At 70.8% G+C, this 55765-nt stretch carries 54 protein-coding genes (1 of these 54 cut by a window edge); 22 read left to right on the top strand and 32 right to left on the bottom strand.

Features of this window, described 5'->3' with window-relative positions; all coding sequences use genetic code 11:
* The 9 genes in view from J2X21_RS11135 to J2X21_RS11095 are tightly spaced (at most 54 nt apart) and all read right to left on the bottom strand, a layout consistent with a single transcriptional unit that may run on beyond the window.
* On the bottom strand, positions 1-453 hold the 5' portion of the coding sequence (locus J2X21_RS11135; RefSeq protein ID WP_310328505.1) for a GAD-like domain-containing protein. The gene continues 183 nt to the left of window position 1, outside the view; 453 of the gene's 636 nt are visible here — the first part of the coding sequence; its start codon is at positions 451-453; its stop codon lies off the left edge, out of view.
* Complete coding sequence (locus tag J2X21_RS11130) at positions 453-2102, bottom strand: GMC family oxidoreductase (protein ID WP_310328504.1); 1650 nt, start codon at positions 2100-2102, stop codon at positions 453-455. Before J2X21_RS11130 ends, J2X21_RS11135 begins: the two co-directional genes overlap by 1 nt.
* Before the next feature lie 54 nt (positions 2103-2156).
* Positions 2157-3485, bottom strand: a complete 1329-nt coding sequence (gene creD, locus J2X21_RS11125) for a cell envelope integrity protein CreD (RefSeq protein ID WP_310328503.1) — start codon at positions 3483-3485, stop codon at positions 2157-2159.
* Positions 3486-3501: 16 nt separating this feature from the next.
* The gene (gene creC, locus J2X21_RS11120; protein WP_310328501.1) at positions 3502-4929 is read right to left on the bottom strand and encodes a two-component system sensor histidine kinase CreC; all 1428 of its coding nucleotides are present in this window, start codon (positions 4927-4929) and stop codon (positions 3502-3504) included.
* A gap of 3 nt (positions 4930-4932) precedes the next feature.
* Positions 4933-5592 (bottom strand): two-component system response regulator CreB, encoded by a 660-nt coding sequence (gene creB / locus J2X21_RS11115; protein ID WP_404667337.1) that lies wholly within the window; start codon positions 5590-5592, stop codon positions 4933-4935.
* Positions 5589-6614, bottom strand: a complete 1026-nt coding sequence (locus J2X21_RS11110) for a nitronate monooxygenase (protein ID WP_310328498.1) — start codon at positions 6612-6614, stop codon at positions 5589-5591. Before J2X21_RS11110 ends, creB begins: the two co-directional genes overlap by 4 nt.
* Positions 6615-6623: 9 nt before the next feature.
* Positions 6624-7259, bottom strand: coding sequence for a MarC family protein (locus tag J2X21_RS11105; RefSeq protein WP_310328495.1), 636 nt, complete (start codon positions 7257-7259; stop codon positions 6624-6626).
* Positions 7260-7277: 18 nt separating this feature from the next.
* Positions 7278-8051, bottom strand: coding sequence for a helical backbone metal receptor (locus J2X21_RS11100; RefSeq protein ID WP_310328492.1), 774 nt, complete (start codon positions 8049-8051; stop codon positions 7278-7280).
* Positions 8048-8947 (bottom strand): hypothetical protein, encoded by a 900-nt coding sequence (locus J2X21_RS11095; protein ID WP_310328489.1) that lies wholly within the window; start codon positions 8945-8947, stop codon positions 8048-8050. The genes J2X21_RS11100 and J2X21_RS11095 overlap by 4 nt, the downstream gene beginning before the upstream one ends.
* Positions 8948-9169: 222 nt before the next feature.
* On the opposite strand from J2X21_RS11095, the gene J2X21_RS11090 reads away from it, so the two are divergent.
* A complete protein-coding gene (locus J2X21_RS11090; protein WP_310328487.1) occupies positions 9170-9709 on the top strand; it encodes an RNA recognition motif domain-containing protein in 540 nt (179 codons plus the stop codon).
* Positions 9710-9864: 155 nt separating this feature from the next.
* Here the strand turns inward: J2X21_RS11090 and J2X21_RS11085 are convergent, their stop codons facing one another.
* The 5 genes from J2X21_RS11085 to J2X21_RS11065 all read right to left on the bottom strand — a co-directional run bounded on the left by J2X21_RS11085 (position 9865) and on the right by J2X21_RS11065 (position 15364).
* On the bottom strand, positions 9865-12156 hold the full coding sequence (locus J2X21_RS11085; RefSeq protein WP_310328485.1) for a carbohydrate binding family 9 domain-containing protein: 2292 nt from the start codon (positions 12154-12156) through the stop codon (positions 9865-9867).
* A gap of 217 nt (positions 12157-12373) precedes the next feature.
* Entirely contained in the window at positions 12374-13147 is a 774-nt protein-coding gene (locus tag J2X21_RS11080) for an SDR family oxidoreductase (RefSeq protein WP_310328483.1), read from the bottom strand.
* The gene (gene lptC / locus J2X21_RS11075) at positions 13144-13803 is read right to left on the bottom strand and encodes an LPS export ABC transporter periplasmic protein LptC (RefSeq protein WP_310328481.1); all 660 of its coding nucleotides are present in this window, start codon (positions 13801-13803) and stop codon (positions 13144-13146) included. The genes J2X21_RS11080 and lptC overlap by 4 nt, the downstream gene beginning before the upstream one ends.
* Positions 13800-14378 carry a KdsC family phosphatase gene (locus J2X21_RS11070; protein ID WP_310328479.1) on the bottom strand — a complete coding sequence of 193 codons (579 nt, stop codon included), beginning with the start codon at positions 14376-14378 and terminating at the stop codon, positions 13800-13802. Before J2X21_RS11070 ends, lptC begins: the two co-directional genes overlap by 4 nt.
* Positions 14378-15364: a KpsF/GutQ family sugar-phosphate isomerase gene (locus J2X21_RS11065; protein ID WP_310328477.1), complete on the bottom strand. Its 987-nt coding sequence runs from the start codon at positions 15362-15364 to the stop codon at positions 14378-14380. The genes J2X21_RS11070 and J2X21_RS11065 overlap by 1 nt, the downstream gene beginning before the upstream one ends.
* A gap of 106 nt (positions 15365-15470) precedes the next feature.
* Here J2X21_RS11065 and J2X21_RS11060 point away from each other — a divergent pair, with 106 nt between their 5' ends.
* From J2X21_RS11060 to J2X21_RS11035, 6 genes are all read left to right on the top strand, one after another.
* The gene (locus J2X21_RS11060; protein ID WP_310328475.1) at positions 15471-17249 is read left to right on the top strand and encodes an FAD-dependent oxidoreductase; all 1779 of its coding nucleotides are present in this window, start codon (positions 15471-15473) and stop codon (positions 17247-17249) included.
* Complete coding sequence (locus J2X21_RS11055; RefSeq protein ID WP_310328473.1) at positions 17246-17662, top strand: GxxExxY protein; 417 nt, start codon at positions 17246-17248, stop codon at positions 17660-17662. The genes J2X21_RS11060 and J2X21_RS11055 overlap by 4 nt, the downstream gene beginning before the upstream one ends.
* Before the next feature lie 70 nt (positions 17663-17732).
* Positions 17733-19568 (top strand): 2-oxoacid:acceptor oxidoreductase subunit alpha, encoded by a 1836-nt coding sequence (locus tag J2X21_RS11050; RefSeq protein WP_310328471.1) that lies wholly within the window; start codon positions 17733-17735, stop codon positions 19566-19568.
* Positions 19565-20617 (top strand): 2-oxoacid:ferredoxin oxidoreductase subunit beta, encoded by a 1053-nt coding sequence (locus tag J2X21_RS11045; protein ID WP_310328468.1) that lies wholly within the window; start codon positions 19565-19567, stop codon positions 20615-20617. The genes J2X21_RS11050 and J2X21_RS11045 overlap by 4 nt, the downstream gene beginning before the upstream one ends.
* Before the next feature lie 9 nt (positions 20618-20626).
* The gene (locus J2X21_RS11040; RefSeq protein WP_310328466.1) at positions 20627-21112 is read left to right on the top strand and encodes a hypothetical protein; all 486 of its coding nucleotides are present in this window, start codon (positions 20627-20629) and stop codon (positions 21110-21112) included.
* Positions 21113-21193: 81 nt separating this feature from the next.
* The gene (locus J2X21_RS11035; protein ID WP_310328464.1) at positions 21194-22669 is read left to right on the top strand and encodes a sulfatase-like hydrolase/transferase; all 1476 of its coding nucleotides are present in this window, start codon (positions 21194-21196) and stop codon (positions 22667-22669) included.
* On the opposite strand, the gene J2X21_RS11030 is transcribed toward J2X21_RS11035, so the two are convergent.
* From J2X21_RS11030 to J2X21_RS11020, 3 genes are read right to left on the bottom strand one after another with little or no spacing between them, the layout of a single operon-like run.
* Complete coding sequence (locus J2X21_RS11030) at positions 22666-23871, bottom strand: erythromycin esterase family protein (protein WP_310328462.1); 1206 nt, start codon at positions 23869-23871, stop codon at positions 22666-22668. The two genes, J2X21_RS11035 and J2X21_RS11030, sit on opposite strands and share 4 nt — an antisense overlap.
* Positions 23872-23921: 50 nt before the next feature.
* Complete coding sequence (locus tag J2X21_RS11025; RefSeq protein WP_310328460.1) at positions 23922-24248, bottom strand: hypothetical protein; 327 nt, start codon at positions 24246-24248, stop codon at positions 23922-23924.
* 10 nt (positions 24249-24258) lie between these two features.
* The gene (locus J2X21_RS11020; protein WP_310328458.1) at positions 24259-24447 is read right to left on the bottom strand and encodes a hypothetical protein; all 189 of its coding nucleotides are present in this window, start codon (positions 24445-24447) and stop codon (positions 24259-24261) included.
* 192 nt (positions 24448-24639) lie between these two features.
* Here J2X21_RS11020 and J2X21_RS11015 point away from each other — a divergent pair, with 192 nt between their 5' ends.
* Positions 24640-27042 carry an ATP-binding cassette domain-containing protein gene (locus J2X21_RS11015; RefSeq protein WP_310328456.1) on the top strand — a complete coding sequence of 801 codons (2403 nt, stop codon included), beginning with the start codon at positions 24640-24642 and terminating at the stop codon, positions 27040-27042.
* Between the two features lie 281 nt (positions 27043-27323).
* Positions 27324-27560: a hypothetical protein gene (locus tag J2X21_RS11010; protein WP_310328454.1), complete on the top strand. Its 237-nt coding sequence runs from the start codon at positions 27324-27326 to the stop codon at positions 27558-27560.
* A gap of 12 nt (positions 27561-27572) precedes the next feature.
* Here J2X21_RS11010 and J2X21_RS11005 read toward each other — a convergent pair whose 3' ends face one another.
* The 7 genes from J2X21_RS11005 to J2X21_RS10975 all read right to left on the bottom strand — a co-directional run bounded on the left by J2X21_RS11005 (position 27573) and on the right by J2X21_RS10975 (position 34372).
* Positions 27573-28496, bottom strand: a complete 924-nt coding sequence (locus J2X21_RS11005; protein ID WP_310328451.1) for an NAD(P)-dependent oxidoreductase — start codon at positions 28494-28496, stop codon at positions 27573-27575.
* Positions 28497-28550: 54 nt separating this feature from the next.
* Positions 28551-29168, bottom strand: coding sequence for a DUF4337 domain-containing protein (locus J2X21_RS11000; RefSeq protein WP_310328449.1), 618 nt, complete (start codon positions 29166-29168; stop codon positions 28551-28553).
* Between the two features lie 45 nt (positions 29169-29213).
* Positions 29214-29516, bottom strand: a complete 303-nt coding sequence (locus J2X21_RS10995) for a hypothetical protein (protein ID WP_310328448.1) — start codon at positions 29514-29516, stop codon at positions 29214-29216.
* Between the two features lie 27 nt (positions 29517-29543).
* Positions 29544-31361, bottom strand: coding sequence for an ATP-binding response regulator (locus J2X21_RS10990; RefSeq protein ID WP_310328446.1), 1818 nt, complete (start codon positions 31359-31361; stop codon positions 29544-29546).
* Positions 31361-31951: a response regulator transcription factor gene (locus J2X21_RS10985; RefSeq protein WP_310328444.1), complete on the bottom strand. Its 591-nt coding sequence runs from the start codon at positions 31949-31951 to the stop codon at positions 31361-31363. Before J2X21_RS10985 ends, J2X21_RS10990 begins: the two co-directional genes overlap by 1 nt.
* Positions 31952-32018: 67 nt before the next feature.
* The gene (locus J2X21_RS10980) at positions 32019-33179 is read right to left on the bottom strand and encodes a GGDEF domain-containing protein (RefSeq protein WP_310328442.1); all 1161 of its coding nucleotides are present in this window, start codon (positions 33177-33179) and stop codon (positions 32019-32021) included.
* Entirely contained in the window at positions 33176-34372 is a 1197-nt protein-coding gene (locus J2X21_RS10975) for a GGDEF domain-containing protein (RefSeq protein WP_310328439.1), read from the bottom strand. The genes J2X21_RS10980 and J2X21_RS10975 overlap by 4 nt, the downstream gene beginning before the upstream one ends.
* Before the next feature lie 37 nt (positions 34373-34409).
* Between J2X21_RS10975 and J2X21_RS10970 the strand changes: the two genes are divergently transcribed.
* The gene (locus tag J2X21_RS10970; protein ID WP_310328436.1) at positions 34410-35150 is read left to right on the top strand and encodes an SDR family oxidoreductase; all 741 of its coding nucleotides are present in this window, start codon (positions 34410-34412) and stop codon (positions 35148-35150) included.
* Between the two features lie 147 nt (positions 35151-35297).
* Positions 35298-36074: a DUF2306 domain-containing protein gene (locus J2X21_RS10965; RefSeq protein WP_310328434.1), complete on the top strand. Its 777-nt coding sequence runs from the start codon at positions 35298-35300 to the stop codon at positions 36072-36074.
* Here the strand turns inward: J2X21_RS10965 and J2X21_RS10960 are convergent, their stop codons facing one another.
* Positions 36075-36965, bottom strand: a complete 891-nt coding sequence (locus tag J2X21_RS10960; protein WP_310328431.1) for a septal ring lytic transglycosylase RlpA family protein — start codon at positions 36963-36965, stop codon at positions 36075-36077.
* Between J2X21_RS10960 and J2X21_RS10955 the strand changes: the two genes are divergently transcribed.
* Together J2X21_RS10955 and nadC are read left to right on the top strand one after the other, a co-directional pair.
* Positions 36964-37662, top strand: a complete 699-nt coding sequence (locus J2X21_RS10955) for a fumarylacetoacetate hydrolase family protein (RefSeq protein ID WP_310328428.1) — start codon at positions 36964-36966, stop codon at positions 37660-37662. The genes J2X21_RS10960 and J2X21_RS10955 overlap by 2 nt on opposite strands.
* Complete coding sequence (gene nadC, locus J2X21_RS10950; protein ID WP_310328425.1) at positions 37662-38525, top strand: carboxylating nicotinate-nucleotide diphosphorylase; 864 nt, start codon at positions 37662-37664, stop codon at positions 38523-38525. The genes J2X21_RS10955 and nadC overlap by 1 nt, the downstream gene beginning before the upstream one ends.
* Positions 38526-38543: 18 nt before the next feature.
* Here nadC and J2X21_RS10945 read toward each other — a convergent pair whose 3' ends face one another.
* Both J2X21_RS10945 and J2X21_RS10940 read right to left on the bottom strand, forming a co-directional pair.
* Complete coding sequence (locus tag J2X21_RS10945; RefSeq protein WP_310328421.1) at positions 38544-39671, bottom strand: hypothetical protein; 1128 nt, start codon at positions 39669-39671, stop codon at positions 38544-38546.
* Between the two features lie 205 nt (positions 39672-39876).
* Positions 39877-40824: an alpha/beta fold hydrolase gene (locus J2X21_RS10940; protein ID WP_310328418.1), complete on the bottom strand. Its 948-nt coding sequence runs from the start codon at positions 40822-40824 to the stop codon at positions 39877-39879.
* 159 nt (positions 40825-40983) lie between these two features.
* Between J2X21_RS10940 and J2X21_RS10935 the strand changes: the two genes are divergently transcribed.
* The 5 genes from J2X21_RS10935 to J2X21_RS10915 are packed head-to-tail and all read left to right on the top strand — an operon-like array spanning position 40984 to position 45364.
* Positions 40984-41637 (top strand): hydrolase, encoded by a 654-nt coding sequence (locus J2X21_RS10935; RefSeq protein ID WP_310328402.1) that lies wholly within the window; start codon positions 40984-40986, stop codon positions 41635-41637.
* A gap of 16 nt (positions 41638-41653) precedes the next feature.
* Complete coding sequence (locus tag J2X21_RS10930; protein ID WP_310328400.1) at positions 41654-41920, top strand: XapX domain-containing protein; 267 nt, start codon at positions 41654-41656, stop codon at positions 41918-41920.
* A complete protein-coding gene (locus J2X21_RS10925; RefSeq protein ID WP_310328397.1) occupies positions 41913-43784 on the top strand; it encodes an amidohydrolase in 1872 nt (623 codons plus the stop codon). Before J2X21_RS10930 ends, J2X21_RS10925 begins: the two co-directional genes overlap by 8 nt.
* Positions 43765-44151 (top strand): DoxX family protein, encoded by a 387-nt coding sequence (locus J2X21_RS10920; RefSeq protein ID WP_310328394.1) that lies wholly within the window; start codon positions 43765-43767, stop codon positions 44149-44151. The genes J2X21_RS10925 and J2X21_RS10920 overlap by 20 nt, the downstream gene beginning before the upstream one ends.
* Entirely contained in the window at positions 44135-45364 is a 1230-nt protein-coding gene (locus tag J2X21_RS10915; protein ID WP_310328392.1) for an MFS transporter, read from the top strand. Before J2X21_RS10920 ends, J2X21_RS10915 begins: the two co-directional genes overlap by 17 nt.
* A gap of 7 nt (positions 45365-45371) precedes the next feature.
* Here the strand turns inward: J2X21_RS10915 and J2X21_RS10910 are convergent, their stop codons facing one another.
* Positions 45372-45932: a response regulator transcription factor gene (locus tag J2X21_RS10910; protein ID WP_310328389.1), complete on the bottom strand. Its 561-nt coding sequence runs from the start codon at positions 45930-45932 to the stop codon at positions 45372-45374.
* Between the two features lie 159 nt (positions 45933-46091).
* On the opposite strand from J2X21_RS10910, the gene J2X21_RS10905 reads away from it, so the two are divergent.
* Both J2X21_RS10905 and J2X21_RS10900 read left to right on the top strand, forming a co-directional pair.
* Entirely contained in the window at positions 46092-46727 is a 636-nt protein-coding gene (locus tag J2X21_RS10905; RefSeq protein WP_310328385.1) for a response regulator, read from the top strand.
* Between the two features lies 1 nt (position 46728).
* A complete protein-coding gene (locus J2X21_RS10900; RefSeq protein ID WP_310328379.1) occupies positions 46729-49755 on the top strand; it encodes a sensor histidine kinase in 3027 nt (1008 codons plus the stop codon).
* Positions 49756-49904: 149 nt separating this feature from the next.
* Here the strand turns inward: J2X21_RS10900 and J2X21_RS10895 are convergent, their stop codons facing one another.
* Positions 49905-50645, bottom strand: coding sequence for a proteasome-type protease (locus J2X21_RS10895; protein WP_310328376.1), 741 nt, complete (start codon positions 50643-50645; stop codon positions 49905-49907).
* A gap of 142 nt (positions 50646-50787) precedes the next feature.
* On the opposite strand from J2X21_RS10895, the gene J2X21_RS10890 reads away from it, so the two are divergent.
* Entirely contained in the window at positions 50788-51336 is a 549-nt protein-coding gene (locus J2X21_RS10890) for a pyridoxamine 5'-phosphate oxidase family protein (RefSeq protein ID WP_310328373.1), read from the top strand.
* Here the strand turns inward: J2X21_RS10890 and J2X21_RS10885 are convergent.
* A complete protein-coding gene (locus J2X21_RS10885; RefSeq protein WP_310328371.1) occupies positions 51333-53057 on the bottom strand; it encodes an IlvD/Edd family dehydratase in 1725 nt (574 codons plus the stop codon). The two genes, J2X21_RS10890 and J2X21_RS10885, sit on opposite strands and share 4 nt — an antisense overlap.
* A 33-nt stretch (positions 53058-53090) precedes the next feature.
* Positions 53091-54098: an NAD-dependent epimerase/dehydratase family protein gene (locus J2X21_RS10880; protein WP_310328368.1), complete on the bottom strand. Its 1008-nt coding sequence runs from the start codon at positions 54096-54098 to the stop codon at positions 53091-53093.
* 92 nt (positions 54099-54190) lie between these two features.
* Between J2X21_RS10880 and J2X21_RS10875 the strand changes: the two genes are divergently transcribed.
* Entirely contained in the window at positions 54191-55081 is an 891-nt protein-coding gene (locus J2X21_RS10875) for a LysR family transcriptional regulator (RefSeq protein ID WP_310328365.1), read from the top strand.
* Positions 55082-55598: 517 nt separating this feature from the next.
* Here the strand turns inward: J2X21_RS10875 and J2X21_RS10870 are convergent.
* Positions 55599-55765: IS3 family transposase (locus tag J2X21_RS10870; protein ID WP_310329174.1), on the bottom strand; the 167-nt coding region annotated here is incomplete at its 5' end.

The following is a 55765-nucleotide window of genomic DNA, read 5'->3' as shown; positions in this document are numbered from 1 at the left end:
CAGGTTGTCGGCCTCGCCCAGCCATTCGTTGAAGAACTGCGCCAGCGACCAGACGGTGCAGCCGCTCTCGGACGTGTGCGGGTTCAGGAAGGACACGTCCTCGTCGCCGTCCTCGCTGAGCTTGCGGTAGTAGAAGATCGTGCCCATCGCACTGAGCGCGATGGGCAACCGGTCCATGTCGGGCTCGTCGCGCATCAGCCAGCCCCACAGGTTGTCGCGATAGACATCCGGATCGATCAGCTGAACCAGCCTCTGGCCGTAGAAGCCGAAGCCGTGCTGCTGCCACAGCGCCAGCAGCGGTGCGGGCAGGTGATCGGCGTAGCGGGCCAGTTGGTCGGCCGTGGCGGGTGTCAGGCCGGCCGACGGCGGATGGCGTTGCAGGAAGGGCTGCAGCTCGGCCGCCGGTGCCGAGGGCTTGCCGAACCGGTCGTAGAGGCGCTGGAAGATGCCCATCAACCGCCCATCCAGCCGGCCAGCTTCTCCGCGATCATCAGCGTCGGCGACGCCGTGTTGCCGCTGGTGATGGTGGGCATCACGCTGGCGTCGGCCACGCGCAGCCCGGTCACGCCGCGCACGCGCAGCCGCGAGTCCACCACCGCGCCCGCGTCGTCCTTGCGGCCCATCTTGCAGGTGCCCACGGGATGGAAGATGGTGGTGCCGATGTCGCCGGCCAGCCGCGCCAGCTCCTCATCGGTCTGGTACTGCGGCCCGGGCCGGTATTCCTCGGGCTTGAAGCCGGCCAGTGCCGGCTGGGCCACGATGCGGCGCGTCATCCTCAGGCTCTCGGCCGCCACGCGGCGGTCTTCGTCGGTGCTGAGGTAGTTGGGCCGGATGGACGGCGCCTGCGCCGCGTCGGGCGATGTGATGTTCACAGTGCCGCGGCTGGTCGGGTTGAGGTTGCTGACGCTGGCCGTGAACGCGTTGAAGCCGTGCAGCGGCTCGCCGAAGGCGTCCAGCGACAGCGGCTGCACGTGGTACTCCAGGTCGGGCCAGGTCTTGTCCGGGCTGCTGCGCGTGAACGCGCCCAGCTGGCTGGGCGCCATGCTCATGGGGCCGCTGCGGCGCAGCGCGTACTCCAGGCCGATCATGGCGCGGCCCAGCAGCGAGGCCGAGCGCGTGTTCAGCGTCCTGGCGCCCTGCACCTTGTAGACGGCGCGGATCTGCAGGTGATCCTGCAGGTTGGCGCCCACGCCGGCGAGGTCTTGCTCGACCTTCAGCCCCAGCCCCTGCAGCAGCGCGCCTGGCCCCAGGCCGGACAACTGCAGAATCTGCGGCGAACCGATGGCGCCGGCCGACAGGATGACCTCGCCGCCCGGCAGCAGCCAGGGCTGCTCCGTGCCCTGCGGCGTGATGACCTCGACGCCGCCGCAGCGCAGGCCGGCGTCGTCGTGCATCAGGCGCAGCCGCTTCACGTGCGCGCCGGTCCACAGCTCGAAGTTGGGCCGGCCCAGACAGGTGGGCCGCAGGAAGGCCTTGGCCGTGTTCCAGCGCAAGCCCTTCTTCTGGTTGACCTCGAAGTAACCTACGCCCTCGTTGTTGCCCGCGTTGAAGTCGCTGGTGGCCGGAATGCCGGCCTCGGTGCAGGCGGCGGCGAAGGCGTCCAGGATGGGCCAGCGCAGCCGCTGCTGCTCCACGCGCCATTCGCCCTTGTGGCCGTGCAGCTCGGCAAAGCCCTCGGGCGCGGTGCCGGGGTCGTCCAGCCGCCAGTGGCGCTCGTGCCGGCGGAAGGCGCGCAGCACGCGCTCCCAGCGCCAGGTGTCGTCACCGGTCAGCTCGGCCCAGTGCTCGTAGTCGCGGCTCTGGCCGCGCATGTAGATCATGCCGTTGATGCTGGAGCTGCCGCCCAGCACCTTGCCGCGCGGATAGCGCAGGCTGCGCCCGTTCAGGCCCGGCTCGGCCTCGGTGTTGAAGCACCAGTCGGTGCGCGGGTTGCCGATGCAGTGCAGGTAGCCAACGGGGATGTGGATCCAGTGGTAATCGTCCCGGCCGCCGGCCTCGATCAGCAGCACGCGCTTGTTGCGGTCCGCGCTGAGCCGGTTGGCCAGCAGGCAGCCGGCGGTGCCGGCGCCCACGATGATGTAGTCGAAACCTTGTTGGGACATGAAGGAGCGCGCTGCGGGAACCCCGCGCGGGCTGCGCGGCGGCGCTAGCGTAATTCACTCCTGGGCCCCGCCACCCCCAAGGCGATACCAGTCCAGCCGCCGGGTCAGCGTCATCACCGCGGCCAGCACGCCGAACAGCAGCACGGCGCCGATGACCAGCGCGGTCTGTTCGCGGCTCAGCAGCACGTAGAGCGCGCCGTACAGCAGCGCGATGCCTCCGCCGAAGGCCAGGCCCCGCAGCCAGCCGCCCAGCATGGCGGCGGCGTACTGCGTCAGCACCGCCGCCGCGGCGCCCGCGGCGATCAGGTAGGACGTGACGAAGGGCAGGTGCTCCGACAGGCTCAGCAGCAGCAGGAAGAACAGGCTCAGCGCCAGGCCCACCAGCAGGTATTGCACCGGATGCACGCGTCGGCCGGTCAGCACCTCGGTCAGGCCCACGGTGACGAAGGTCAGCGCGATGAACATCAGGCCGTACTTGATCGCGCGGTCGCTCATCACATAGGGGTTCACCGGGTCCATCAGATCGACAGCCAGCGTGTCCAGCTCGGCCTTGCCCTGGGCAGCGTCGGCGGCCGCGCGGCTGGCCAGTTCCGATACCTGCCAGCGCGCAGAGAAGCCGGCCTCGCTGACCTCGCGCTCGGCCGGCAGGAAGCGGCCGCCGAAGCTGGGGTGCTGCCAGCTGGACTGCAGGTTCACCGCCGTGCTGCCGGCAGCCGGAACGACGGCCAGCCGCTGCGTGCCCACCACCTCGACGGCCAGGCTCAGCTCCAGCGCCTCGCCGCTGCGCGGCATCGCGATGACGGCGTGCAGGCCCGCCGGGTAGGCGTCGTTCAGCGTGCCGGGCTTCACGGCCAGCGGGCGGCCGTCGCGCTTCAGTTCCACGTCGCGCAGGCCGCGCGCATCGCTGGTGGAGAACATCGCGATGACGTCCCCGCACTCGACGCGGCCGCCCGCGTTCTCGGCCGGCGGGTTCAGCCGCTCGAAGTCATCCCAGCGCGCCGCGATGGTCAGCTTGCCGGCGTAGCTGTTGATCTTGAACAGGCCGCGGTGGCGCGGATCGGGGCTGACGCGCCCGCCGACCTGCAGCTGCGTGGGCGGAAGCACGGCCGCGAAGCCGCGGGTCTGCACGCTGTCCTTGCTGGGCGACCAGGTCTCCTTGCAATGGCGCAACAGCAGCGGACCCAGCAGCGTCTGCGGGCCGGCCTGCGACTGCACGACGCTCTGCTGCGCTTCCTGTTGGCGGGCCTGGCGTTCGTTGACCAGCCCGTCGATCTGCGCCAGCACGGCGCACAACAGGAGGGAGACCACGGCCAGGATGGCCAGCTTGATGAAGAGGGCTCTGTTGTTCATGCCGCCCAGCATCGCGACGCGATGTGAGCTCATAAGGTGCTGCGTGAAGTCAGCGTGAAGGCAAGACGAGTGAAACCTTCAGCCCTGGCATCGCTGCCTCGAACGTGAGGTGCCCGCCATGCAGCTCCATCACGCGCCGCGCGATGGCCAGGCCCAGGCCCGAGCCCTTCACGAGGCTGCCGGGCCGCGCCGTCGAGAAAAAGCGTTTGCCCAGCTGCGCGAAGCCCGCCGCCGGCACGCCGGGGCCAGGGTCGCGTAGCGTGAGGTGGGAGCCGTCGGGCGTGACGCCGACAGCCAGCTCCAGGGTCGAGCCTGCCGGCGCGAAGTCGATCGCGTTGACCAGCACATTGCCGAAGGCCAGTTCCAGCAGCGCCGGGTCGGCTTCCACCGCCACGTCGGCGCGTTCCATCCAGACCACGCGCAGGCCCCGCTGCGCGAGGCGCGGCGCCTGGCGCTCCAGTTGCGCATCGGCCCAGTCGGCCAGCTGCAGGCGCTGGCGCTCGCCAGGTTCCACCTGCGCCTCCAGCTGCGACAGCGCCAGCACGCGTTCCACCAGCGTCTGCAGCCGCGCGGTCTGGTCCAACACCTGGGCGGCGAAGCGGCGGCGGTCGGCCTCGGGCAGTTCGTCCTGCAGCAGCTCGCCGCTGGCGCGCAGCGCGGCCAGCGGGCTCTTCAGCTCATGTGTCAGCGCGCGCACATCGTGCTCCAGTTGCTCGCGACCCTCCAGCCGGCGGCGCATGGCGTCCATCGCGTGCGCCAGGTCGCCCAGTTCGCCGGGCACGTCGGGCGGCGCGAGGTTCTGGCCCGCCTGCACCTGCTGCGCATAGCGGCGCAGCCGCCGCACGGTGGCCACCAGCCACAGCGTGACGGCCACGCCCACGATCAAGCTGGCGGCCAGCAGCGCGGCACCGGCCCTGAACACGCGGCTCTCGGCGCGGTCGATGAAGCGCTGCACGCTGGCCACCGGCTTGGCCACGCTGACGACGCCCAGCCGCCGGCCTTCGCGCTCGATGGGCGCGGCCACCACCAGCACGGTGCTGCGGTCGTCGATGCCGTTGTCGCGCGACGAGCGGGCGCCGTAGTCGCCGCGCAGCGTGCGGGCCACGTCGTTCCATCGCGAATAGTCCTGCCCCACGGCGGAGGGCGTGCCGGAGTCCAGCACGACACGGCCGTTGGCGTCGGTCACGTAGACGCGCAGGTCCAGCGTCTGCTTGTGCACGCCCCAGATCGTCACGTCCACGTCGCGCTTCGCGTAACGCTGCAACTGGGCGGCCAGGCGGCCGTCGGCGGGCGGTGCGCCGGTGGTCATCTCTTCCGCTGCCACCTCGGCCAGCAGGTTGGCCGTGTCCACCATCAGGTCTTCCATGACCTCGCGCACGCTGGGCTTCACTTCGGCCAGGAAGACCTTCAGCAGCAGCACGGCGCTGAGGCCGGCGATCAGGAAGAAGCCGAAGAAGACGCGCAGGCCCAGCCGCATGGCTCAGGGCTCCAGCGAGTAGCCGAGGCCGCGGTGCGTCTTGATCGGGTCGCGCGCCGGCGCCGCCTCGCGCAGCTTGGCGCGCAGCGTCTTGATGTGCGTGTCCACCGTGCGATCGCCGCTGTCGGCGCTGGTGCCCCAGACGGCGTCCAGCAGCGTGTCGCGCGAGTGGATGCGCTGCGGCGCGGCCAGCAGCTTCAGCAACAAGCCCAGCTCCAGCTTGGTCAGGTTCAGCAGCTGGCCGTCCAGTCGCACGCGCGAGCCGTCCACCGTGAAGCCATGGTTCATGGCCGGCACGGGTTGCGCGCGGCGCAGCAGCGCCCGCACGCGCGCCACCAGCTCGCGCGGGCTGAAGGGCTTGGCGAGGTAGTCGTCGGCGCCCAGCTCCAGGCCGAGCACGCGGTCCATCTCGTCGCTGCGGGCGCTCAGCATGATGACGGGCAGGTATTGCAGCGGCCCGCCTCGCAGCTCGCGGCACAGGTCCAGGCCGTTGCCGTCGGGCAGGCCGATGTCCAGGACCAGCAGCTCGGGCGGCGGGCCGCTGCGCAGCCGCTCGCGGGCCTCGGCCAGCCAGCCGCGGTGCTCGACGTCGAAACCCTCGCGGCGCAGCGCGAACGCGACCGTGTCGGCGATGGCCGGGTCGTCTTCCAGCAGCAGGATCAAGCGGTCCAACCTCGGGTGAGTGCCGCGACCAGTTCCGCCGCGCTGCCGGGCTTGCGGCTCAGCGGCAGCGCCTGGCCGGCCCACAGGCTGATGAAGTCGGCCTGGCCCGCCTTGGCGGCGGCCTGGCGCATGGGCCGGCTGGCCGCATTGGGTTGCGGGAAGGCCGGCAAGACCAGGCCCTCCAGCTCGCGCGTGACGCGGTTGGCCACGCCGCGCGCCAGGCGCCCGGAGAACGCGCGGGTCAGCGTGGAGTCGGCGTCTCGGGCCGCCAGCAGCGCCGCGCGGTAGGCCGGCGACAGCGGGCATTCGTCCACCAGCAGGAAGGCCGTGCCGACGGTCACCGCGCTGGCGCCGAGCGCCTGCGCCGCAGCCACGCCGCGCGCGTCGGCAATGCCACCAGCGGCGATGACCGGGATGTCCAGCGCATCGACCAGTTGCGGCACCAGCGCCATCGTGCCGATCAGCGCGCCCTCGGGCGTGCCCAGGAAGCCGCCACGGTGGCCGCCGCCCTCGTAGCCCTGCGCGATGACGGCGTCGACACCGCTGGCCTGCAGCGCCAGCCCCTCGGACACCTGCGTGGCCGTGCCCAGCACGGTGAAGCCCAGGTCCTGCAGCGCCGCCACGCGCGCCGCGCCGGGGTCGCCCATGACGAAGCTGATGGCCGCGGGCTTCGCCGCGATGGTCGCGGCCAGCTGGGCCTCGAAGTCTTCCTCGAACTGCGCGGGCCGCGTGGGTGCCGGCAGCCCCAGCTCGGCGTGCCAGACGGCCAACCGCGCGAGATAGGCGTCCAGCCCGGCGTCGTCCGGCTGCCAGGGCTGGGGGCAGAACAGGTTGATGCCAAAGGGTTGGTCGGTGCGCGCGCGGATGTCGGCCGCGATCTCGGTGATGCGCGCCGGCGCCAGATAGGCCGCGCCCAGTTGGCCAAAGCCACCACCCGCGGACACGGCGGCGACCAGCGTGGCGCTGGACGCTTCGCCGGCCATGGGCGCCATCCAGATGGGCGGGAGGTTGAACAGACCCATGCTGTGCTCCTAGCGGCCACCCGCCAGCGCGGGGAACAGCTTGATGAGGCCGTCGGCCAGCAGCTCCACGGCCAGTGCGGCGAGGATGAGGCCCATCAGCCGCGTCATGATGTTGATGCCGGTCTGGCCCAGCACCTTGGCGATCTTGCTGCTGGCCGAGAAGGTGATGAAGGTCACCAACGCCACGACGACGCCGTAGCCGCACAGGATGGCCAGCTCCCACCAGACGCGCGTCTTGTCGGCGTAGATGACCATCGTGGAGATGGTGGCCGGCCCGGTCAGCAGCGGGATGGCCAGCGGCACGACGGCGATGCTGGCGCCGGCGTCCACCTTGCTGTCGCCTTCGCTGACGTCCTGCGGCTTGGCCTCGGCGGGCTTGGCGTTCAGCATCTGCAGCGAGCTGATCAGCAGCAGGCAGCCGCCGCCGACCTGGAAGCTGGCCAGCGAGATGCCGAAGAACTCGATGATCTTCAGCCCGAACAGCGCCGACAGCGCGATGACGATGCCGGCCGTGCTGGCGCTGACCAGGATGGTCCGGCGCCGCTGCTCGCGCGACAGGCCGCTGGTGAAGTGGATGAAGAAGGGCACCACGCCCACGGGGTTCACGATGGCCAGCAGCGCGACGAGAGGCTTGTAGATGTCCATGGCGGGCGATTGTGGCGGTTAGCCGCCCGCCCTGAGTTCGCGCAGATAGTCCAGCCCCGGCGCGCCGCGCGCGCCCCACCAGCTCAGCAGTTCGCCGTCCACCAGCTGCACGCGTGCCCGCGGGCACAGCGCCTGCGCCTCGGCCACATGCCCGGCGTCGAACCGGTAGGGCTCGGAGCTGAGCAGCACGCGGTCGATGTCGGCCAGCCAGGCTTCGTCGCCGGTGAGCACCGGGTAGCGGCCGGCGCCCAGCTCGCCGCCCTGCACGGCAGGCCAGGTCTGCCAGCCGCCTTCGGCCAGCAGGGTCGAGATGTAGGTGTCGCGTGCCACGGTCATCCAGGGCTGGCGCCAGATCAGGTAGAGCACCCTCTCTACAGGCCGCCGGTCGGCGCGGCAGCGGGCAAGCGCGGCGTCGAACTCGGCCGACAGCGCCGTGGCGCGCTCGTTCACGCCGGGCAGGCCGGCAAAGGCCGCGCGCAGCTGCTCGAAAAGCACCGGGTTGTCCTCGGGCCGGCGGGGGTGGGTCACGATGACCTGCGGCACGAATTCGCGCAGCGAATCGGCCGTCTCGCGGCGGTTCTCGTCAATATTCACGACCACGTGCGTGGGCGCCAGCCGCCGCAGCTTGTCCAGGTTCACGTCCTTGGTGCCGCCCACCTTGGGGATGTCGCGCAGCGCCTCGGCCGGGTGGACGCAGAAGCCCGTGCGGGCTACCAGGTTGGGGCCGAGGCCCAGCGCCACCAGTGTCTCCGTGGCGCTGGGCACGATGGACGCGATTCTTGGGGGATTCATTCCTCTTCGGTCAGCGCCAGATAGACCGCGCAGCAGCCGCGCAGCCAGACCAGCGTGGGCAGCACCAGCGCCAGCGCGAACACCACGCCGCCGCCGATCAACGCCGCCAGCCCCAGGTTGCCGCCCTGCAGCGGCACGCCGCTGGCACCCAGGCCGCGCGGCCCCAGGCCCATGACACCGGCCAGCAACTGGCGCGCCGGCAGCTCGATGCCCGCGCCCAGGATGGCCAGGCCGGCCAGCAGCTGGCTGCCGGTCACGACGACGAAGCTGACCGCCGCCGTCGCCAGCGCCACCATCAGGTAGACGGCGGCCATCAGCAGCGCCGTCTCCGGCAGGCCGTGGCGCAGGCGGCCGCGCAGGAAGGCCAGCACGTCGCGGCTGCGCCCGCCGGCCCAGACCGCCGGCCCGGCCAATGGCCCGACCAGGATGAACAGCACGAAGGCGATGCCGCCCAGCGCCAACACCCCTAGCGGCAGCACCACGGCCAGCAGCGGCGCACCCACCCAGGGCCAGTGCGTGGCCGCCAGCAGGCCGGCCAGCACAAGCACGGCGGCGCCGGCCACGGCCACGCAGGCCAGCACGGCCACCAGCACGCGATGGCCGCTGCGCAGCGCGTCGGCCCAGGCGTCCTGCGGATCCCGCACCGGGCGGCCTCGGGCCTGGTCCATCAGCATCAGGCCGGTGGCATTGACGCTGAAAAAGGCGACAGCCAGCGCCAACCCCAGCCACAGCGCGCCCATCCCGTCGTCGCCGCGCCCCAAAGCGGAGCGTGCCGAGGCCAGCAGCAGGCCGGCGATGCAAAAGCCCATCAAAAGGCCGTAAAGGGCGCGCAAGTTGCGCGGTGCGTCCACGCTTTGGAGCACGCGGGCCAGGGCTGGAAGCAAGGGCGGAGTCATGGGGCGGCGATCGTATCGATGACGCGACGATGTGACAGTCGATTTCCAGGGTTTCTGCTAGCTCTGAAAAACAACACTTGTAAAAGGCCTCTTCTCGAAAGCGCGGACCCCACCACCATAATGAATTGCCTGTGTCTGGACGCCGCACCTTCGCTTGAATGGTTCACGATGGGTTGAAGCTCCACATGGTTTTTTGGTTTTGAGTTAGAGAAGGGCTTCCCCATGGGAAACAAGCTTTATGTGGGCAATCTGGCCTACAGCGTGCGTGACGAATCGCTGCAAGAGGCGTTTGGTCAGTTCGGCACCGTGACCTCCGCAAAGGTCATGATGGATCGTGAGACGGGCCGTTCCAAGGGTTTCGGTTTCGTCGAAATGGGTTCTGACGCAGAGGCGCAAGCCGCTATCAACGGCATGAACGGCCAGGCCCTGGAGGGCCGTGCCGTGGTCGTGAACGAGGCGCGTCCTCGTGAAGAGCGTCCGGGCGGCTTCGGCGGCGGTGGCCGTTCGGGCGGCGGCGGCTTCGGCGGTGGCGGCGGCTACGGCGGCGGTGGCCGTTCCGGTGGCGGCGGCTACGGCGGCGGTGGTGGCGGCTACGGTGGTGGTGGCGGCGGTGGCTACGGCGGCGGTGGCCGTTCGGGCGGCGGCGGCTACGGTGGTGGTGGCGGCGGTGGCTACGGCGGCGGTGGCCGTTCGGGTGGCGGCGGCTACGGTGGCGGCGGCCGCTCCGGCGGTGGCGGTGGCTACGGTGGCGGTGGCTACTGATCCCCTGGCCTGATCCGGCACACACAGCAAAGGCGCCTTAGGGCGCCTTTTCTTTTGCGCGCCGTGGTTGGTCTTGAGTTCGCGGGCCGAGCGCCGTCCCCTCGGGGGACCGCTCAGACCTGCCCGCTTTCAGCGCGGCAGGCTGGGCGAGGGGCTCAGTACCCCAACGTCAACTTCGCAAACAGCTCCCGGCTGCGCGCGAGCCCGGGGCGCTCGCTGGCGCGGTTCAGCCCCAGGCTGAAGATGCGCGACAGCCCGATGCGGTGCTGGAACATCAGCGCCAGTTGGCGGTCGCGGCCGTCCTCGAACGCTAGGCCTGCGTCGGCGTCCGCGCGGCGCGTGAAGCGGGTCTGCTGGTGGATGAGGCGCAGTGAATCCCGTGCGCTCAGGTGCAGCACGATCAGGCTTTGCGCGCTGCGGTCGGTGAACGCGCGGTGGCCGTCCGGTCCGTCCACCCAGCCGAGGCCCAGGCGCTGCTCGAACTCCAGCCACAGCCCGGCGCCCAGCCATGCGGGTAGCGGCGTGCGCAGCTTGGCCTCCATCTGGGCCTGCAGCCCGGTGCCGATGCGGTCGGCGTCCACGTCCAGGCGCCGGCCCCATTCGACCTCGGCGAACAGGAAGCTCAGCACTTCACCCGGGTTGGACTCGAAGCCCAGCAGCAGCGTGCGCGTGTCGTGCAGCCGGCCGCCGCTCCTGGCGCGGTGGCTGTCCAGCCCCACATGGCCCCATACGCCGGTGTTGCGCGCGGCCGAGAACCAGAAGCCGGGCTGGAACAGCCGGTCCACCACCTGGCCGGCGGCCACGTCCAGCAGCGGGTCGGCCAGCGTGCGCGTCTCCTGCAGCTTCAGCGTGATCTCGCTCTCGTGCATGGCCACGCCCATCAGCTCGCGCTCGCCCAGCCGCAGATAGCCCAGCGCCGCAGCCCGGCGCATGCCGCTCTGGCTGACGAAGCCGTTGTCGTTGGCAAAGCGCGGGCTGACCTCCTCCACATTGACGTTGGCGATCCAGTCGGCGTCCTTGTGCTGCCAGCCCACCCAGGCGCGGTGGCCGCGCTGGCGCGCGACGCGCTGCAGTTCGCCCGCCTCATCCACGCCCAGCGTGGTGCTGGACAGCAGCAGGTGGCCGCGCCACTGGTCGCTGTCGCCGGCGCGCCAGACGCCATCGCTGCCGACCACCTGCGTGCCCAGCCCGTGGCCGAAGTCGCGGCGCGACATCAGCCCCGCCAGGCCCACGTCGCCCAGCTGCCGGCGGCCGCGCACGAAGCTGGCCTCGGAGCCCTTGGGCTGCACGCCCATGCGCGTCGCGAACGCGCCGGCGCGCAGCACCGGGCCGCCGCCGGCATCGCGCAGGTGCAGCGCCGTCGCTTCGGCGCCGGCGCCGCGCCAGGTGGCGCGCAGGCCCCAGTCGGGGTCCGTGATGGCGCGGGTGTAGAAGGCGGCGAGGCTGCGGTTTTCGCCAGACTCGTCCGCCTGCGTGGGGCCCACCACGTCGGCGCTTTCGAGGAAGAAGGGCCGCTTCTCCGGCACGCTGAGCGCGAAACGCGTGTTACCGGCCAGTTGCGGTTCATCCAGCTCGACCTGCGAGAAATCAGGATTCAGCGTCGCGTCGATGACCCAGTCAGCGCGCGGCCGCCACTTGAACTCGGCGCCCAGCGAGGCCTTGCGCGCGCGCTGCTGCGTGCCGTCGGCAGCGGTGTCGCGCGTGGAGCGCAGCGTCATCTCGGGCCGGAACGCGATGAAGCCGCGCTCGCGCACCTGCTCCACGAGGTCGTCCAGGCCGTCCAGCGGTTGCAGCTCGGCGATGAAGTGCAGCGCATCCTTGGTCAGCGGTGCGCTGACGTTGAGCGTGCGGTCCTCGCGCGGGATGTTGCGCGCCACCATGACGCGCCAGGGCGCGCCATCCGCATGCGGAAAGCGCAGCGCCGCCAGCGGCCAGCGCAGCTCCACGCTGTAGCCGTCGGGCAGGCGCTGCGCGGCGGCCTGCACGTCGAAGTCGGGCGCCGGGTCTTCGCTGTCCTCCTCGGCGGCGTACAGGCCGTCCTCGACGACGCCGGCCGCGCTGACGCGCACGTACTGGGCCGTGCGGCGGTGGCCCACGGGGTCGATGAAGACGGACACGAAGTCCTGGTCGGCCTTGACCTGGTCGCGCCGGGCCAGCGGCGCGCGGATGCGCTCGGGCGCGGCATCCCAGGCGCGGATGCCGAACACCAGCGCGTCGGCCGTGACGACCACCTGCACGGTGGTGCGCAAGGCGGCGGGCTGCTTGTCGGCAGGCAGGAACTGCACGAAGCGGTCGTGCGCCGGTGCGCGCTGCCAGGCGGCGTCGTCGAGGCGTCCGTCAATCTGCGGCGACGCGTCGCCAGAGGCCAGGCGCGAGGCCGTGGGGTTGTGGGCCCAGGCGGGCAGGGCCAGGGCGAGCAGGCCCAGGCCGAGAAGGCGGAATGTCATGGATGAACGAACCGATGGGCGCCACCGCCCCGGTCGGGCGTGGCGCGAAAGCGAGGCGCCCGTTGGGGGCGGCGGGAGCGGGCGCGCTGGAATGGACGTCAGCGCGCGGGCGTTAGCAGGGGTGAAGAACCTTCAGCATGTTGCTCTCCTCGGCCGCTTCGGTGAACGCGGCAATCGGTGCGAGGCGCGCAGTGTAGCCACGCTTGGCGTGGCCGCGTCACTCGCTCGCGCGCTTCTTGCGCGGCCGACCAGCCAGCGCGCGGTCGTACAGCCAGTTGGGCAGCAGCCGCAGGATCTTGGCCAGCACGCCCATCTGCCACGGGATGACGCGGTAGCTGACCTGGGCGCGGATGGCCCGCACCGCCTGGTCGGCAAAGTCGTCCACGGGCATCAGGAAGGGCATGGAGTAGCGGTTGCCGCGCGTCAGCGGCGTGTCGATGTAGCCCGGCAGCAGCGTGACGACCTTGACGCCGAAGGGCCGGCATTCGCCCCTGAGGCTTTCGCAATAGGCGACGACGGCCGACTTGCTGGCGCTGTAGGCGCCGTGGCCCGGCAAGCCGCGGATGGCGGCCACGCTGGCCACGCCCACCAGCGTGCCGGAGCCACGTTCGTTCATCGCCTCGACAAAGGGATGGAAGGTGGCGGCCAGACCCACGTTGTTGGTCGCGAAGGTGCGGCGCATCACGTCCAGGTCGTCGAACTGCGTCGTGTCCATGCCGATGCTGATGCCGGCGTTGGCGATGACCACGTCGGGCAGGCCCTGGCTCGCGATGCAGTCGCGGCCCGTGCCGGTGATGGCCTCGGGGTTGGCCACGTCGGCGCCGTAGACCTTGAAGCGGGTCACGTCCAGCTGCTGTTCGGCGGCCCAACGCTCCACTTCGGCGGTGCGGCGCGCCACCAGCGCGAGGCGGGCGCCGTCGCGGTAGTAGCGCAGTGCCAGCGCCTGGCCGATGCCGCTCGACGCGCCGGTGATGAAGACCAGTTCGCTCATCGGGCCGCCCTCGGTGCGATCTGGCCCTGGACCTTGCCCGTGAACTTCAGCTGGCCGGTCACGTGGCGGTACTCGAAGTTGCTGGCGTTCAGCGTGGTGCTGCCCTGGCGGATGGTGACCGGCAGGTGGGAGCGCAGGATCTCGCTGTTGGACAAGGCCTGCAGGAACTCGCCGCGCACCTCCATCAGCGCCGTCGCGTTCTCGCCGGAGCCGGGGGCCAGGCGGCGCAGGCGCACGTCGCCCAGCAGCTGCAAGTCGGTGCCGTCGCCGTTGCTGATGGCGCGCTTGGCCACGGCGATGGCCAGGCTGCCGTCGGGCGCGACGGCGCGCACGCGCACCTGGTCGATCTCCACCGTGTCGGTGTCGGGGTAGTGGCGCAGCTCGGTGCCGGCGATCTGGATGTTGAGGCGGCCATCGGCGCCGATGCGCTGGATCTCGAAGTTGGCCATGCGGTAGTCGGGCACATGGCGCAGCGGCGCCGGCTCGCCGGGGTCGCCCAGCAGTGGCGTGTTCTTCACCAGCCACCAGGTGCCGCTGGCCAGCAGCGCCATCAGCAGCAGCGGCAGGTAGTTGGACAGCAGGTTCTGCAGCCGCCACAGCCAGGGCTGGACGCGCTGGCGGCGGCTGGGCAGCGGGGCCGGCAGGGTGGTGCTCAAGTCCGGCTGCTCCCGTCGAGCGTGTCGTGATGCGCGTGCAGCAGCCGCTCGTAGTGGCCGGCGGCCATCAGCAGCAGGTCGCAGAACTCGCGTGCCGCGCCGTAGCCGGCTGCTGCCTGCGTGATGTAGTGCGCCACGCCCTTGGCCTCGGCATGCGCGCCGGGCGGCGCGGCGGCAAAGCCGGCGCGGGCCAGCAGCGGCAGGTCGGGCCAGTCGTCGCCGATGGCGGCCACCTCACCCCACGTGGCGCTGAACTGGGCCAGCAGCGGCGTGGCCGCGGCCAGCTTGTCCTTCACGCCGTGCATGGCGTGCGTGAGGCCCAGGTCGGCCACGCGGCGGCGCACGCCGGGGCTGTCGCGGCCGGTGATGATGACCGGCGTGATGCCGGCCTGCTGCAGCAGCTTCAGGCCGTGGCCGTCCAGCGTCGAGAACGCCTTGACGTCTTCGCCTGCGGCGCCTATGTAGATGCGGCCATCGGTCAGCACGCCGTCGACGTCGAACAGCGCCAGCTTGACGCCCAGGCCGGTGCCTTGCGCCTTGACCAGCAGCTCGGGGGGGAAACGCAGCGCCGGCATCAGATCACCTTCGCGCGCATCAGGTCGTTGATGCTGATGGCGCCCAGCAGCTTCTGGTGCGCGTCGACGACGAGGACGACCGTGATGCGCGCCGCTTCCATCAGGTCGGCGGCATCGACGGCCAGCGCGTCGGCGCCCACGGTGCGAGGCTTGGCATGCGCGACCTCGGCGGCGCTCAGCGCGCGCAGGTCGCGGCCTTGCTCGATGAGGCGGCGCAGGTCGCCGTCCGTGAAGATGCCTTGCACCCGGTCGTCGGCGTCGACGACGACCGCCATGCCCAGCGCCTTCGCGCTCATCTCGCGCATCAGGTCCGTGAAGGATGTGGCGGCGGCCACGCGCGGCAGCGCATCGCCGCTGCGCATCAGGTCGCGCACATGCGTCAGCAGCTTGCGGCCCAGAGCGCCGCCGGGGTGGGAGCGCGCGAAGTCCTCGGCCTTGAAGCCGCGCGCATCCAGCAGCGCGACGGCCAGCGCATCGCCCAGCGCCATCTGCGCGGTGGTGCTGGCGGTGGGCGCCAACTGCAGCGGGCAGGCCTCCTCGGGCACGGCGCTGTCCAGCACGACGTCGGCATGCGCGGCCAGGCTGGACTCGGCACGGCCGGTCATCGCGATGACCGGCACGCCCAGGCGCTTGAGCACCGGCAGGATCGCGTTCAGCTCGTCGCTCTCGCCGGAGTTGGACAAGGCCAGCACGATGTCGCCGGGCGTGACCATGCCCAGGTCGCCATGGGCCGCCTCGGCCGGGTGGACGAACAGCGCCGGCGTGCCGGTGGAGGCCAGCGTGGCGGAAATCTTGCGGCCCACATGGCCGCTCTTGCCCATGCCCATGACGGCCACGCGGCCCCGGCAGGCGAGCACGGCCTGTACGGCGCGGGCAAAGGCGTCGCCCAGGCGGGGGCCCAGTTCGGTCAGCGCGCGGGCTTCGACCGCCAGGGCCTCCTGCCCCATGCGGATGGCGCGCGGGGCGTCGAAATCGGAAACACTCATGCGGGCAGTGTAGACAAGGGGCTCCGCGGGTTTCTACAGGGATCCGGTTTGGTGCACGGTCCTAGACTGGCCCGATCAACATTGTTGACACCACGGAGGAGACACCGTGCAGTGGACCAACGTCGCCGATCCGACCTATTTCCACAAGGTCGTCGATTGCCAGTGGGCATGCCCGGCACACACGCCGGTGCCCGAGTACATCCGCCTCATCGCGCAGGGGCGGCATGACGAGGCCTATTGGGTCAACTGGGTCAGCAATGTCTTTCCCGGCGTGCTGGGCCGCACCTGCGACCGGCCCTGCGAGCCCGCGTGCCGGCGCGGCCGCGTGGAGGAAAAACAGGCCGCCAAGCCGGAGCCCGTGGCCATCTGCCGGCTCAAGCGCGTGGCGGCGGACAGCAAGACGGACGAGTTCCGCGCGTTGATTCCCAAGCCGGCGGCGAAGAACGGCAAGCGCGTGGCCTGCGTGGGCGCGGGGCCGGCCTCGCTGGCCGTCGCGCGCGACCTGGCACTGGAGGGCTATGCCGTCACGGTGTTTGACGGCGAGGCCAAGCCGGGCGGCTTCATCCGCACGCAGATCCCGCGCTTTCGGCTGCCCGAGCACGTCATCGACGAGGAGTGCGGCTACATCCTCGGCCTTGGCGTGGACTGGCGGGCCGGCCAGCGCGTGGACTCGATGAAGGCGCTGCTGGCCGAGGGCTGGGATGCGGTTTTCGTCGGTAGCGGTGCGCCGCGCGGACGTGACCTGAACCTGCCGGGGCGGCAGGAAGCGGCCGAGAGCATCCACATCGGCATCGATTGGTTGAGCAGCGTGTCCTTCGGCCATGTGACGGCCGTGCAGCCGCGCGTCATCGTGCTGGGCGGTGGCAACACGGCGATGGACTGCTGCCGCTCGGCGCGCCGGCTGGGCGCGAGCAGCGTGACGGTGGCCGTGCGCAGCGGCTATGCGCAGATGAAGGCGTCGCCGTGGGAGAAGGAGGACGCGGAGCATGAAGGCATCCCCATCCTGGACTTCCATGTGCCGCTGGCCTTCGAGCATGTGGGCGGCAAGCTGACCGGCATGCGCTTCAAGAAGGCGCAGTCGGGCGAGGAAGTCGTCATCCCTTGCGACGAGGTGCTGATCGCCGTCGGTCAGGAGAACAGCTTCCCGTGGATAGAGCGCGACGCGGGCATTGCCTTCGGCGACGACGGCCTGCCGGTGCTGGACAAGGGCAGCTTCCAGTCCACGCTGCCGCACGTGTTCTTCGGCGGCGATGCCGCCTTCGGCCCCAAGAACATCATCACGGCCGTGGCCCACGGTCATGAGGCCGCCGTCAGCATCGATCGGCTGCTGCATGGCGAGCCGGTCACGCAGCGCCCGCCGCCGCACGTCAACCTGGTGTCCCAGAAGATGGGCATCCACGAGTGGAGCTACGACAACGCCATCACGCTGGACCTGCGCAGCAAGGTGCCCTGGGCCGCCGCCGAAAAAGCGCTGGCCAGCATCAAGGTCGAGGTGGAGCTGGGCTTCGATGCGCAGACCGCGCTGAAGGAGGCGCAGCGCTGCCTGAACTGCGACGTGCAGACCGTGTTCGCGCCCAAGCTGTGCATCGAATGCGATGCCTGCGTGGACATCTGCCCGATGGACTGCATCACGTTCACGGAGGACGGGCCTGCGCTGCGCGAGCGGCTCAACGCGCCGGCGCTGAATGTCGAGCAGGACATTTACGTCGAAGGCGGCCTGAAGACCGGCCGCGTGATGGCCAAGGACGAGGATGTCTGCCTGCACTGCGGGCTGTGCGCGGAGCGATGTCCGACGGGGGCGTGGGACATGCAGAAGTTCCTGCTGGTCACTGCGAAGGCCGGCGCTGCTTGCCGCGACCACGCGACGCGCAAGGAGGTGGCGTGAGCGTGCTCGAAGAAGAGAAATGCAACCACAGAGGCACAGAGGCACAGAGGTACTACTTGAGCGAGCGCGTCATTGGCGCTGCCATGTCGGTACATCGGGAACTGGGGCCGGGACTCCTCGAGGGTGTCTACGAACTTGCCGTAGTTCATGAGCTGGGCTTGATCGGACTGCGGGTGGCGCGCCAAGTTGAGGTGCCCGTCATCGACAAGGGAGTTGACCTCGGCGCCAAATACCGGATTGACCTTCTCGTCGAGGGTGAGTTGCTGCTTGAACTGAAGTCGGTCTCGGCCCTGGAGCCTGTTCACACGGCACAGATGCTGACCTATCTCCGTCTGCTGAGTCTGCGCACGGGATTGCTGATCAATTTCAACGTCAGCCAGCTGCGCAGTGGCATCAAGCGGATTGCACTATGAAGCCAGAGCATCGTGGTTCTCTGTGTCTCTGTGCCTCTGTGGTTGCATTTCTTCTTTCGGGAGACGACACATGAGCCGCATCGAAGCCACCAACGACTTCGTCGTCAAGTTCGCCAACGTCAACGGCTCGGGCTCGGCATCGGCCAACGAGCTGTTCGCGCGGGCCATCCTGCGCATGGGCGTGCCGGTCAGTCCGCGCAACATCTTCCCCAGCAACATCCAGGGCCTGCCGACCTGGTACGAGGTGCGTGTCTGCGAGGCCGGCTGGCTGGGCCGGCGCGGCGGCGTGGACCTGATGGTGGCGATGAACCCGCAGACCTGGGCGCAGGACGTGGCCGAGATCCAGCCCGGCGGCTACCTGTTCTACGACTCCACGAAGCCGCTGCCGCCCAGCGCCTTCCGTCCCGACATCCACGTCATCGGCATGCCGGCCACGGCCATCTGCAACGCCACCTACGACGTGCCGCGCGAGCGCACGCTGTTCAAGAACATCCTCGTGCTGGGGGCGCTCAGCGAACTGATGGGCATTGAGTCAGCCGTCATCGAGACCTTGTTCGCCGAACAGTACAAGGGCAAGGAGCGGCTGCTGGATTCCAATGTGCGCGCGCTACACGCGGGCCGCGAGTTCGCGCGCGACCACCTGTCCGTGCAGCCCTTCGGCCTGAAGGTGCAGCCCGCCGATGCGGTGGGCGACAAGATCTTCCTGGAAGGCAATGCGGCCACGGCGCTGGGCTGCGTGTACGGCGGCGCCACGGTCTGCGCCTGGTACCCGATCACGCCGTCGTCGTCGGTCGCCGAGGCCTTCGAGAAGTACGCCGCCAAGTTCCGCACCGACCCCGCCACCGGCGAGAAGCGCTACGCCATCGTGCAGGCCGAGGACGAGATCGCGTCCATCGGCATCATCACCGGCGCGGGCTGGAACGGTGCGCGCGCATTCACGGCCACGTCCGGCCCCGGCGTGTCGCTGATGACCGAGTTCCTGGGCCTGGCCTACTTCGCCGAGATCCCGTTCGTCGTCATCGACGTGCAGCGTGGCGGCCCCAGCACCGGCATGCCCACGCGCACGCAGCAGGCCGACCTGCTGAGCAGCGCCTACGCGTCGCACGGCGACACGCAGCATGTGCTGCTGCTGCCCGAGGACCCGCGCGAGTGCTTCGAGTTCGCCGCCGACGCGCTGGACCTGGCCGAGCGTCTGCAGACGCCCGTGTTCCTGATGAGCGACCTGGACATCGGCATGAACCAGCGCCTGTGCGCGCCGCTGGTTTGGGACGACGCGCGCCAGTACGACCGCGGCAAGGTCATGACGGCCGAGCAATTGGACGCCGGCCGCGAGTTCGCGCGCTACAAGGACGTCGATGGCGATGGCATCCCGTGGCGCACGCTGCCCGGCACGCATGCGAGCAAGGGCGCCTACTTCACGCGCGGAACCACGCGCAACGAGCAGGCCATTTACTCCGAGCGCGGCGACGACTACGTGCGCAACGTCGAGCGGCTGAAGCAGAAGTTCGCCACCGCCGCGCTGCTGGCGCCGCAGCCGCTGGTGCGTGCTGCCGCGCAGAAGACGCGGTTGGGTGTTCTCTACTTCGGCTCCACCGCACCTGCCATGGATGAGGCGCTGGCGTCGCTGACCGAGGCCGGCATCCACATCGACGCGATGCGGCTGCGCGCCTACCCCTTCCCGCCGGCGGTGGCCGAGTTCATCGCGGCGCACGACACCGTGTTCGTCGTCGAGCAGAACCGCGACGCGCAGATGCGCCGGCTGCTCATCAACGAACTGGAGGTGGCGCCCAGCCAGTTGACGAAGGTGCTGCACTTCGACGGCACGCCCATCACGGCGCGCTTCATCACCGACGCGATCACGCGCCACGTGCATGCGCTGGCCACCGCACCCAGGAGCGCGGCATGACCTACCTCGCCAAACCCAAGCTGCACCATCCGAGTCTCACGAAGAACGCCGTCGGCTACACGCGCCGCGACTACGAAGGCAAGGTCTCCACGCTGTGCGCCGGCTGCGGCCACGACTCCATCTCCAGCGCCATCGTGCAGGCCTGCTGGCAGCTGGACATTGCACCGCACCGCGTCGCCAAGCTCAGTGGCATCGGCTGCTCCAGCAAGACGCCCGATTACTTCCTCGGCGCCAGCCACGGCTTCAACACCGTGCACGGCCGCATGCCCAGCGTGCTGACCGGCGCGTATCTCGCCAACCGCGAGCTGCTGTACCTGGGCATCTCCGGCGACGGCGACTCCGCGTCCATCGGCCTGGGCCAGTTCGCGCATGCGATGCGGCGCGGCGTGCGCATGGTCTACATCGTCGAGAACAACGGCGTCTACGGCCTCACCAAGGGTCAGTTCAGCGCGACGGCCGACAAGGGCTCGGTGGCCAAGAAGGGCGCCACCAACAACGACACCGCCATCGACCTCGCCGCGCTGGCGCTGCAGCTGGGCGCCACCTTTGTCGCGCGCAGCTTCTCGGGCGACAAGGCGCAGCTGGTGCCGCTGATCGAGGCCGCCATGCGGCACGGCGGCGCAGCCTTCATCGACGTCATCAGCCCCTGCGTGGCGTTCAACAACCATGCCGGCTCCACGCGCAGCTACGACCACGTGCGCGAGCACAACGAGGCGCTGAACCGCATCGACTTCATGGACCTGGCGGCCGAGCAGACGGTCGAAGACTCGCCCGAGATCATCGAGGTGCCGCAGGCCGACGGCAGCACGCTGCGCCTGCGCAAGCTGGCCGCCGACTACGACCCCACCGACCGCCTGGGTGCGATGAGCACCATGCAGCTGCGCGCCGCGGCCGGCGAGATCGCCACCGGCCTGCTGTACGTGGATCCCGCCGCCAAGGACTGGCACGCCGCGCAGCGCACGCCAGCGGGTGCGCTGAACGCGCTGGGTGAAAAAGCACTGTGTCCGGGCTCGGCCGCGCTGCAAAAGATCAACGCCGGCCTGAGATGATCCGGCGCCATGCGCCTCCTCCTCATTCCCCTTGCCGCCCTCGCGCTGACCGCCTGCGCCAGCTCCAGCCAGGACAAGGTCACCAACGCCGCCACGACGCCGCTGTCCGACCTCAACGTCGTGCGTGCCGACATCCCCGATGTGCTGAAGGCCGCCGCCGCGGCACCCTATGCGATGCCGGCGGATGCCAGCTGCACGGGCCTCGCGGCCGCCGTGCAGGCGCTGGACGAGGTGCTGGGCCCCGATCTCGACGCGCCGGCCGCCAAGGGCAACACCGGCCTGCTGGAGCGTGGCGAGGACGCCGCCACCGGCGCATTGCAGCGCACGGCCGAAGGCGTCATGCCGTTCCGCGGCTGGGTGCGCAAGCTCAGCGGCGCGGAGCGCTATGCCAAGCAGGTCAGCGCCGCCATCACGGCCGGCGGCGTGCGGCGCGGCTTCCTGCGCGGGGTGGCCGTCGCCAAGACCTGCACGGCGGCGCCGGCCAAGCCGGCCTGAACACAGTCGTTTGCCTGGGCTCAACACTCAGCAAACTTTTGACCATGGGGCGGCAAAGCGGCGCCGGCAGAGTGCGCGGCGATGTCGCCTGTCCGTCTGCCCTGTCCCCGTGCCGCCTTGCTGGCGGCGTTCGTGTTGCTGTTGTGGGCGGTCGTCGGCGCGACCTGGTTCCTGCGCACCTACCTGGGCCTGGTGACGCCCGACCAGGTGCTGTTCCACCTGCAGAACGGCGGCCTGGACTATGCGGACCCGCGCATGCTGTGGCGTGCCTTCCGCTGCCTGGCGGCCGTCGCGGGGCTCAGCCTGCTGAGCCTGTTCCTGCTGCGGCGGCTGCGCCATTGGCACCGGCTGCCGCTGCTGGCCCTGTTGGGCACCGGCGCGGTGGTGTCGGTCAACGCGACGGTGTCCGACCCCTGCCAGCCCGAGCCCGATGGCGGCGACTACCTGGCGCGGCATTACGTGGACCCGTCCCGCGTGCGCGTGCAGGCGCCGGCCGCCAAGCCCGATGTGTTGCTGGTGTTTGTCGAGTCGCTGGACGAGGACTACACGCGGCCGCGCACGCCGGCCGCCGCGTTGCTGCCGCGGCTGACCCGGCTGCAGCAGGACTTCCAGACGCTGGGCCAGCTGCGCAACCTCAGCGGCGCGAGCTGGACCGTGGGCGGCATGTTCAGCGCGTTGTGCGGCCTGCCGCTGCAGCCCGTGGGGCTGATGAGCCACAACTCGCTGGAATTCAGCACGCGCTTCTTCGCCGGCGGCCTGTGCCTGACGGACCTGCTGGCGGCGCGCGGCTGGGAGATCAGCTTCTACGGCGGCGCATCGCTGAAGTTCGCCGGCAAGGGCCATTTCCTGGAAAGCCACGGCGTCACGCGCCGCTTCGGCGCCGAGCAGTGGCAGCAGCGCGGTCTGCGGGTTCCCGCGCAGGGCTGGGGCCTGCTGGACAGCGACCTCGTCGAGCAGGCCTGGGCCGACATGCAGCGCCCGCGCCGGCATGACGACGAGGCCCGCATGGCGCTGCTGTTGACGGTGGACACGCACGGCCCCGCCGGCGCGCGCGACCCCGGCTGCGCGGCGGCCGACGGCCTGCAGGACGACGCCGAGGGCGAGCCCGCCGACATGATGCGCGACGCGCTGCGCTGCACCGATGCCGTCGTGGCCAAGCTGGTGGAGCGCTTCGTCGCCGAGCGCAACGGCCGACCCAAGGTCGTGCTGGTCATGGGCGACCACCTCAACCCCGAGCCGCTGCTGAACGGCGAGCTGCAGTCGGCGCCCGGCGGCCGCACGGTCTTCCATGCACTGGCGCGTTACGACGCCGAGGGCCGTGCGCTGCCGGCCGACGACCAGCGCCGCCTGTTCACGCATGTGGACGTGCTGCCCACGTTGGCCGAGGCCGTGGGCCTGAGCTGGGCGCCGCAGGCGCACCGGCTGGGCCTGGGCCGTTCGCTGCTGGCCGCACAGCGCCAGGACACGCTGGCGGAGCGCGACGGCATGGCCGTCGTCAACGGCCGGCTGTCGTGCCGCTCGCCGCTGTTCCAGCGGCTGTGGATCGGCGAGGTCTAGCGCACCATTTTCACCGGCGCCATGTCGCGCACGTAGAACACGCCGTCCCACTGCGCACCCAGGCCCACGCCGCCACCCATCGGCAGGCCGAAGCTGAACTCGGTGCTGCGCGCCGCGAAGCCGGCCTTCATGCGCCGGGGCGCGTGCAGGAACGCGAACGGCGCGCCGTGGCTGGCGAAGGTCAGCTCCAGGCTGTTGGGGTAGGCGGCGGCGATGGGCTGCGCCTCGCCCGACACGAAGTCCAGGTAGCTGCCCTGCAGCGCCGTCATGTTGACGACGAAGTAGTCGCGGCCCAGCTTCTCGCCCAGGATGTCGCCGGCGAAGCGGTGCGTGTCGTCCAGCTTCACGCCGCGCGCCAGGTGAATGATGTGGCCCCAGACGACCGCCTTGCGGCCGGGGTGCACGTGCTTCAGCTGCCACAGCACGTTGTCGGCCATCGCGCGGTCGCGCTGGTAGTCGCCGCGCCAGAAGCCGGCGGCCTGCGCCTGCAGGCCGTCCAGACTGCGGCACAGCAGACCATCGCCGCCCGGCGCGCACAAGGTCTTGCGCAGGCGCGCGGCGGTGGTGTCGAACACGCGCTGCTCGTCGGCGGGCGGCGCGGTGCGGTCCATCTGCATGAGCTTGTCGGCTACGCGCTCGAACACCGGCCAGTCGGCCGCGTCGCCCTTCAGCTGCGCGTGCAGGCGCGGCAGCAACTGCGTGCGACTCAGGCCGCCGCTCAGCTGGCTGTCTATGCCCGACAGCCGCAGCGGGCGCGGGCCGGCCTGCGCGGCGTCCAGATAGCGCAGCAGCTCGCGGCCGGCGTCGCTCTTGGAGTACATGTAGAAGACATTGCCGGGGCCCAGGTCGTCGGCCTTCTCGCCGCGCCGCATGGCCTCTTGCAGCAGCGCCATGTCGAACACGCCGCTTTCCAGCAGCAGCACGTCGAAGCCCTTCTTCTCATGCAGGTAGCGCAGCAGCCGCAGCCGCACCTGGAACTCCTGCAGGCCGCCATGCGTCTGCTCGCCCAGCGCGACGACGCGGGCGTTGCCGACGGCATCGCCGAAGGCCTGCAGTTGCGCGTCGGTCAGCTCGGCGGGCGAGTTCGCCGCCATGGGCTTCATGCGCGCGCGCACTGCCTCGGTCGTCTCGGCGGCCAGGGCCGGGGTCCCCGTCGCCAGCAGCGCGAGTGCCGCCGCCCACATCGTCCATCGCTTGCTCATCGCGCCTCCAGAAGTGGCGCGCAGCATAGTGAGCGAGTCTTTGGGTTGTCTTAACCCCGGCCCGGTCGGGCGCTTTCGGTGTCGTCCAGGTCGCGGTCGATCGCCTCGACATCGGTCGCATCGATGATGCGGTCCGTGGCGATGTCGGCCGGGTCGGTCTCATCGCCGTCCTCGCCCGAGCCCTCGATGGGCGCGAGCGCCTGGTCGCGGCTCAGCGTCAGGTCCACCGGCTCGCCCGGATCGGCCGCGGGGCGGTTGCCCGCCCCCAGCGTGTCGCTGCCGCTGTCCGTGCCGTCGGACGGGCCCAGCGCTTGTTCATCGGTGCCCTTGGGGCGTCGGGGTGCGGTCGTCGTGCCGACCAGGCTGCTGTGTCCCATGCCGTTCTCCTCAGTGGCGGCCGGCGGCGGGTTGCGCATCGTCCTTGCCATGCTCGGCCGCCTCGATGGCCTCCTGCCTGTCCTTGGCGGACTGCGGGATGTCATTGGGCGTCTTGTCGAGCTTGTGGCCGTCGTCGCGGACGCGACCCACGGTGTCGACGGGCTTGCGGTTGTTCATGCGGGTGTTGGGGGTGGGCATGGTGGCCTCCTTCAATCATGACTGCGAGAACCCAGTCTGCGCCGCTGCGGTGCCCGCAGGCGTAGGACTTGGGCGCGCCGGCCGTAGGACTTGGCTGCTGACACCTCTTGGCACGAGATGCGGCCCGAGGGGTTGCGAAGCCTGTGCCCACCCATGCAACATGCGGCGCTTTCCGCCACGCGACGCCGCGCGATGACCACGAAGAAGACCGCCATCAAGACCGCCGCGACCGCGGTGCGCCACGCCGACAGCCACGATGTCATCCGCGTGCAGGGCGCGCGCGAGAACAACCTGAAGAACGTCAGCGTCGACCTGCCCAAGCGCCGCCTCACGGTGTTCACCGGCGTGTCCGGCTCGGGCAAGAGCTCACTGGTGTTCGACACCCTCGCCGCCGAGTCGCAGCGCCTCATCAACGAGACCTACAGCGCCTTCGTGCAGGGCTTCATGCCCACGCTGGCGCGGCCCGAGGTAGACCTGCTGGAGGGCATCACCACGGCCATCATCGTGGACCAGGAGCGCATGGGCGCCAACGTGCGCTCCACGGTGGGTACGGTCACCGATGTGAACGCGCTGCTGCGCATCCTGTTCAGCCGCGTCGGCAAGCCGCAGATCGGCCCGCCCAGCGCGTTCGCGTTCAACGTGCCGTCGGTGCAGGCCACCGGCGTCATCACGGTGGAGAAGGGCGGTGCCAGCCAGGCGGTCAAGCAGACCTTCTCGCGTACCGGCGGCATGTGCCCGCGCTGCGAGGGCATGGGCTCGGTGTCGGACTTCGACCTGACCCAGCTCTATGACGCGAGCAAGTCGCTCAACGAAGGCGCCATCACCATCCCCGGCTACAGCATGGACGGCTGGTCGGGTCGCATCTTCCGCGGCTGCGGGTTCTTCGACCCCGACAAGCCCATCGCCAAGTTCACCAAGCGCGAACTGCACGACCTGCTGCACAAGGAGGCGACCAAGATCAAGGTCGCCGGCATCAACCTGACCTACATGGGGCTGATCCCCGGCGTGCAGAAGTCCTACCTGAGCAAGGACGTGGAGGCCATGCAGCCGCACATCCGTGCGTTCGTGGAGCGCGCCATCACGTTCCAGACCTGCCCGGAATGCCAGGGCACGCGGCTGTCCGAGGCGGCGCGTTCGGTGCGCATCGCCAAGCTCGGCATCGCCGACGCCTGCTCCATGCAGATCAGCGACCTGGCCGACTGGGTGCGCGGCCTGAAAACTGCGAAGGAGGCGCCTGCGGTCGCACCGCTGCTGCAGGGCCTGCAGCATGCGCTGGATGCGTTCACCGAGATCGGCCTGGGCTATCTGTCGCTGGACCGGCCGTCCGGCACTCTGTCCGGCGGCGAGGCGCAGCGCGTGAAGATGATCCGCCACCTGGGCTCGGCGCTGACCGACGTGACCTATGTGTTCGACGAGCCCACCGTGGGCCTGCACCCGCACGACATCCAGCGCATGAACGAGCTGTTGCTGCGCCTGCGCGACAAGGGCAACACGGTACTGGTGGTGGAGCACAAGCCCGAGGTCATCGCCATCGCCGACCATGTCGTGGACCTGGGGCCGCGCGCCGGCAGCGCGGGCGGCGAGGTGGTGTTCGAGGGCGACGTGGCCGGCCTGCGCGCCAGCGGCACGCTGACCGGCCGCCACCTGGACGACCGCGCCGCGCTGAAGGCCACCGTCCGCAAGCCCACCGGCGCGCTGAAGGTGCGCGGAGCCAGCTCGCACAACCTGCAGAAGGTCGACGTGGACATCCCGCTGGGCGTGCTGTGCGTCGTCACCGGCGTGGCCGGCTCAGGCAAGAGTTCGCTGATCCACGGCTCGGTGTCGCCGCAGGACGGCGTCGTCACCGTGGACCAGGCGGCCATCCGCGGCTCGCGGCGCAGCAACCCGGCCACCTACACGGGCCTGCTGGACCCCATCCGCAGCGCTTTCGCCAAGGCCAACGGCGTGAAACCCGCGCTTTTCAGCGCCAACTCCGAAGGCGCCTGCCCCACCTGCAACGGCGCGGGCGTCATCTTCACGGACCTGGGCCCCATGGCCACCGTGTCGACGACCTGCGAGGACTGCGGCGGCAAGCGCTTCCAGGCCGCCGTGCTGGACTACAAGCTGGGCGGGCGCGATATCGCCGAGGTGCTGGCCATGCCGGTGGCCGAGGCGGTGGAGTTCTTCGGCCAGGGCACCGCGAAAACGCCGGCCGCGCACGCCATCCTGGAGCGGCTGGCCGACGTGGGCCTGGGCTACCTGAGCCTGGGCCAGCCGCTGACGACGCTGTCGGGCGGAGAGCGCCAGCGCCTGAAGCTGGCCACACACATGGCCGAGAAGGGCGGCGTCTATGTGCTGGACGAACCCACCACGGGCCTGCACCTGGCCGACGTGCAGCAACTGCTAGCGCTGCTGGACCGGCTGGTGGACGCCGGCAAGTCCGTCATCGTCATCGAGCACCACCAGGCCGTCATGGCCCATGCGGACTGGATCATCGACCTGGGGCCAGGCGCCGGGCATGAGGGTGGCCGCATCGTCTTCGAAGGACCGCCGGCTTCACTCGTCAAGCAGCGCAAGACGCTGACGGGGCGCCATCTGGCCGAGTACGTGGCCTAGGAGCCTGGGCGGCAGAGGGCGTGGCCCCGGCCCTTCGGGTGAACCTGGCGACGGCGCATGCGGCGTTGCTCGTCGTGGCGGGCACGAGCCCGCGGCCTCCTCGCGCCTTGCCTGCGCCCTCGCCAGGGTCAACGCGGGTCACGCCCTCTGCCGTCCAGGCTCCCAGCCCCGCAGGCACCAAGGTGGTGGCATCCCCAATTTTTGGGGGCACCACCTGTCGCAATCCGGTTCGGCAAAGCGTCTACTACTGCAGAAGACGCCGACATCTATCGCCTGCCGCCATGAATGTCCTGCCCACGCCCCGCCGTCTGCTGAACGCCTTGATGCCGCAGCCCGGAAATCCCGCCAGCGCCGGCCATGGCATCGAGCCCATGCTGGTGCTCGATGCGCTGCCGCCGCTTGCCCCCGAGCCCGATGCGCCGCTGCGCCGCCGCGCCATCGAGCAGGCGCTGGAAGAGGGCAGCCGCCGCGTCTACGAGCCCATGCAGGAAGCCGAGGTCATCGAGCGGCGGGGCTGAGGCCGCAGCGGCTCAAAGCGGCGTTCGCAGCGCCTCGCCGCGCTGCCAGGCGTCCACATTGGCGATGAAGCATTCCACCGTCGCGCGTATGGACTGCGGCGACCAGCCGGCCACATGCGGCGTCAGGATGGCATTGGGCAGGTCCACCAGCGCCTGCGGCGGCTGCGGCTCCCCCTCGTAGACATCCAGCGCCGCGCCGGCGATGGTGCCGGCCCGCAGTGCGGCGGCCAGCGCGGCCGTGTCCACGCAGGAGCCGCGCGCGATGTTGACCACATGGCCGCCCGGGCCCAGTGCGGCCAGCACGGCGGCATCGACGAGATGCGTCGTGCCCGCGCCCCCGGGCGTCGCGACGACCAGGTCGTCCGCCCATTGGGCCAGCGCCGTCACGCTGTCGAAGTAGGTCGCGTCGCCGGCGTCCGCGCGCGGGCGGCGGTTGTGATAGCCGAGCACCATGCCGAACGCGGCCGCGCGCCGCGCGATCTTCAGGCCGATGGCGCCCAGGCCCACGACGCCCAGCCGGCGGCCGGTGAAGCTGGGGACCAGCGGCAGCGCGTCGCGCCACACGCCCGCACGCAGCGCCGCGCCCTGTTGCGGCAGCGCGCGCACGCTGGCCAGCAGCAGCGCCAGCGCGTGGTCGGCCACGCAGTCGTCGTTGGTGCCGGCGCCGTTGCAGACCGCCACGCCCGCCGCCTTGGCCGCGGCGATGTCCAGGTTCTCGTAGCCGGCGCCCTGGGCGGCCAGCAGCTTGAGCCGCGGGCAGGCGGCAATCTCGGCGGCCGTGAAGCCCACCGTGCCGTTGGTCAGCACCAGGTCGACCGCATCGCCCAGCGCCGCGGCGCGGGAGGCTGCGTCCAACGCCTCGATGACGCGAAAGCGCTGCAGCAGCAAGGCCTTGTGTTCGGCGGCGATGGGAACGAGAAGCAGCAGCGTCAGCATGTCAGGGGTCGGATACGGCGGGACCGCATCATGACCCACTCTGCCCCCAGGCTCCTAGGCCAGCAGCTTGAACAGCATGTTCGGATGGATGGGCAGGTTCATCAACCCCGCGAGGCCCATCACGATGCCGGCGACCGTGGGCACCATGGACACGACGAACAGCCACCACAGATGGGTCAGCGCCGTCACGGCCAGCAGCGCGATCGCGATGGCCAGCAGCGCGTCGGACAGATCGAACTGGTCGTCGCGCTTGCCCAGCGCCGTGTAGTCGCTCTGGGCCTTCTCGGCCAGCGTGCGCAGCTCGTCGCGTTTCTTCAGCTGGTCGGCGTGCTTGGCGCGGTAGCCGGCGATGGCCTTGTCGTAGTCGGCCGCCTGGGCGGCCGGCACGCTGGCCTTGGCCAGCTCCAGCGATGTGGCGGCCTGCTCGGCCACGTCGGCGCGGATGGTGCGGGCCTGGTAGTAGGCCCAGTAGTCCAGCTTGTCGACCTGGGCCTGCTGCATGGCCTGGACGATGTTGTCGTCCTTGACCTTGCAGATGCCCAGGAAGGTGGCCAGCACGGCCACGGTCAGCGCGACGATGGCGTTCAGCCGCTCTTCGCGGGCCTCCTTGGCGGCGGCAGCGGCGGCCTGGGTGTCGACGGGTTCGGGTGGGGGCAGGGTGGCATCAACCATGCCCCTGTGTGACGGCCGCGCGCCGGGAGTTCCCGGCGCCGGTGTTCAGCCGCTCTTGCGGTTGCAGCTGGGCGGGTTGGTCATGCCGAAGCTCAGCAGGTTGCCGCCGTTCAGCGTGCAGCTGTACTCCTTGCCGTCCTGCCCCTTGACCGCATAGAAGGTGTTGGTGCCCTCGGTGCGGCGGTTCAGCAGCGTCAGCTGGCTGGGCTGCAGGCCCAGTGCGCCGGCGGCCTCGGACTTGAGGCGCTCGTCGGACAGGTTGTTGGTGGACTGGGCGATGCTGCTGCAGCCGCCCAGCGTGAGCAGTGCGGCCAGCGCGAGGGCCTGGGTGTGGATGTTGTGGGCCATGGGGTCTCCTGTGGATGACCGGCCATGCTAGGAGGGGGTCTCCCGCGCGGGAATAGACCTGAGGGGCAGGTCGGCAGCGTCCGGTGCGGCGAAGGCCTGGCCCAGGAAGGCGCGCAGCTGCATGGGCTTGACCGGCTTGGCCAGCACCAGCAGGCCGGCGTCGGCGGCGCGGCGGGCGTGCTCGCTGCCGACGTCGCCGGTCATCACCAGCGCCGGCAGTTGCGGGGCCAGTGCCGCACGCACGGCAGCCACGGCATCGATGCCGCTGGCGCCGCCGGCCAGCCGCAGGTCGGCCAGCACCGCGTCGGGCCGGAAGCCTTCGGCCAGCCGCTCGCGCGTGCCGGCCACGTTCCCGGCGGCGCGGGCGTCGCAGCCCCAGCCGTGCAGCAGGCCCAGCAGCGCGGCGCGCGAGTCGGCGTCGTCCTCCACGACCAGCACGCGGCGCGCCGCCAGCGGGTCGTGGTCGGCCGGCCGCGCGGCTTCAGGTGGCGGCGCGATGCTGCCGGCCGGCAGGCTGAAGGAAAACTGGCTGCCCTCACCCGGGCTGGACTGCACCTGCAGCGCCAGCCCCAACGCGTCGCTGAGCCGCTTCACGGTGGCCAGGCCCAGGCCCACGCCGAGCCGGCGGTCGCGCGCCGGGTTCCCCACCTGGTAGAACTCCTCAAAGATGCGCGGCAGCTCGTCCTCGGCAATGCCGATGCCGCTGTCCTGCACGGTCACCTGCACGGTGTCGCCGTCCGTCCGGCCCGTCAGGCGCACATGGCCCCGCTCGGTGTAGCGCACGGCGTTGGACACCAGATTGGCCAGCACGCGGGCCACCAGCCGGCGGTCGGAGTGCACGGCGGTCGCGGTGTCGCAGTCGACCTCGATGGCCAGACCCTTGCCGCGCGCCTGCGGCTCGAAGGCGCGGGCGGTCTCGTGCAGCAGCGCGGCCAGCACGAAGTGGCTGCGCTGCTGGCGCTCGGGCGCCACGTCCACGCGCGCCAGGTCCACCAGCTCGTCGACGATCTGCGCCATGCTGTCCACGCACTCCACCAGCCGGGCCGACACGTCGCCGGCATGGCGCAGCCCGCCGGGTGCGCGCAGCGAATGCGCCAGCAGGCCCATCGCGTGCAGCGGCTGGCGCAGGTCGTGGTTGGCCGCGGCAAAGAAGCGCGCCTTGGCCGCGTGGGCCTGCTCGGCCAGCCGGCGCGCGGCGTCGGTGCGCTCGTTCTGCAGCCGCAGCGCCTCGATCAGCGCGGCGTTCTTCAGCCGCTCGGCGCGCGTCTGCGCATGCGCCTGCGCCTGGCGCCAGCCGGCCTGCAGCGTGTACAGCGCGGTGGCGATGACCAGCAGCGCCAGCGTCAGGTGGTAGCCGCCGCCTATCCACAGGTCGCGCAGCGCCAGCGGCGCCATCAGGCCGATCACGTAGACGAAGAACGCCGGGTAGAAGGCCGGCAGGTGCACCGCCGCGCCGATGCTGACCGACGCGAGCACGATGTGCATCAGCGACTCGGCTTCGGAGCGCGTGGGGTGCATCCAGATGAGACTCACCGAGCCCAGCAGCAACACGTGCAGCAGCGTGCTGCCGAAGGCCCACAGCGCCCAGACGGGCAGGCGCTCGCGCGGCGGCCGCAGCCGCAGGTAGCGGCGCGCGCCGACGATGCGCGCCAGGCTTACGGCAGTGAAGGTCACCACCCACAGCGTGGCCACGACCGGCGATGCCTCGCCGCGCAGCGTCACGAACAGGATGATGGCGGCCACCGTGGCCATCGTGGCCACCATGGGCGTGAAGCGGAACAGCGGGTCCAGCTGCTCGGCCTCCTGGCTCTGCAGCCAGGCGGCCAGCCGTCGCGGCAGCCGCACTACAGCAGCCCCTGCTCGCGCGCGCGCACCAGCAGGTGGGTGCGGTTGCGGGCGCCGACGGCGTCCAGCAACGCGGTGACGTGCAGCTTCACGGTGCGCTCGGCAATGCCTAGAGCGCGGGCGATGCCCTTGTTGGGCTGGCCTTGCGCGATCAGCGCCAGCACCTCCATCTGCCGCGCGGTGGGACAGCCGCCCGGTTGTGCGCCGGGCTCGCCCAGCACCGTGTCGCCGCGCGCCACGCGCTGCAGCGCGGCCAGCAGCGCCGCGATGGAGGCCGATTTGCCGAGGAAGCCGCTGGCGCCGGCGGCGCGCGCGCGGGCCACGAGCGCCGCGTCCTCGTCACCGGAGATCAGCACGCGCGCGACGCAGGGAAAGCGCTCGCCGAAGCGGCGCAGCCCGTCCAGCCCGCTGGTTTCGCCGAGGCGGTAGTCCACCAGCACGATGTCCAGCGCCGGCCAGGCCGCGGCCTGCGCCAGCCCCTCGTCGACCGTCGCCGCCGTGCGCACGGCGATGTCGGGCGCGGCCTGGGTCAGCGCATGCGCAAAGCCCACGCCGAACAGCGGGTGGTCGTCGATCAGCAGCAGGTTCATCGGCGTCCGACTGTAGCGAAGGCCATCCCGCCGACCTGCCCTTTGGGGCAGGTGGCCGCGTGGCTGTCTAGGGCTGCACGACGTTGCGGCCCTGGCTCTTGGCGCGGTACAGCGCCGCGTCGGCGCGGGCCAGCACCGTGTTGGCATCGGCGTCGCCGCGCTCGGCCTCGGCGATGCCCAGGCTGGCGCTCAGCGGCCAGTCCTGCTCCAGCCAGCGCAGCGGCGTCTGCTCCACCAGCGCCCGCATGCGCTCGGCCACCAGCGCGGCGCCGGCGATGTCGGTGTCGGGCAGCAGTACGCAGAACTCCTCGCCGCCCAGGCGGCCGAAGCGGTCCACCTCGCGCACGCAGGGCTGCAGCTCCTTGACCATCTGGCGCAGCGCGGCATCGCCGGCCGCATGGCCCAGCGTGTCGTTGAGCTGCTTGAAGCGGTCCATGTCGATCATCACCAGCGCATAGCCGCGGCCGCGGCCCAGCCAGGCGTGGGCATGATCCAGCGCGTGGTCGAAGGCGCGGCGGTTCAGCGTGTCGGTCAGCGGGTCGCGCTCCAACAGCCGCTCGATGCGCAGGATCAATCGCATCAGCACGAGGAAGGCCAGCGTCGCGTTCTGCAGCAGCGTCAGCACCAGCGCCGTCCACAGGAAGGCGATGTTGAACTCGGTGGGCACGCGCATGTCGGGCGTGCCGCCGGGATGGACCAGCGTCTCGAACGCGCGCACCAGCAACAGCGCGCCGATCAGGAACAGCGGCAGCGAGAGAGGCGCCGGCGTGCGCCGGCCGGTGGCAGACGCGCTGAGGCTGCGCCATGCGGTCAGCCCCGCGCCCAGCGACAGCCCCGCGCCCGCCAGGTTGACGACTCGCGCCTGCCAGCGCAGGTCGCCTTCGTAGGGCACAGCCAGCAGCAGCAGGGCCGCGGCCGCCACGACGATGGCGCCCGATTTCCAGGCCAGCCGCCGCGTCGTGATCGCCGATACGGCGGCCGCCAGCAGCGCGAACGACGCCACGGCGGCCACGTCGCCGGTCCAGTAGGTCAGCGCGTCGGGCCGCATGCCGCGCAGCATGTGCAGCGTCAGCGACAGCGCGGCCATCGCGTTGGCGCAGGCCATGGCCAGCGACGCGCGGGGCGCGAGGCGTGCCACCAGCGCCAGCGCCAGCCACACCAGCGTTGCCACGCCCGCGAACATGATGATCGCGGCCAGCAGCGTCAGCGTGTGCGAAGCGGTGATCATGACGACGCCCCGAGCCCGCCCAAATGCAAGGCCACGCAGACGCGGTTGCGGCCTTCGGTCTTGGCGCGGTACAGCTCCGCGTCGGCGCGCGCCAGGCCCACCTCGCCCTGCGCGTCGCCCACCACCGGCAGCGCCACGCCGAAGCTGGCCGTCAAAGGCAGTTCGCTGCCCTGCCAGTGCAGTGGCTGCGCGGCCAGCGACGCGCGCAGTCGCTCGGCGACGACGGTCGCCGTGGCCAGGTCGCCGGGCAGGGCCAGCGGCAGCAGCGCGCAGAACTCCTCGCCGCCCAGCCGGCCCAGGCAGTCGATCTCGCGCAGGCCGGCCTGCCAGACGCGCACGCAGTGCTGCAGCGCCGCGTCGCCGGCGGGGTGGCCGTGCCGGTCGTTGATCTGCTTGAAGTGGTCGATGTCGATCATCACCAGCGCAAAGCCGCGGCCGCGCTGCAACTGGGCCTGCCCGTCGGCCAGCGCGCGCTCGAAGGCGCGGCGGTTCAGCGCGCCGGTCAGCGGGTCGCGGTGCGTCAGGTGCTGGATGCGCATGATCAGCCGCCAGATCATCAGCGCGATGAGGCTGAGCGTGATCGCCGCGGTCACGACGAACCACAGCACCGCGCGGGCCGCGGTGGGCAGGCGGCCCTCCAGCACATGGGCCTCCCAGCCAGGCACCAGCAGCAGCTCGGCGCCGTGCACGAAGGCCAGCAGCGCCAACAGCGCGAACGGCAGCGTCGTGCCGATGCGCACGACGGCCGACAGCCGGTCACCGATGCCGCGCCACACCTCGCGCACGGCCATCAGGCCCAGCACCGTGACGGCCACCGTGCTGGCGAGCTGCGGCGCCAGCCCCGAGCCGCTGGCCAGCCCGGCCGCGATGCCGGCCGCGCCGAGGCCGGCAATCCAGGCGATGTCGCGCGGGCGCTGGCGGCTGCGCAGCATGCGGCGCAGCGCCAGCAGCAGCAACAGCACGCAGCCCAGCAGCGCGAACTCGGGAACGGCCTGGCGCGCCGGCGCGGGCCAGCCGGCCAGGCAGTCGCCGCAGCCCTGCGACACGATGCGCGCCAGGTGCGCGGCCGCCATCAACCGGCCGGCGCGCGGCGCGATGCGGAACAGCTGCGCCAGCGTCAGCCACGCCAATGCCGCCATCAGGTTGAAGAGGGCGCTGACCTTGAGGACCGTCGGGACGTCGAGGAAATCCATGCAGATGACATGCGCCCGGCACGGCCACAATGCGGCCATGTCGGACTGGGTCTTGATCACCGGGGGGTCGCGTGGCATCGGTGCCGCCACCGCGCAGCGCTGTGCTGCCGCTGGATGGGACGTGGCCATCAACTACGCGCAGGATAGCGCCGCCGCCGAGGCGCTGGCGGCCGGATTGCACGCATCGGGCCGCCGGGTGCTGACGCTGCAGGCCGACGTGGCCGACGCGGCGCAGGTGTCCGCGATGTTCGAGCGGCTGGACGCCGCCGGCGGGCGGCTGGCCGGGCTGGTCAACAACGCCGGCATCGTGGCGCCGGCGATGCGGCTGCATGAAATGACCCTCGAACGCTGGCGGCGGCTGCTCGACGTCAACGTTGTCGGCACGCTGCTGTGCTGCCAGCAGGCCGCGCGGCGCATGAGCACGGCGCGCGGCGGCCAGGGCGGCGCCATCGTCAACCTCAGCTCGCGCGCGGCCGAGTACGGCTCGGCGGGCATCTATGTGGACTACGCGGCCACCAAGGGCGCCGTCGACACGCTGACACGGGGCCTGGGCCGCGAGCTGATCAGCGAGGGCATACGCGTCAACGGCGTGCGGCCCGGCATCATCGAGACGGACATCCATGCCAACAGCGGCATGGACGCCAGCGGCGCGTCGTCCACCATCCCCATCCAGCGGCTGGGCCGGCCCGAGGAGATCGCCGAGGCCATCGTCTGGCTGCTCAGCGACGCGGCCAGCTACACGGTGGGCACGATGCTGGACGTGGCGGGCGGGCGTTAGGAGCCTCTGCCGCACAGGCTCCTGGCCGACCGTCGCCTGCACGTGCAGTTCGTCCGGGCGCGGCTGCAGCCCGTCGGGCCGACCGCGACCGCTCCCCCGTGGCTCAGAAGAATCCCGCGCGTTGCCACAACGCCCCGGAGACAAGCCATGACCATTGCCGGTCCCGTTCAACCCAGCCGCGCGGTCGCCGCAGCCGCGCGCCTCTGGTATGTCGTCGCCGCGGCGGGTCTGTTGCTGTTTGCCGCCTATATCTCGATCAGCTACGGCCGCGCCGCGCTGGGCGGGCCGCCGGGCGAATCGCGCATGGCGGCGGGCGACCTGGTGGGACAGGGCGTGCTCAGCGTGCACCTGGTGTTCGCGGCGCTGATGACGGCCATCGGCGTGCTGCAGCTCATCCCGGCCCTGCGCCGCCGCGCGCCGGCGCTGCATCGCAACCTGGGGCGCGTGTTCATCGTGGGCGCCGTGCTGGGCAGTGTCAGCGGCTTCTTCCTGCTTTGGGCGCGCGGCACCGTGGGCGGCCTGCCCATGCACCTGGCCATCAGCCTGAACGGCGTGCTCATCGTCGGCTTCGCATGGCTGGCTTGGCGCAGCGCACGCGAGCGCCGCTTCGTGGACCACCGGCGCTGGGCGCTGCGGTTGTTCATGGCGGCCAACGGCGTGTGGTTCTTCCGCGTGGGGCTGATGGCCTGGCTGATGGTCTGGCAGGCGCCCGTGGGCTTCGACCCCAAGACCTTCACCGGCCCGTTCGTCTACGCGCTGAGCTTCGCGCAGTTCCTCGTGCCGCTGGCGGTGCTGGAGCTGTACCTGCGCGTGCGCGGCCGCGGCATGGCGCTGGTGGTGACGCTCGTGCTGCTGAGCCTGGTGATGGCCGGCGGCATCGTCGGCGCGGCCATGGGCTTGTGGATGCCGCGGCTGCTGGCCTGATCAACGTTTCTCGACCAGCGTCGCTTCCACGCCGCCGTCGTCGAGCAGCCTGGCGGCCGTCGCGCGCGCCTCGTCGGCGTTCGGGAACGGGCCGGCGCGCAGCCGGTGCTGGCGACCCTCGCGCACGATGGTCAGCAGTGGCAACAGGCTGAGGTCGGTCTCGGCGACGCGCTGGCGCAGCGCCTCGGCGGCGTCCAGCTTCGCGAACGCACCGAACTGCAGCCACCAGCCACCGCGGTCGGCGATGGTGGCCGTGGTGTCGCGCTGCGGCGCGCCGGTGGCCGGCGTGGGCACGAAGACCGGCGGCGGCTCGCCGGTCGGGGGCTGCCAGCTGCCGGCGCGGATCTCGGCATAGGTGATGCGACGCACCTCCACCGGCGCCACGCCGCGCAGCACGTCGAGCTTCAGCGCGGCCGTGTAGCTGAGGTCGATGATGCGGCCCTTGTGGAAGGGCCCGCGGTCATTCACGCGCACGATGATCTCGCGGCCGTTGGCCGGGTTGCGCACGCGCGCATAGCTGGGGATGGGCAGCGTGGGGTGGGCGGCCGTCATCGCATACATGTTGTAGACCTCGCCGTTGGCGGTGGGCCGGCCGTGGAACTTCTTGCCGTACCAGGACGCCAGGCCGCGCTCGGCGTAGGCGTCGTCGGCAGTCATGGGCTTGTAGCGCTCGCCCAGCACCTCGTAGGGCTTGTTGGGGCCGCCGATGCGTATGGCTTCCAGCTTCGGCACGGCATCGGGCACCTGCGTCAGGTTGGGCGGCGGGTTGGCCTCGGGGCCATCGCGGCCGCTGGCCACGGGGCGGCTCGCGCAGCCCGTCAGCAGTGCCAGCACGACCAGCAGCAAGGCCAGCCCAGTATGCTGCGCGCTCTGTCTCCAATGCATTGCCATGAGCAACTTTGTCTTTCCTCCGGCCGAAATCCCCAGTGCCGCGGTGCGTGGCACCGAGGCCCGTTACGCGGTGCGACGCATCTACTGTGTGGGCCGCAACTATGCCGATCATGCCCGTGAGATGGGCGCCGACCCGACGCGCGAGCCGCCGTTCTATTTCACGAAGCCGGCGACCGCGCTGACGGCCTCGGGTTCGACGGTGCCCTACCCGACGGAAACCAAGAACTACCACTACGAGATGGAGCTGGTCATCGCCATCGGCGCACCGGTGTTCAAGGTCACGCCGGAGGCCGCCAAGGCCGCCATCTGGGGCTATGCCGCCGGCCTGGACATGACGCGCCGCGACCTGCAGGCCACGGCCAAGGCGGGCGGCAAGCCCTGGGATACGGCCAAGGGCTTTGACCAGTCCGCCATCCTGACCGACATCGCCCGCGTGGCCGACGTGGGCCTGCTGGAGAAGGGTGCGATCACGCTGGCCGTGAACGGCGTGGAGAAGCAGCGCGGCGACCTGGCCGACATGATCTGGAGCCAGGCCGAGATCGTGTCCAACCTGTCGCATCTGTTCCGGCTGCTGCCGGGCGACCTGATCTACACGGGCACGCCGGCGGGTGTGGGCGCGGTGGTGGCGGGCGACGTCATCACGGGCCGCATCGAAGGCCTGGGCGACATCCAACTGACGATCGGGCAGCCGGAGTGATGTTTCAAGAAGAAACGCTGGAGCAGGCCCGCGCGCGCAACATCCGCGAGGCGCTGGCCGAGGACATCGGCCGCTGCGACTGGACGGCCCAGCTGGTGCCAGCCGGCCGGCGCGTGGCGGCGCAGGTGCGCGTGCGCGAGGCCGCGGTGCTGTGCGGCCGCGACTGGTTCGACGGCGTGTTCGCCGCGCTGGACGCGAGCAGCCGCATCGAATGGCTGTACGACGAAGGCGCGCCGATGGCCGCCGACACGGTGGTGTGCCGCATCGAAGCCGATGGCCGCCTGCTGCTGTCGGCCGAGCGGCCGGCCTTGAACTTCCTGCAACTGCTGTCCGGCACGGCGACGATCACGCGCGCCCATGTGGACGCGGTGGCCGGCGCGAGCACGAATCCGAACGGCTGCGCCATCCTCGACACGCGCAAGACCATCCCCGGCCTGCGCCTGGCGCAGAAGTACGCGGTGCGCGTGGGCGGTGGGCAGAACCAGCGGCTGGCGCTGTACGCGGGCATCCTCATCAAGGAGAACCACATCGCCGCGGCCGGTGGCGTGGGCCTGGCCCTGCGCGCGGCACAGGCCTTGAACGCGGGCGTGGACATCCAGATCGAGGTCGAGACCATCGCGCAGCTGACCGAGGCGCTGGACGCCGGCGCCGTCAGCGTGCTGCTGGACAACTTCAGCGAAGCGCAGATGCGCGAGGCCGTCGCCGTGAACGCGGGCCGCGCGCTGCTGGAGGTGTCCGGCGGCGTGGCGCTGGACCAGCTGCGCTGGATCGCGGCCACCGGCGTGGACCGCATCTCCATTGGCCGGCTGACGAAGGACGTGCGCGCCGTGGACTATTCCATGCGCGTGCTGGGGCCGGTCTAGAGCCAGGCCTGGGCGTCGTCAGCGGAAGCGGCGACCGCGCAGGCCCAGTCCCCCGAGCAGCAGCGCCACCAGGCTCAGCGTGCCGGGCTCGGGCAGGCGGCCGTCGTCCGGCTGTGCCGCGCCGGCCAGCAGGAAGATGTCGCCATAGCCGCCGGTGTCGCAGGGGCCGATGGAGCCGCCGTTCAGCAGCGGCGGGCCCGAGGTCCGGTCCGGATCGCCCTTCTTGTCCAGCGTGTTGAAGCAGCCCATCCACACCTGCACCGACAGCGTGTCGTAGCCCTGCGCCTGCAGGTCGCGCGCATCCAGCGTGGGCAGGTAGTTGATGAACTCGACGAGGTTGGAGGCCTGGTTGGTGTTGACCAGTGTGCCGCCGCCGGGACAGCTGGAACCATCGGGGGATGGATAGGACACCGTGGCGTTGACGACGCAGATGGCGCCCACCGTCAGCGCGAAGTCGTCGGCGCCGGGCGTCGTCACTCCGCTGCCGTCGAAGGTCTTGTCCGACACGTACAGCGACGGGTCCTTGAAGAGGTCGCCCAGGTCCAGAGCCTGGGTCTCGAAGTATTTGCTGGCCTTGCCGCCATCCAGGTCGCGCACGGTGACCAGCGCCCAGATCGGCAGGCTGGCGGTGGAGTTCTGCGGGTTGTTGAAATCGAAGGCGATCACCATCTCGTGATACGCGCCATCGAAGGTCAGCTTCTGGTTCAGCGCCGCCAGGCCGATGTCCCAGCTGAACGGCGTGTCGCCCAGCAGGCTGCCGTTGTTGGTGGGGTCGTTGCCGTCGCCGGTGAAGAAATACTTCTTGCCACCGCCGTTGTTGGTCGAGAAGCCGTTTTCCGACGGGTTGACCTGGTCGCCGTTGTCCAGGATTTCGCCGTTGTTGGCCGTGACGACGATGGTGTCGAGCAGCGAGCCCTGGCTGGCAGCGAACGAGTACGGCCCCGTGAAGCCCGCGTAGCTGTTGCTGGCCAGGTAGTCCAGGACCTTGGTCGAGCAGGACACGAAGTTGCCGTTGGTCGCGCAGGCCGCGTTCGGCACGGGATAGGTGGGCGAGTAGACGGGTAGCGGCGCCGCCATCGCCGAGCCGGTGGACAGCAGCAGGGCCAGTCCCCACCGCGCATAAATGCCCCAGGGATTCTTTTTCATGCTTCACCTCGTACGCAGTCTTGAGTGCTGCGGTAAGAAATGAGCATCAACCGGGCCAGACCCCCTAAGTTGTTGATTTCGGCGCACTTGCAAATTGCGCCGATTTCACGCTGTCAGATGCCTCGACACGCTCGAATGAGCGGACACCGTTGTCACCCTTCGCGCTGTGAGAGGGCTGCCGAAATCCGCTTCACCCGAAGGACTGTTAGCCCTTCAGAAAGCTGAGCATCTCGGCATTGACTCGGTCCTTGTGCGTGTCGGTCAGGCCGTGCGGCGCGCCCGGCACGACGACGAGCTTGGCGTTCTTGACCAGCTTGGCCGAGGCGAGCGCGGCGGCGGCGATGGGCACGATCTGGTCGTCGTCGCCGTGCAGGATCAGCGTCGGCACATCGAACTTCTTCAGGTCCTCGGTGAAGTCGGTTTCCGAGAAAGCCTTGATGCAGTCCAGCGTGGCCTTGTGGCCGGCCAGCATGCCGGCCATCCAGAAGCAGTCGATCAAGCCTTGCGACGGCTTGGCGCCCGGGCGGTTGAAGCCGAAGAACGGGCCCGACGCGATGTCCTTGTAGAGCTGCGCGCGGTTGGCGCGCTCGCCGGCGCGGATGCCGTCGAACACCTCCATGGGCAGGCCGCCGGGATTGGTGGCCGTCTTCAGCATCTGCGGCGGCACGGCGGCGATCAGGCCGGCCTTGGCGACGCGCTTGGTGCCGTGGCGGCCGATGTAGCGGGCCACTTCGCCGCCGCCGGTCGAGAAACCGAACAGCGATGCGCCCTTCAGGTCCAGCGCCTCGATGACCTGCGCCAGGTCGTCGGCATAGGTGTCCATCTCATGCCCGCCCCAGGGCTGGCTGGAACGGCCATGGCCGCGGCGGTCGTGCGCGACGACGCGAAAGCCCTGTTCGGCCAGGAACAGCATCTGGCCCTCCCAGCTGTCGCTGTTCAGCGGCCAGCCGTGGCTCAGCACGACGGGCTTGCCGTCGCGCGGGCCCCAGTCCTTGTAGTAGATCTGCGTGCCGTCGCGGGTGGTGATGTGGGTGGCGGTCATCGTGGCCTTTCGAGCGGGTTGAGTTGCTGCCGCGGCGGGCAGCGTGGTGGCGAGGCCCAGGCCGGCGCTGCCAAGCAGCAGGCCGCGGCGGGCGATGGTGGAGTCGGTCATGGATGTCCTCGGGGTGGCTTGATGCAGCCAGTCTCGTCAGCGCCACCGGCCCGCACATCGCCTGCGCGGCCGACGGCGTCCTGGCCGAAAGAGGGATGCCGCGGCGGGCCGCGCGGCCAACACTGACGGCGTCCTTCCCCACCCCTCAAGGAGAGTCCCATGGCCCTGACCGCCACCCCCACCGCTGGCCCGCAGCTGCTGGCGCCCACCGACCATGCGCTGGTGCTGATCGACTTCCAGTCGCAGATGGCCTTCGCCACCAAGTCCATCGACGCGATCGAGCTGCGCAACAACGCCGGCCTCATCGCGCACGCGGCCGCCGGCTTCAAGGTGCCCACGGTGCTGACCACCGTGGCCGAGAAGAGCTTCTCCGGCCCGATGTTCAGCGAGATCACCGACGCCTTCCCCGGCCAGGAACTGCTGGACCGCACGTCCATGAACACCTGGGAAGACGCGGCCGTCATCAAAACGCTGAACGCCATCGGCAAGGACCGCCTGGTGTTCGCCGGCCTGTGGACCTCTGTCTGCATCGTCGGCCCGACGCTGTCGGCGCTGGCCCAGGGCTACGAGGTCTATGTCATCACCGATGCCTGCGGCGACGTGTCCGCCGAGGCGCATGAGCGTGCCGTCGAGCGCATGGTGCAGGCCGGCGCGCGCCCGATGACCTCGCTGCAATACATGCTGGAGCTGCAGCGCGACTGGGCCCGCGGCGAGACCTACGACCTGACCACCGGCATCGCGAAGAAGTTCGGCGGTGCGTACGGTCTCGGCATCATCTACGCCAAGTCGATGTTCGGCGCCCACGAAGGTTGAGCCAGCGAGCACGCCCATGAAGCCCTATCTGCTGTCGCTGGCCGTCGGCCTGCTGGTGGGCGTGATCTACGCCCTCTTCAACGTGCGCTCACCGGCGCCGCCGGTCATCGCGCTGGTGGGGCTGCTGGGCATCCTCGTTGGCGAGCAGTTGCCGCCGCTGGTGCGCAAGCTGTTCGCGTCCGATCCGGTGCAGACCTCTTGGCTGCACCATCAGGTCAAGCCGCACATGTTCGGCGAGCTGCCCAAGTGCGCTGACACGACGAAGGAGACGCGCCGTGGTTGAGCATGCTGACCTGATCCTGCGCGGCGGCCGCGTCACGACGCTGGACCGCGCGCAGCCGCAGGCGCAAGCCGTGGCCGTGCGCGACGGCAGGTTCCTCGCCGTCGGCGACGACGCCGACGTGATGGCCCATGCCGGACCGGCCACGCGCATCGTCGAGCTGAAGGGGCGGCGCGTGCTGCCCGGCCTCATCGACAACCACCTGCACATCATCCGCGGCGGGCTGAACTTCAACCTGGAGCTGCGCTGGGACGGCGTGCGCTCGCTCGCCGACGCGATGGCCATGCTGAAGGCGCAAGTGGCCATCACGCCCGCGCCGCAATGGGTGCGCGTGGTGGGCGGCTTCAGCGAGCAGCAGTTCGCCGAGAAGCGCCTGCCGACGCTGGAGGAGCTGAACGCCGTCGCGCCCGACACGCCGGTGTTCATCCTGCACCTGTACGACCGCGCGCTCTTGAACGCCGCCGCGCTGCGCGCCGTCGGCTACGACCGCGACACGCCCGAGCCGCCCGGCGGCCAGATCCTGCGCGACGCGGCCGGCAATCCCACCGGCCTGCTGCTGGCCAAGCCCAATGCCAGCATCCTGTACGCGACGCTGGCCAAGGGCCCCAAGCTGCCGTTCGACTACCAGCTGAACTCCACGCGCCACTTCATGCGCGAGCTGAACCGGCTGGGCATCACCGGCGCCATCGACGCCGGCGGCGGTTTCCAGAACTACCCCGACGACTACGCCGTCATCGAGCAGCTGGCCCGCGACGGCCAGCTGACCATACGCCTGGCCTACAACCTGTTCACGCAGAAGCCCAAGCAGGAGAAGGACGACTTCCTGCGCTGGACGGCCACGAGCAAATACAAGCAGGGCGACGACTACTTCCGCCACAACGGCGCGGGCGAGATGCTGGTGTTCTCGGCGGCCGACTTCGAGGACTTCCGCCAGCCGCGGCCCGACATGGCGCCGGGGATGGAAGACGATCTCGAAGGCGTCGTGCGCGTGCTGGCCGAGAACCGCTGGCCCTGGCGCATGCACGCCACCTACGACCAGACCATTGCCCGCGCGCTGGACGTGTTCGAGCGCGTGAACCGCGACGTGCCGCTGACCGGCCTGCACTGGTTCTTCGACCACGCCGAGACCATCTCCGAGAAGTCCATGGACCGCATCGTCGCGTTGGGCGGCGGCGTGGCCGTGCAGCATCGCATGGCCTACCAGGGCGAGTACTTTGTCGAGCGCTACGGCGCCCGGGCCGCCGAGGCCACGCCGCCGGTCAAGCGCATGCTCGAGAAGGGCTTGCGCGTGTCCGCCGGCACCGACGCCACCCGCGTCGCTTCCTACAACCCTTGGGTCTGCCTGGCCTGGCTCGTCACCGGCGAGACGGTCGGCGGCCTGCGCCTCACGCCGCAGGCCCACTGCCTGGACCGCGAGCAGGCCTTGCGCATGCTGACCGAGAACGTCACGTGGTTCAGCGATGAAGAGGGCAAGAAGGGCCGCATCGAGCCGGGCGCCTTCGCCGACCTGCTGGTGCCGGACCGCGACTTCTTCGGCTGCGCCGAGAGTGACATCGCCGGCACCAGTTCGCTGCTGACGATGGTGGGCGGCAAGGTCGTCTGGGCCGCCGGCGAGTTCGCGGGCCACGACGAGGCCGCGCCGCCGCCGGCCATGCCCGACTGGTCGCCCGTGCGGCGCTGGGGCGGCTATGGCGCCTGGGGCGAGGAGGGCAAGCCGCTGCAGGCGGTCGTGGCTGCTGCGTGCGCCTGCGCCAGCGCCTGCGGCGTGCATGGCCACGCGCACGCCAGGGCCTGGGGCGCCACGCCGCCGGTGAGCGACCTGCAAGGCTTCTGGGGAGCGCTGGGCTGTGCCTGCTGGGCGGTCTGAGTGGCTGAAGCGGCTGGCCCTGCTGGCGCTGTGCGGCGCCTATCTGCAGGGCGGGCTGGTGAAGCTGCTGGACTTCGACGGCGCCGTCGCCGAGATGGCGCACTTCGGCCTGCAGCCGGCGGCGCTGTTCGCGGTGGCGGTCATCGTGCTGGAGCTGGGCGCATCGGCGCTGGTGCTCAGCGGCAGGGGGCGGCGCTGGGCCGCGCTGGCACTGGCCGTGTTCACGGTGGCGGCCAGCTTCATGGCCAACGCGTTCTGGACCGTCGACGGCCCCGACCGCGGCGCGCAGATGAATGCCTTCTTCGAGCACCTGGGCCTGGCCGGCGCCTGGCTGCTGGTGGCGCTTTGGGATGAGCGCAGCGCCTGAGCGCGGCCGGGCCGAGGCGCTGGCGCCGCTGCGCACGCGGCCCTTCGCCGTGTTGTGGGGGGCCGCCGTCTGCGGCCAGGTGGCTGTCTTCATGCGCGACCTGGCCAATGTCTGGTTCGCCAGCGAGCTGTCCGGCAGCCCGGCCGCGGTCGCACTGGTCCAGGCGGCGGCGACGCTGCCGGTGTTCCTGCTCGCCATTCCCGCCGGCGCGCTGGCCGACACGCTGGACCGCCGCCGCCTGCTGCTGCTGATGCAAGGCCTGCTCGCGGTCGTCGCCGCGCTGCTGCTGATGCTGGCCGCCAGCGCGCGGCTGAGCCTGCAGGCGCTGCTGGTGTTGAGCCTGTTGGGCGGCGTGGGCGCGGCGCTGGCGGGGCCGGCCTGGATGGCCGTCGTGCCCGAACTGGTGGACGCGACCCGGCTGCGCGGCGCGATGGCGCTGAACGCGCTGGGCGCCGACATCGCGCGCGCCATCGGCCCGGCCGGTGGCGGCCTGCTGCTTGCCTCCGCCGATGCGTCGGCCGCCTACGCGCTGCATCTGCTGATGAGCCTGGTGCCGCTAGCCGCGCTGACGGGGTTGCGCCGCGCGCCGTCGCCGCCCGACCCGCCGGCCGAACCCTTTCTGGGCGCGCTGCGCGCGGGCCTGCGCTACAGCCGCGCCAGCCGCGAGTTGCATCGCGTGCTGTGGCGGGCCGCGGCCTTCTTCGGCAGCGCCAGCGCGGCTTTGGTGCTGCTGCCCTGGGTGGCGCGCCGGTTGCAGCCCGACGCGGCCGGCCTTTACGGCGCGCTGCTGGGCGCCACGGGCCTGGGCGCCATCGCCGGCGCGCTGCTGCTGCCGCGCTGGCGGCCCGAGGTGCTGCTGCATGCGGCCACGGCGGCTGCGCTCGCGGCGCTGCTGGGGCTGGCGGGTTTGCAATCGCTGGTGGCACTGCTCATGCTGATGGCCTTGCTGGGCGTGGCCTGGAGCACCGCGTTCACCACGTTGATGGGCGTGGCACGGGCGCTGTTCCCGGCCTGGGTGCGCGGCCGCGGCTTGGCGGTCTACGTGACCGCGTTCAACGGCGCGATGACGCTGGGCAGTCTGGCCTGGGGCGCGCTGGCACAAGGCCTGGGCGTCCCGCGGGCGCTGCTGCTGGCGGCGGCGGCGCTGGGCGGGGGCATGCTGTGGGCCGCGCGCCACCCGCTGCCCGTGGACGAGCGCGGCGCAGCAACCTGAACAAGCGCTACAGCCCGCGTTCCAGCGCGATGCGCGCGGCCTCCGTGCGCGTGGTTGCGCCCAGCTTGCCCATTACGCCCTTCATGTGCACCTTGACCGTGCCCAGCGAGATGTCCAGCGCCAGCGCGATGGCCTTGTTGCTCTTGCCGTGCGAGGCCAGGCCCAGCACCTCGCGCTCGCGTTGCGTGAGGCTGTCGTGCTGCAGGCTGTCGGCGATGCGGCCGGCCGCGACGGCGCTGAGGCAGCGCGAGCCGCGCGCCAGTTGCCGCAGCCCCTGCACCAGCTCCTGCACGGCGCAGCACTGCTGCAGATAGCCGTCCACGCCGGCCTCCAGCGCGTGGCGCACATCCTGCTCGCGGTCCTGCGCGGTCAGCACCATGACGCGCGGCGCCGGCCGCGGCCGCTGGCCGGCCAGCCACAGGCCGCGGCCATAGTCGGCCACGACGACGTCGGCCCCGGTCGCGGGCGCGACGAGCTGGATGTCGATCTGTTCGCTCAGCACGCTGTGCAGACCAGCGGCGAGCAGGGGGTCGGCGTGTTCGACGGCGACGCGGATGGCGGGGTTCATACAGCTTTTCTCCCTGCGAGGGCCGGCGTTGCGCTTGCCCATGGCGTTAGAAACGGATGCTAGGTGTCCGCGCTCGCCCGACCCAGCCCCCACCCAGCGACGCAGCATTCACTCTTTCGGGTGAACGCCATGCTGCGCTGCAGCAGCGACACTCCCGGCATGCCTGCTACCGCTCCCATCCGCGTCATGACCGTGGACGACCACCCGCTGATGCGCGAAGGCATCGCGGCGCTGCTGGCCGCGCACGACGGGCTGGAGCTGGTGGGCGAGGCGGCCGACGGCCAGGCCGCCGTGGAGGCCTTTGCGGCGCTGCGCCCTGACGTGGTGCTGATGGATCTGCAGATGCCCGAGCTGGACGGCGCCGCCGCCATCGCCCGCATCGTCGCGCAGTCGCCCGACGCCCGCGTGCTGGTGTTGACCACCTACCGCGGCGACGCGCAGGCCCGCCGCGCGTTCGCGGCCGGCGCCAGCGGCTATCTGCTGAAGAACGCGATCCGACGCGAGCTGGTGGAGGCCATCCGCCAGGTGCACGCCGGGCGGCGCTACCTGCCCGCCGAAGTGGCGGCCGAGCTGGGCCAGTACGCGCTGCAGGACGAGTTGTCCGCCCGTGAGCTGGACGTGCTGCGCCGGCTGGCGCAGGGCGGCTCCAACCGCGACATCGGCGCCGAACTGGGGCTGTCCGAAGACACGGTCAAGACGCACATGAAGGCCATCCTGTCCAAGCTGCATGCGGCCGACCGCACGCAGGCCGTCGTCATCGCGATCCGGCGCGGCATCGTCGACGTGTGGAATTGAGGTGAACTGGCGCGCCTGGGTTCTCGCGCTGTTGCTGCTGCCGCTGCGGGCCGCCGGCCAGCCGCAGCCGCTGGCCGACTTCGCGCATTCGGCCTGGACCGTCAACGACGGCGCGCCGGCCGACATCTGGACGATGGCGCGCGCGCCCGCGGGCTATCTGTGGCTGGGCACCGGGCTGGGGCTGTTCCGCTTCGACGGCGTGCGCTTCGACCGCTACCCGCTGCGCGACGGCCAGCGGCTGAAGTCCACCAACATCAACGCGCTGCATGTGCTGCCCTCGGGCGACATCTGGCTGGGCCTGTTCGCCGGCGGCACCGTGCGGTTGCGCGACGGCGTGGCCACGGCCTTCGGCGAGGCCGAGGGCATGCCGCCGGGCCGCGTGCTGCGCATCGCGGCCGATCAAGACGGGCATCTGTGGGCCGCGGCCGGCGGCGGGCTGGCGCGCTTCGACGGCAGTCGCTGGCGACGCGTCGGGCCGGAGATGGGTTATCCCGAGCTTGGCGCCCAGTACGTGCTGGTGGACTGCCGCGGTGTGTTGTGGGTGGTGTCGCAGAACCGGCTGTTCTGGCTGGCGCGTGGCGGGCAGCGCTTCCAGGACACCGGCGAGGTGCTGTCGGGCGGCGCCGTGCTGGCCGAGGACCGCGCGGGGCGCATCTGGGTGTCCGATGGCCTGAGCGGCACGCGCCCGCTGCCCGACTACGCCGGTGGCGCCGCACCCGCCAGCGGCCGCGGCCAGCCGCAGATCGCCCATGGCTGGACGGCCCATTTCGCCCGTGCCAAGCAGATGCTGTTTGCCGAGGACGGCAGCCTGTGGCTGACGGAGGCAGGAGTGGGCGTGCGCCGGCTGCGCGATCCGGCCGCCATTCCGGTCGGGCGGGGCATACAGCCCAGCGACGAGCTGGAGACGTTCACGCGCCGCCAGGGTCTGCCGGCCGACATCGTCGTGCCGCTGGTGCAGGGCACCGAGGGCGAGATCTGGGTGGGCAGCAACCACGGGCTGTCGAACTTCCGCAGCCAGCGGCTGCGCGTGGTGCCGGAGTTCGGCACCGGCGAACCGGCGGGCTTCGGCGTCGCGCTGCAGGGCGACGGCGTGCTGGTCGCCAGCGGGCGGCGTGCACTGCGGCTGCTGCCGCCCGGCGCGTCGCAACCCGTCGAGTTGGGCCGTTCAGTGAAGGCGATCGTGCGGGACCGCCAGGGCCAGCTGTGGCTGAGCGATGACGATGGCGTCGCGCGCGAAGTCGATGGACAGTTCGAGCGCGTGCACCTGACGCAGCCACCGCGCGATTACCACGTGCAGGCGCTGGCACCCGACCACTGCGGCGGCGCTTGGATCGCGGTGCCCGGCCTGGGCATGTTCCACGCCGGGCCGGATGGTGCGCGGCGCGACAGGCGGTTCGAGCCCGGCGGCGCCATGCCCACGGCCATCATCGTGGCGCCAGACGGCGACACCTGGTTCGGCTACGACGACGAGGTGCTGCGGCTGCGCGGCGACACCGTAGCGCGCTTTGGCGCCGCAGATGGCCTGCTGGTGGGGCGTACGACCAATCTGTTCGTCAGCGCGGACGGCAGCGTCTACGTGGCCGGCGAGGCGGGCTTCGCCCGCTTCGACGGGCGGCGCTTCGCCGTCGTGACCGCCGAGCGCGACGATGCGTTCGCCCATGTGTCTGGCGTTGCCGAGGCCGGCAACGGCGATCTGTGGCTGAACGGCGGCCGCGGCGTGGTGCAGCTGAGGGCGGCCGACCTGCCGGCGATGTTCGGCCCGGCGCGTCGGCTCAACTACCGGCTGCTGAACTGGCGCGACGGCCTGCCCGGCATCGCTCAGCAGGCCACCGCCGTGTCCACCGCGGTGCGCGACCACCAGGACCGCATCTGGTTCGCGACCAACCGCGCCGTCGCCTGGGTGGACGCGGCCCGCGCGGCGCGCAACGAGAACCCCGGCCGCGTGGAGATCCAGGCGCTGCGGGCGGGCGACCGCAACCACCATCCGACGCCCGGTCTGGAACTGCCGGCCGGCACGCGCAGCGTGGCCATCCGCTATTCGGCGCTGACGCTGGCCGGCGCCGAGCGCGCGCGCTTCCGCTACCGGCTGGACGGCGTGGACGCCGACTGGCAGGAGGCCGACATGCGCCGCGAGGCCACCTACGCCAACCTGGGCCACGGCGACTACCGCTTCCGCGTGCTGGCGGCCAGCGGCGACGGCGTGTGGGGCACCGAGGAAGCGACGCTGGCCTTCCACATCGAGCCCACGTTCTGGCAGACGCGCGGCTTCATGGCCGGTGCGGTGCTGCTGGTGGCGGCCCTGGTGGCCGGCGCCTATGTGCTGCGCACGCGCGCCATCGCTGCGGGCGTGCGCCGCCAGCTGGAGGCGCGCCACCGCGAGCGCGAGCGCATCGCCCGCGACCTGCACGACACGCTGCTGCAGAGCACGCAGGCGCTGATCATCAACGTGCAGGGGGCGGCCAGCCGGCTTCCGGCCGACGCGCCGGTGCGCGGCCAGATCGAGGCGGTGCTGGACCGCGCCGATGCCGTCGTGCTGGAGGCGCGCGAGCGCGTGCGCGACCTGCGCAGCGGCGATGTGGATGGCGCGGAGCTGCTGCAGGTGCTGCAGCAGCTGGGCCGGGAGCTGGCGCACGAATCGGGCCGGCCCGAGCTGGTGTTCCGCGCGGTGGGCAGCGGCACGCCGCGGCCGTTGGAGCGCAGCGTGTTCGACCAGCTGCACCTGATCGCCTGCGAGGCGCTGCGCAACGCCTTCCATCACGCGCAGGCGCGGCAGATCGAGGTGGAGGTGTGCTGGGGCCAGGCCGAGCTGATGCTGCACGTGCGCGACGACGGCGTCGGCATTCCGCCGGCCTGGGTCCGCGACGGCGGCCGGCCGGGTCACTGGGGCCTGCAAGGCATGCGCGAACGCGCGCTGGAGGTGGGCGGCCGGGTGAACCTCGTCAGCGAGTCGCCGGGCGGCACCGAGGTGGAGATCCGCGTGCCGGGCCGTTTCGCCTACAGAGCCCTTCGTCCGGCAGCGCCGAGCTGAACGGGATCACTCGACGCGCGTCTGGTGGCTGGCTTCACGGTGGCGCGCCTCGGCGCGATGCCCCATCCAGCAGTTGCCGTGGAACCGGCTTTGCCGGGCCACCTGCAGCGCCCCCTTGAGGGGGCCGCCGTCAGGCGGTAGGGGGTGGGCTAAGTCTGGAACCAGGGCTCGTTGGGGAGGTCGTCGAACACCTTGCGCAGACCGGCGCTCCAGCCGGTGCGCAGCGACAGGAAGTAAGGGTCGTCGCGCTCGATGCGGTGCGGCGGCTGCATGGCCTGCTCGAACTGGTTGGCGCGCAGCATCAGCATGTCGATGGGCAGGCCCACCGACAGGTTGGACTGGATGGTGGAGTCGAAGCTGACCAGCGTGCACTTGGCGGCCTCGTCCAGCGCCGTGGTCTCGTAGCGGATGACGCGGTCGATGATCGGCTTGCCGTATTTGCTTTCGCCGATCTGGAAGTAGGGCGTGTCTTCGGTCGCCTCGATGAAGTTGCCCTGCGGGTAGACATGGAACAGCCGTGGCCCCTCGCCCTTGATCTGGCCGCCGATGAGGAAGTTGGCGCCGAAGTCCACGCCATGGTTGTGCGGGTCGTCGCCGTCGCGGTGCACCACCTCTTTCAGCGTGCGGCCCAGCAGCACGGCCGCGTCGTACAGGCTGGGCACGTTGAGCAGATGCTCGCCGTCGCCATTCAGGCGCTGGTTCAGCAGCGAGATGACGGACTGCGTGGTCGCCAGGTTGCCGGCCGCGAGGATGACGATCTCGCGCAGGTGCGGGATCTGGAACTGGTACATCTTGCGGAAGCTGGCGATGTGGTCCACGCCCGCGTTGGTGCGGGTGTCGGAGGCGAACAGCAGGCCGGCGCGCAGGCGCATCGCGACGCAGTAGGTCATGGGGTGGTTCCTGCGAAAGAGTTGCAGTCCATGTTACGGCCGGTGCATGGCGGCGGGTCTGACAGACAACAGTCCTTCGGGCCGACAAGCGCGGGGGCGGGTGCTGCCTAGTCTCGGGGAGTTGCAACCCAGGAGATTCACCATGAACGACGACCGCCTTGTGACCTCGCACGACGACGAGCTCAGCACCGAACAGAACCTCAGCGGCCCGGCCGCCGCGCAAAAGATCGCGGAGATGGTCAATGCCGGCAACAGCTGCTTCTTCTGCACGCTGGGACTGAATTCGCAGCTGCATGCGCGGCCCATGACCGTCACGGAAGTGGAGGAGGGCAGCGGCGCGCTGTGGTTCTTCACGGAGATCGACAGCCTGAAGAACATCGAGCTGGACCGCGACCCGCGCGTGACGCTGTTCTTCAAGGAGGGCGACAACGCCGGCCACCTGAAGCTGGACGGCGAGGCCGTGCAGGTCACCGACCCTGCCACCATCCAGCGACTGTGGAGCCCCAAGATGCGCGCCTGGTTCACCGAGGGTGTCAGCGACCCGCGCATCTGCCTGTTGCGCGTGGATCCGGTCAGCGGCGAATACTGGGACAACCGCCACGGCACCGTCATCGCCGGCATCAAGATGCTGTTCGGCGCGATCGTGGGTCAGCGGGTGGACGAGGGTGTCCACGGACAACTGAAGCTCTAGTGAGAGTCGCGCTCGACGATGGAGCCCGAGCTGCCGACGAGCAGGTCCAGGTCGGCGCCGAGATGGGCCTGCTGCACGTGGTCCACGTACAGCTTCACGTAGCCGCGTGAGGCCCGCGGCGCGGGTGGCGCCCAGGCAGCGCGGCGGCGCGACAGCTCGGCGTCGTCCACCAGCAGCTGCAGCCGGCGCGCCGGCACATCCAGCTCGATGAGATCGCCGTCCTGGACCAGCGCCAGCGCGCCGCCGGCCGCGGACTCGGGCGCCACGTGCAGCACGACCGTGCCATAGGCCGTGCCGCTCATGCGGCCATCGGAGATGCGCACCATGTCCTGCACGCCTTGCTCCACGAGCTTGCGCGGCAGGTCCACGTTGCCCACCTCGGGCATGCCGGGGTAGCCGCGCGGGCCCACGCCCTGGAGCACGATGACGCTGTCGGCCGTGATGGGCAGGTCGGGGTCGTCGATGCGGGCGTGGTAGTCCTCCATGCTGCTGAACACGACCGCCGGGCCGCGGTGCTTCAACAGGGCTGGCGTGGCCGCCGAGGGTTTGATGACGGCGCCCTGCTCGCACAGGTTGCCGTGCAGCACGGCGATGCCAGCAGCGGGTTGCAGCGGTTGGTCCAGCGGGCGGATGACGGTCGTGTCGTAGCAGGTCGCTGCGCGGTAGTTGTCGTCCAGCGTCTTGCCATTGATCGTCAGCACATCGCGGTGCAGCAGCCCGCCCAGTTCCTTCATGACGACGGCCAGGCCGCCCGCGTAGAAGAAGTCCTCCATCAGCCGCTGGCCCGACGGCTTCAGGTTGACCAGCAGCGGCACCTGACTGCCGTGGCGGTCGAAGTCCTCCAGCGCCAGTGGCACGCCGATGCGGCCGGCGATGGCCAGCAGGTGCAGGATGAAGTTGGTGGAGCCGCCCACCGCCGCGTTCACGACGATGGCGTTCTCGAAGGCCTGGCGCGTCATCACCTTGGCGGGGGTCAGGCCTTCATGGACCATCTCCACGATGCGCCGGCCGCTCAACTGCGCCATCAGCTTCTTGCGCGAATCGGCGGCGGGGATGGAAGCCATGCCGGGCAGCGTCATGCCCAGCGCCTCGCTCATGACCGCCATCGTCGACGCCGTGCCCATGGTGTTGCAGTGGCCGGCGCTGCGCGCGCCGCAGACCTCGGCCTCGGTCAGGTCGTCGGCCGTGAACTCACCGCTGTCGATCTTGGCCTTCACCTGCCAGTTGAACGTGCCCGAGCCGATCTCGCCGCCGCGGAACTTGCCGTTCAGCATGGGCCCGCCCGACACCACCAGCGCCGGCAGGCCCACGCTGCAGGCGCCCATCAACAGCGACGGCGTCGTCTTGTCGCAGCCCGCCATCAGAACGACGGCGTCGAGCGGATTGGCCCGTAGCGATTCCTCCACATCCATGCTCGCGAGGTTGCGGAACAGCATCGTGGTGGGCTTCATGATGGTCTCGCCCAGCGACATGACCGGGAACTCCATCGGCACGCCGCCGGCTTCGAGGATGCCGCGCTTGACGTTCTCCGCCAGGTCGCGCAGGTGGCCGTTGCACGGCGTCAGCTCGCTCCAGGTGTTGCAGATGCCGATGACCGGCCTGCCGCCGAAATAGTCGTTCGGATAGCCCTGGTTGCGCAGCCACGCGCGGTGCACGAAACCCATCTTGTCGCGCCCGCCGAACCAGTCCTGGCTGCGCAGCTTTTTCTTGCCGTCCGTCACCGTCGTCTCCTCGAAAGGAGGCAAATGGTAGCGCTATCTTGCGGCGCTGACCACGCGTTGGCCGGGCGTTGCCGGCAGGCAGCCCAGGCCGCGCAGCGCGGCCTCGACGGCCTCATCCAGCGGCGTGTGCGGTTCGCGGCCCAGCACGGCCACGAGGCGGGCGTTGTCCATGCGTACCGACTGCCGCCACAGGTAGCGCATCTCGCGCATTTCGCGGAAGGTGACGATGAACAGCCCTGCCAGGTTCAGCAGCCACCACGGCAGCGCGGCGATGCGCGGCGTGCGGCCGTGGCGGGCGGCGACGCGCTGGATGGCCTCGGCCATCTGGCGGCCGGTGGCGTCCCAGTGGCCGGCCATGTGGAAGCTGGCGAAGGCAGGCAGCGTGTCGCGCCGCGCCAGCAACTCGACCATCGTGCGTGCGACGTCGGGCAGGTAGGCCCACTGATGGCCGACGCCGGGCGCGGCCGGGTTGCTGATCGTCTTGACCGATCGGCCTGGCCGGATGAGGCCTTGCGAGAACCAGTTGTTGCCGGCGCGCGGCCCGAAGAAGTCGCCGGCCCGCACGATGAGGACGCGCATGCCGCGTTCGCTGGCCGCGCGCAGGCGCGCCTCCATCTGCGCGCGGATGGCGCCCTTGCGCGTGACCGGACGCTGCGGTGCGTCCTCGCGCAGCGGTTCGGCGATGGCGTCCGGCCCGAAGTTGTAGACCGTGCCGGGCAGCACCAGCGTGGCCTGCTGCGTCGTCGCGGCGGCGATGGCGTTGTCCAGCATCGGCAGCACGAGGCGCTCCCAGTCGCGGTAGCCGGGCGGGTTGACGGCGTGCACGATGACGTCGCAGCCCTGCGCCGCGCGGGCCACGTCGGCCGCCGTGAGCGCATCGCCGCGCAGCCATTCGATGCCGTCGCGCCGCTGCGTTGCCGCCCGCTGGCCGCGCTGCAGCGCCTTCACCGTCCAGCCGGCGTCGCGCAGTTGCCGGGCCACCTCGCCGCCGATGCCACCGCTCGCGCCGAGCACCAGTGCCGTCCTGTCCTTGCCGTTCATCGCCGCTCCTTGAAAGTTGATGACAGGCATTCTGGAAAGCGCCAGCTTCTTTGAAAATTGCCGAGGATCGCGGTGCGGCTATACATTCATGCATGACCGCGACGCCGCCCTGGGATCTGCTGCAGACGCTGCTGGGCGTGCTGCGCGAGGGCTCGCTGTCGGGTGCCGCGCGGGTGCTGGGGCTGACACAGCCCACCGTGGGCCGCCACGTCGCCGCCCTGGAGGCCGCGCTGGGCCAGCCGCTGTTCACACGCTCGCCCACCGGCCTGCTGCCCACCGAGGCGGCGCTGGCCTTGCGCGGCCACGCCGAGCAGATGGAGACCGCGGCCGCGGCGCTGCAGCGGGCGGCGTCGGCACGCGGTGCGGCGGTGAGCGGCACGGTGCGCGTGACGGCCAGCGAGGTGGTCGGCATCGAGGTGCTGGCGCCGGTCTTCGCCACGCTGCGCGAGCGTCACCCGGGCCTGGTGCTGGAGCTGGCACTCAGCAACCGCGTGCAAGACCTGCTGCGCCGCGAGGCCGACATCGCCGTGCGCATGACGCCGCCCGAACAGGGCCAGCTTATCGCGCGGCGCATCGGCAGCATCGACATCGGCCTGCATGCCCACCCGGCCTATCTCGACCGCTGCGGGCGGCCCGCGTCCTTCGCCGACCTGGCGGGCCACACGCTGATCGGCTTCGACGCGGTGACGCCCTTCATCCGCGCGGGCGCCAAGCGCCTGGGCGGCATCACGCGCGACAGCTTTGCGCTGCGCTGCGACTCCGACCCCGCCCAGTTGGCGCTGATCCGCGCCGGCGCCGGCATCGGCGTCTGCCAGCTGCCGCTGGCGCGGCGCGAGCCAGCGCTGGAGCGTGTGCTTGCAGCGCAGTTCCTGTGGCCGCTGGAGACCTGGGTGGCCATGCACGAAGACCTGCGCCAGAACGCCGCCTGCCGCGCCGTCTTCGACGCGCTGGTGGACGGGCTCACGCGCTACGTCGGCGCCTGAACCCTCGGCGTGCCGGGCGGGCCTCCGTACGTCGGTACGGTACCGGCAACAAAAAAGCACTTGGCCGTGAAGCTAAGTGCTTGATGCGCTTGGCGCGCCCGGTTGGGATCGAACCAACAACCCCTGCCTTCGGAGGGCAGGGTACTGGGAGAGCGACGCTGTAGTGCGTTGGCCATTTCTCCTATGAAAGCGTCCCACGAGGTCCCGGGAAATCCATAGACGTTTGGCCCACTTTTGGCCCACTTTGGCCCACAATGGAATCTCCTCGAACGTGGAGGAAGACATGGGTGCAAAGATCGACACGGTGGATTCGCGGACAAGGGCCAAGCCCCGGTCGGAGCCCTACTGGGTGAAGCTGGCCGGTGGCTGCATGCTCGGCTACCGCAAGTTGACGGCGGCATCCATCGGGTCTTGGTACGCGAGGTACAGGGACCCGGAAAATGGTCATCGGTCCAAGACCAGCTTGGGCGACTTTTCGAAGCTGCCACCAGCCCAGCGCTGAATCGCCCCGGATTTCCTAGACACCCGTGAGCCGTTGGGAATGGCGTCGTTCGAACTCGACCGGCGAAGTGTCGCCGGCGGTGCCGTAGCGCCGCTTGGGGTTGTAGAACATCTCGATGTAGTTGAAGACGTCGGCACGGGCGTCATTGCGCGTGGCGTAGACCTGCCTGCGGATGCGCTCGC

Origin of the sequence: Roseateles asaccharophilus (assembly GCF_031458115.1) — a bacterium.
Taxonomy (GTDB): Bacteria; Pseudomonadota; Gammaproteobacteria; order Burkholderiales; family Burkholderiaceae_C; genus Pelomonas; species Pelomonas asaccharophilus_A.
This window is presented reverse-complemented; position numbering and strand designations above follow the sequence as displayed.

Bases quoted from the DNA above. Each gene is read 5' to 3' on its own strand.
- J2X21_RS11025 (WP_310328460.1), bottom strand. From the start codon at position 24,248: ATGGGACACAGCAGCCTGGTCGGCACGACGACCGCACCCCGACGCCCC.
- J2X21_RS11070 (WP_310328479.1), bottom strand. From the start codon at position 14,378: ATGCCGGCGCTGCGTTTCCCCCCCGAGCTGCTGGTCAAGGCGCAAGGC.
- creC (WP_310328501.1), bottom strand. From the start codon at position 4,929: ATGCGGCTGGGCCTGCGCGTCTTCTTCGGCTTCTTCCTGATCGCCGGC.
- J2X21_RS11090 (WP_310328487.1), top strand. From the start codon at position 9,170: ATGGGAAACAAGCTTTATGTGGGCAATCTGGCCTACAGCGTGCGTGAC.
- J2X21_RS11005 (WP_310328451.1), bottom strand. From the start codon at position 28,496: ATGCTGACGCTGCTGCTTCTCGTTCCCATCGCCGCCGAACACAAGGCC.
- nadC (WP_310328425.1), top strand. From the start codon at position 37,662: ATGTTTCAAGAAGAAACGCTGGAGCAGGCCCGCGCGCGCAACATCCGC.
- J2X21_RS10880 (WP_310328368.1), bottom strand. From the start codon at position 54,098: ATGAACGGCAAGGACAGGACGGCACTGGTGCTCGGCGCGAGCGGTGGC.
- J2X21_RS11105 (WP_310328495.1), bottom strand. From the start codon at position 7,259: ATGGACATCTACAAGCCTCTCGTCGCGCTGCTGGCCATCGTGAACCCC.
- J2X21_RS10975 (WP_310328439.1), bottom strand. From the start codon at position 34,372: ATGGATTTCCTCGACGTCCCGACGGTCCTCAAGGTCAGCGCCCTCTTC.
- J2X21_RS10970 (WP_310328436.1), top strand. From the start codon at position 34,410: ATGTCGGACTGGGTCTTGATCACCGGGGGGTCGCGTGGCATCGGTGCC.
- J2X21_RS10945 (WP_310328421.1), bottom strand. From the start codon at position 39,671: ATGAAAAAGAATCCCTGGGGCATTTATGCGCGGTGGGGACTGGCCCTG.
- J2X21_RS11095 (WP_310328489.1), bottom strand. From the start codon at position 8,947: ATGACTCCGCCCTTGCTTCCAGCCCTGGCCCGCGTGCTCCAAAGCGTG.
- J2X21_RS10875 (WP_310328365.1), top strand. From the start codon at position 54,191: ATGACCGCGACGCCGCCCTGGGATCTGCTGCAGACGCTGCTGGGCGTG.
- J2X21_RS10965 (WP_310328434.1), top strand. From the start codon at position 35,298: ATGACCATTGCCGGTCCCGTTCAACCCAGCCGCGCGGTCGCCGCAGCC.
- J2X21_RS10980 (WP_310328442.1), bottom strand. From the start codon at position 33,179: ATGATCACCGCTTCGCACACGCTGACGCTGCTGGCCGCGATCATCATG.
- J2X21_RS10910 (WP_310328389.1), bottom strand. From the start codon at position 45,932: ATGAACCCCGCCATCCGCGTCGCCGTCGAACACGCCGACCCCCTGCTC.
- J2X21_RS10895 (WP_310328376.1), bottom strand. From the start codon at position 50,645: ATGACCTACTGCGTCGCGATGCGCCTGCGCGCCGGCCTGCTGTTCGCC.
- J2X21_RS10985 (WP_310328444.1), bottom strand. From the start codon at position 31,951: ATGAACCTGCTGCTGATCGACGACCACCCGCTGTTCGGCGTGGGCTTT.
- J2X21_RS11085 (WP_310328485.1), bottom strand. From the start codon at position 12,156: ATGACATTCCGCCTTCTCGGCCTGGGCCTGCTCGCCCTGGCCCTGCCC.
- J2X21_RS11030 (WP_310328462.1), bottom strand. From the start codon at position 23,871: ATGAGCAAGCGATGGACGATGTGGGCGGCGGCACTCGCGCTGCTGGCG.
- J2X21_RS11050 (WP_310328471.1), top strand. From the start codon at position 17,733: ATGAGCCGCATCGAAGCCACCAACGACTTCGTCGTCAAGTTCGCCAAC.
- J2X21_RS11065 (WP_310328477.1), bottom strand. From the start codon at position 15,364: ATGAGTGTTTCCGATTTCGACGCCCCGCGCGCCATCCGCATGGGGCAG.
- J2X21_RS10940 (WP_310328418.1), bottom strand. From the start codon at position 40,824: ATGACCGACTCCACCATCGCCCGCCGCGGCCTGCTGCTTGGCAGCGCC.
- J2X21_RS10930 (WP_310328400.1), top strand. From the start codon at position 41,654: ATGAAGCCCTATCTGCTGTCGCTGGCCGTCGGCCTGCTGGTGGGCGTG.
- J2X21_RS10890 (WP_310328373.1), top strand. From the start codon at position 50,788: ATGAACGACGACCGCCTTGTGACCTCGCACGACGACGAGCTCAGCACC.
- J2X21_RS11100 (WP_310328492.1), bottom strand. From the start codon at position 8,051: ATGAATCCCCCAAGAATCGCGTCCATCGTGCCCAGCGCCACGGAGACA.
- J2X21_RS10915 (WP_310328392.1), top strand. From the start codon at position 44,135: ATGAGCGCAGCGCCTGAGCGCGGCCGGGCCGAGGCGCTGGCGCCGCTG.
- creD (WP_310328503.1), bottom strand. From the start codon at position 3,485: ATGAGCTCACATCGCGTCGCGATGCTGGGCGGCATGAACAACAGAGCC.
- J2X21_RS11045 (WP_310328468.1), top strand. From the start codon at position 19,565: ATGACCTACCTCGCCAAACCCAAGCTGCACCATCCGAGTCTCACGAAG.
- J2X21_RS10960 (WP_310328431.1), bottom strand. From the start codon at position 36,965: ATGGCAATGCATTGGAGACAGAGCGCGCAGCATACTGGGCTGGCCTTG.
- J2X21_RS10935 (WP_310328402.1), top strand. From the start codon at position 40,984: ATGGCCCTGACCGCCACCCCCACCGCTGGCCCGCAGCTGCTGGCGCCC.
- J2X21_RS11110 (WP_310328498.1), bottom strand. From the start codon at position 6,614: ATGGGTCTGTTCAACCTCCCGCCCATCTGGATGGCGCCCATGGCCGGC.
- J2X21_RS11040 (WP_310328466.1), top strand. From the start codon at position 20,627: ATGCGCCTCCTCCTCATTCCCCTTGCCGCCCTCGCGCTGACCGCCTGC.
- J2X21_RS10955 (WP_310328428.1), top strand. From the start codon at position 36,964: ATGAGCAACTTTGTCTTTCCTCCGGCCGAAATCCCCAGTGCCGCGGTG.
- J2X21_RS11020 (WP_310328458.1), bottom strand. From the start codon at position 24,447: ATGCCCACCCCCAACACCCGCATGAACAACCGCAAGCCCGTCGACACC.
- J2X21_RS11080 (WP_310328483.1), bottom strand. From the start codon at position 13,147: ATGAGCGAACTGGTCTTCATCACCGGCGCGTCGAGCGGCATCGGCCAG.
- J2X21_RS10905 (WP_310328385.1), top strand. From the start codon at position 46,092: ATGCCTGCTACCGCTCCCATCCGCGTCATGACCGTGGACGACCACCCG.
- J2X21_RS10995 (WP_310328448.1), bottom strand. From the start codon at position 29,516: ATGGCCCACAACATCCACACCCAGGCCCTCGCGCTGGCCGCACTGCTC.
- J2X21_RS11130 (WP_310328504.1), bottom strand. From the start codon at position 2,102: ATGTCCCAACAAGGTTTCGACTACATCATCGTGGGCGCCGGCACCGCC.
- J2X21_RS11015 (WP_310328456.1), top strand. From the start codon at position 24,640: ATGACCACGAAGAAGACCGCCATCAAGACCGCCGCGACCGCGGTGCGC.
- J2X21_RS11000 (WP_310328449.1), bottom strand. From the start codon at position 29,168: ATGGTTGATGCCACCCTGCCCCCACCCGAACCCGTCGACACCCAGGCC.
- J2X21_RS11035 (WP_310328464.1), top strand. From the start codon at position 21,194: ATGTCGCCTGTCCGTCTGCCCTGTCCCCGTGCCGCCTTGCTGGCGGCG.
- J2X21_RS11010 (WP_310328454.1), top strand. From the start codon at position 27,324: ATGAATGTCCTGCCCACGCCCCGCCGTCTGCTGAACGCCTTGATGCCG.